Here is a 51,226-nt window from a genome sequence, read left to right on the forward strand (position 1 = left end):
GCGCCGCCGTGCACTCGGCCGCGGTTTCAAAGGAATCAAGCAGAGGCGAGCTCGATCAGATCAACTGGGACGCGGCGGTCAGGACGATCGCGGCCATAAGCGCAAAGGCGGCGAAGCGAAGGGGCAAAGCACGAGGCGCGGGCGCTGCGGACACGTCGGGATCCTGAAAACCGCCCATCGAGACGCGAGCGGCCTGTTCCAGTCTGTTCAAGTCGGCAGCCGTCAAGGCCCATTCCTTTCATATTGTGCCAAACTCAATCAATGTCCGCTGAATCGGCACGTTCGGACAGGATCGGACTTTATGGTGAACAGTCGGTTAAGGCGGGGTGATGCAGCCAGCCTTCTTCCTGCGGCCGCCGTTCGTTCAATCCGTCTCGAAATTGCCGTGAGGAACGACAAGACGGTATTCGAGGCGGTTCCCGGTGATCTCAAGTGTCGCCGTTCCATTCAACGAAGTGGGCACGACGCGTTCAAGTGCGACGCTGCCAAAACGCTTCTCGCTGCGTTGATTGTCGTTGGCTCCGATCACTTCGGCCCATGTCAGCGACAGCGCAGGCTCGCCAGCGGAAGCGGCCGTCAGATCGGCCGTCACCTCGACGAAACCGTCGCTGCGCGACAGCGCGCCATAGCTGACCGAATTGACGGCGAGCTCATGCATGGCCAAGCCGATGTGCAAGGCAGCATTGGGATTGAGATATGGATTTGCGCCGCGGAAACGCAGGCTGTGCATGGGGTCCGCGCCGTACCTTCCGACCTGACCGGAAACCAGCTCGCGCAGCGCCGCTCCCCGCCAGTTGGATGACGTAACCAGGTCCTGCGAGGAGGCCAGCGACTGCAATCGGCCCCGGAAACGCGTCAGGAAATCGTCAATGCTGCCGGAATAACGCCCCGTCTGGGTGGCGATGCTTTGGATGATGGCCAAAAGGTTCTTGGAGCGGTGACTGACCTCGCGCAGCAGCGCCTTCAGCGTCTGCTCCCGGCGTTTCTGCTCGGTTGTTTCGACCATGGTGGTCACGACGCCCTGCACCGCGCCGGTCTCGCTGCGGTCGGCGTCGATCCATACCTGAAACCAGCGGGCGCCATCATCGGCCGGCACGCTGAGTTCGAGATGTTGAGGATTGCCGGAGACGATGACGTCGTGCTTGGCGGCGCCGATACGCTCTGCCTGCGCCGGTGGCAAGATGCCGTTGTTGTCGGAGGCATCAGAGGTCCATGGTGCGCGCATGTTGCGCGCCCACACCGTCTTCATCTCGCGATCCTGGTATAGAACGGAAATCCCGGCATTGTGCAAAGCGTGGAGAAGGGCTCGGCCAAGCTGCATTCCGCTTTCGGCGGGATGCAGAGCGATGATCTCATCCCTCTGGCCGCGGTCTTTCATTTTTCCGACTCTGGAACGCATCGGTAATTTGCTCAACCCACGCCGGGCTGAACGGCTCACGGAAAAATGGGTTCCAAAAGGAGGAGCTTCGGATCGAGCCCTAAAAAGCGGTCCGCCGAGCGGCATCCCGTTGGAGGACACTGCCCGGCGGTGGCTGGAAACCGTTTGAGGGGTGCGGCTTCCAGTGTTCGCTTGAATGGCCGCTTGGCATTCACGCCCGTCTGATCAGGCCGGCAATAAGCGATATGATCAGGAAGGCGAGAAAGATGAAGAACAATATCTGCGCTATGCCGGCCGAAGTGCCAGCGATGCCGCCGAAACCAAGCGCACCGGCGATGATCGCCACGACGAGAAATACGAGCGCCCAGTAAAGCATGATCCATCTCCTTCCAATGCTGCGGTGAAAACGTGATTCGCCTCCGTTTGTTCCACCATTTCCCGAAAAAGACGATGCTGAAAATCGTTACGGCCCGAATTGCTGCGGTCTGTGCGAAAAGGTCCTCGTCAGGTTCGGCAGCAGTTGGCTGTCGTGTGTTAAGCCGGCATCACACCCCATCCGGTCCAAGGGGAGTGGCTATCCCACATCCTGGCGGCCGCAACTCGGCCGCTAGCTGTTTTATGCCGCGGCTTTCGCGTGCCGGTCAAAGAACAGGGCCTGGCTGATAAGAGCCTTGACCATATCCGGGTTGAACGGCTTGGTGACGAGGAAAGCCGGTTCCGGCCGCTCGCCGGTGAGCAGCCGCTCGGGAAAGGCGGTGATGAAGATCACCGGCACCGATGTGGACGACAGAATTTCATTGACGGCCGCGATGCCCGAACTGCCGTCGGCGAGCTGAATATCGGCAAGCACCATCTTTGGCCGCGCCTTGCCGAACATCGCCACCGCCTCCGCGTGGGTGCGCGCAGTTCCGACGACGCGGTGGCCGAGGCTTTCGACCATTTCCTCGATATCCATGGCGATCAGCGGCTCATCCTCGATGATCAGCACGTCGGTTGCCACCTGACGGGAGATCTCGTTGCTCGCCTGAGCGAGAAGTTCGGAGAATTCCTGTTCGTCGACGTCGAGAATCTCCGCCGCCTCGTCTTCGCTGAAGCCTTCGACGGCGACCAGCAGAAAGGCTTGGCGGGGACGAGGCGCGATTGCATTCAGATTGGCTGCGGCGCGCTGCTCCCATGCCGACTGGGCATGCTCCTGCGGAACGCGAATGGCTACCGAGGTGAAGAGCTTGGCAAAGACCTTGTAGAGTGCGATGCGGTCGTTCGATGCGTCCGGAAAGATATCGACATCGGCAATGATGGCCTCGAGCATTGCGGCGACCAGCGCGTCGCCGCTCTCCTGCGATCCGGATACGGCGCGCGAGAAGCGGCGCAGGAACGGCAGGTGCGGAGCGATGGTTGCTGATAGGCTCATATCGGACGTCTCCCTCATATGACGTGATTGCATGTTACAGCTAAAAACGGTTCGCAAGCCCAAAGTTAGAAACGCGGGTTGTGCGAAAAAGTTCCGGTCATGCGGAACTAAGTATGCGGGCTGGCGTTTAGGGCGGGGTTGGGCAACCAGACGAGGCTGCCGCTTGCCTTGCGTTATGTGTTGAAGGGGCGGCTTAAGGCTGGGACAAAGGGCGAAATGAAGAACATGACGAAAGCTACCACGGCTGGCGTTGGCAACGGGCGCCGGGCTGCTTCCCGCGACCCGCTTGGGCCGAACTCGGAAATCGGCCGCAAACTCAAACAATATTACGACGAGCTGGTCTCCGACAATGTGCCGGATCGCTTCGCACAACTGCTCAGCCAGTTGGAAAAGGCCGAACCTGTACAGAAGAAGGACTGAGGCATGGCGGCCGTCTCCCAGGGCTTCAAGACCGACTTGCTCGGCTCGATCCCGAGCCTGCGGGCTTTTGCCGTGTCGCTGACGCAAAATGCCGACAAGGCCGACGACCTGGTGCAGGAAACATTAGTCAAGGCCTGGGACAAGCATGAAAGCTTCCAACCCGGCACCAATCTGAAGGCATGGCTGTTCACGATCTTGCGCAACGAATTCTATTCGCAGATGCGCAAGCGCGGCCGCGAGGTGCAGGACAGCGATGGCGTCATGACGGCCAGACTTGCCGTTCATCCGGCCCAGCACGGCCAGCTTGACCTCGAAGACTTTCGCGGCGCGCTCGAGTTGCTGCCCGAAGACCAGCGCGAAGCCATTATCCTCATCGGCGCATCGGGCTTTTCCTACGAGGAAGCGGCCGAGATCTGCGGCTGCGCCGTCGGAACGATCAAGAGCCGCGTCAGCCGCGCCCGCACGCGGCTGCAGGAAATCTTGAAGATCTCCGGTGAAGACGAGTATGGCCCGGACGCAATTTCGGCTCAGGTAACGGGGTCGACGGCAGCGTGAAGCGTGGGCGTGTTCGAGCCGCTCCGCGCCTCAGCGCCTGCAGGCCGCTGCCACTGCCTCGACGAGATCGTCTCCCGAATAGGGCTTGGTGACCAGTCTGACGCCGGGAAAGGATTTCTTGATCTCGTCCATATCCGACTGGCCCGAGGCGAAGACGAACGGGATGCCCGCTTCACGCAGCCGTGAAGCAAATTGGAGCGTCGAAACGCCGCTCAGCATGAGGTCGACGATGGCCACATCGAACTGCGCGGCAACGTCTTGCTGTTCGATCTCATTCAGATCACGGGCGATGACCACATCGAGCGCGCCGTAGTCGCGGCAAAGCTGCTCGATATCCATGGCAATCAGGAACTCATCTTCCAGGATAAGAATCCGCAAACCGTCAAGCGATGGGTCCACGCAGCAATATCTCCTTAAGTGCGTCTCTATCTTGAAACCGGGGAAGTCATGATCGCTATTTGGCATGCTGTCATTTAAAAAAGACATGCCGGCGGATGCGTCGGCCTCGGCCCTTGCAAGGCATTTGCAACGAGCGCTGCCGGAGATAGGGTAGAAGAGGTTCGTGCCGGAACCTTGGGGTCTGTCGGGCGTTTTCGACCGAGCAAAAGCAAGGAGAGTGAAGCAATGGCGACTGCCGCAGGAAAGGCCGCGAACGAAGGCCGCACGAATTCCGATATTGAGGCCGACATCGCACAACTGAAGGCCGACATCGACCAACTTACCAAGCTGTTGGCCAAAACTGGCGAACATGGCTACGGGGCTGCGCGGCGCGCCGCCGCCGAGGGCGTCGAGCAGTTGCGAACCCAGGGCGAAGCAGCCTTCGACAGCCTGCGCAGCAACGCCAAGGACATCGAGGCGCAGATGATAGCCCATATGCGCGAAAAGCCTGTGACTTCGCTGGCGATCGCCGCAGGCGTCGGGTTCCTCTTCGCGCTCCTCGCGCGCCGCTAGTTCTGCACGCATGGGAATGCTTGCATCGCTGATCTCGGGCCTCGCCTCGGGCGAAACCATTGCGGCGATACAACGCGCGCGCGTCACTGCGATGGTCTATTCGGTCGCAGCACTCGCGGCGCTGTGCGGCCTCGGCTTCCTGGTCGGGGCGGCCTATATCTGGACGGCGGCCCGCTATGGGCCGGTGGCAGCGTCGCTGAGCTTCGGGATCGGCTTTCTGGCAATCGCCGGTCTCATCCTGCTCGTCTACCGGATGTCGGCCGGCTCGCGCGCCAGACGCCGGGCGAAGCGACGCAACGCTGACATGAAGGCGGTCGGCATCGCCGCTGCACTCGCCGTGCTGCCGGCGCTGCTCAAGGGCAACGGTGGCGTGGCGAAGGGCGGATTGGGCGCCATTCTCGGCCCGGCGATAGCACTCGCAGCCTACGCCATCTACCGCGAGAACGTGAAGCCCGACTCCGACGATCCGGATACCGGCAAAGGGAAGTAGTTCGGAAGCGGATAGTTCGGCGCAAACGATTCTGGCGCCCGGTCGTAAAATCCTCGCGTCAAAAATCGTCGAGCGGCATCGATATTTCGGCGATTACGCCGTCGGGCCGGAATTCATGGGTCACCTCGCTGGAAATGACCTTGGCCAGGCTGCGGCGAATCAGGATCGAGCCGAAGCCATGGCGTTCGGGCGGCGCAACCCGCGGGCCGCCGCTTTCACGCCAAGCCAGCAACAGACGTCGTGCACCCTTCCTGCCTTGCACCTTCCAATCGAGATCGACCTTTCCGGAAGAAACCGAGAGCGCCCCATGTTGTAGTGCGTTACTTGCCAGTTCATGCAGGATCAGGCCGAGTCCGACTGCCTGGTCGGGTGAGAGCAGGACATCGGTGCCGGAGATCGCCATGCGCGATTGTCCAGCGGTTTGAAACGGCTTTACTTCGATCTCCACCAGCTCCCGGATGCCGATGCCGCGCCACTCGCGGTCCGACAGCAGGCTGTGCGCAACGCCCAGCGCCTGCAGCCTGGCGCTGAAAGCTTCAAGGAATTCGCTTGGCTGACGGGCATGGCGAACGGTCTGCGTCGCCAGCGCCTGTACGGTTGCCAAAGTGTTCTTGACGCGGTGATTGAGCTCGCGCAGCAACAGCCGTTGACGTTCGTCGCCAAGCTTGCGTTCGGTGATGTCGTAGTTGACGCCGAAGATCAGCGTCGGCTTGCCCTCGCCGTCGCGCTCTATGACGCGGCCGCGCGTTGCGATCCATCGCGGCGGATCGAGGCCTTTGACCCGGTATTCGCCAAAATAATCGTCGCTGCCGGTCAGCGCGTCGCGAAAGCGTGTTTCGGTCTGATGAACGTCGCGCGGGTCGATGGCGGTCAGGATGTCGCGCGCCCTCAGCCTGTTCGACTTGGGCAAGTTGAACAATTCGGACAGCAGGACATCGCAGTCGATCATGTCGCTGCGGATATCCCATGCCCAACTGGCGAGCGAAGCTGCATCGAGCGCAATAGCGCGCCGCTTTTCCTCTCGAGCCAGTGCGGCCTCGGCAATCGCTGCGCTGCGGGTTGCATCCTTCAGCGTGAACAGGCTCGCGGCGAGGCCAGCTAGCGCCGACAGTTGGTCGAGCTGGACAGAAGAGGGACGTGCGTGCGGCTTCCGGTCGAGCACGCAGAGCGTGCCGATCAGTGCGCCGTCGACTACGATCGGCACGCCGGCGTAAAAGCGGATATGATGTTCGCCGGTGACCAGCGGATTGGCTTTGAACCGCGGATCCGTCGCCGCGTCGGCCACCACCATCGGCACGTCGCCGGCTGCGATGGTATAGGCGCAGAACGATGTCTCGGTTGCGGTTTCGGTCGCGTTGAGGCCGATACAGGACTTGAACCACTGCCGCTCGGCATCGACCAGCGTGATCAGTGCGACAGGCGTTTGCATCGCCGAAGCGGCAAGACCGCTGATACGGTCGAAATCAGGGTCGGCAGCCGTATCCAGCGCGTCGAGGCCGTGCAGCACGGCAAGGCGGTCCGCAGCGCCCACCACATGGCGAATATCGACCGGCAGGCCCGGCTTTGTCTGGCTATTGTCGTCCACTACGCCCCCAGTGGCCGGCCCCGCTGATTGATCAGGCCAACCGGCCCGTTTGCCGCCTTGTCGAGCCGGAACTTTCGCAGCGGGGAGCCGTTACCAGCCAATGCCCTGCTAGCTACGCCTGCCGGCGCCAAATATGGAGCCAGACCATGCCAAAAATCGTTCCTGAAAACAAAGCCCGTCAAGGGCGGCGGGGTCAGCATGTCCTTCGTATCCTGATCGCCGCGCTGTTGCTGGCTTTTATCGCCTGGGGCGTCGCCGAAATCTACGGCTGGATGATCGAGACGCCTAAGACCGAGCAGGGCAACACACCCAGCGGCTAGACTCTCTCCATCTCTCGTGCCAACCCGCATCATGCAACCCCACATCACGCTACCTCACGTCAGGCAACCTTTGCCTCGGCGGCGCGCGCCGGGACGAGAACATTCAACGCGCGCGGATGGATTTCGACGGTCGTCTCGCGATCGAGCTTTACCAGTTCGCCGTCCATGACGGCCTGAACTTTCCTGTTCGTCGAATGGATTTTCAAAACGGCGCGGTTTGCCTGATGGATTTCGACATGCTCGTTGCCGCGCCATTTCCCACGGGCGACGTCAAAGAGGAACCTGATCAATTCGCCGCGCCGCCGTGCCACGGTGACATAGATGCCCAGCACGCCGCCTGCCGGATCGTCGGCATAGGGCAGGTGGCCCTCGCCGAACAGATTGTTGGTGATGCCGATACCGGTGATCCGGGTTCTAATCTCGGCCTCACCGACCGTCAGCGTTACGTTCATCGCCGGTGGATTGTTGATCGTTGCCCAAGCGGCTCGCACCGAGGCACGCATCTTCCCCAGCCGCGAGCCGAATTCCATCTTCTGGCGCAGTTGCACCATCCTGGCGTGCATGCCGATCGAGAATTGATGCACGAAAGGCCGGCCGTTGGCTGTTGCAATGTCAATCGCCATCACCTCGCCGTCCGCAAACGATTTCAGTGCCGCATCGAGGGTCTGCGGAATACCGAGGCCGCGCGCAAAAAGGTTCATTGTGCCAGCCGGCAGAATTGCCAGCGCCTTCTCCCCATTCATCAAACGGGCTGCCGCGGCCGAAATGGTGCCGTCGCCGCCGCCCGCCAGCACGACGTCGATGCCGCGCCTGGAAGCTACGCCGTCCAGCGTGGCGACGATATCCTTGCCGGCGACGATTTCGATATCGATCGAGTGGCCGGCAGTCTCAAGCGTGCCGCGCATCCGGCTGGCGAAGGCCTCAAGATCGATGGTGCGCAGGGTGCCCCCGTCCTTGTTCAGCACCGCTGCAAACCGCATGGCCGTTCCATTTTCCAGCACCTATCGGGCCGGGGCGGGGCCCCAGCCGGGAGTGGAACGGGGCGGCCGAGAAAATGTTCCGTTCGACCAGCGCGGCGAATCCGAGAACCATTGACATCGCACAGGGTGCACCGTGGCTTTTTTCGGAACAACAGTGTGGTCACAACGTTGTGAACATGCAGAAGACGCTGCGCCCGCAGTGACGCCAGGCGGGCAGGGCGTGCACGAAATCACCGACGAGGAGACACTAAGATGATTCGCACCCTTTTAACCACGACAGCAGTCGCAACATTGATTGCGACGGGTGCATTTGCGCAATCGGCGACGACCCCGGCGCCGGCGCAACCACCCGCCGCCCAGGATACCGCTCCGGCGATACGTGCCGAGGGCAGCCTTGCCACCAACATCATCGGCGAATCCGTCTATAATGGCACCGGCGACGATGCCCAGAATATCGGCAACATCAGCGACGTCGTCTTCGACGAGCGCGGCGAGGTAAAATCCGTCGTCATCGGCGTCGGCGGTTTTCTTGGCATAGGAACCAAGAACGTCGCTTTCGACTACAAAAAGATGCAATGGGCCGAAAGAAATGGCGACCGTTGGCTGATAGCGCAAACGACGAAGGATGAGTTGGCGGCTCAGCCGGATTTCGACCGGAGGCCTTACGATCCGCCTCCGCCACCAGCTTCGGCGGATAATGCGGCGCCTGCCGCCCCTTCCACCAGCGCGCAAAATACAACCCCGGCGCCTGCCGCGCCGGCTGAGCCAGTGAAGCGCGCCGAGGGCAATCTCGCCACCAATATCATCGGCGAGACCGTCTATAACGGCACCGGCGACGACGCCCAAAACATCGGTGACGTGAACGACATCGTCATCAACAAGGAAGCCAAGGCGCAATCGCTGATCATCGGTGTCGGCGGCTTCCTCGGCATCGGCGAAAAGAACGTCGCCTATGATTTCGACAAGGCGCAGTGGGCCGAGAGGAACGGCGATCGCTGGCTGGTCGCGCAAACGACCAAGGAAGAGCTGCAGGCACAGCCGGACTTCAACCGCAAGGCCTATGATCCGGCCCCGGCAATCACTGCGTCGAACGATGCCGCGGCTACTGCGCCTGCCACCGTCACGCCTACCGTGACGGCCAGCAACACCGCGACGACCAGCAACACTGACCAAGCCAGTAAAACGGCTCAAAATGCCCCGGCGCCGGCGCCCACGGCTAATTCCGCGGCCGACCAGACCAAGACCGGCTCGATCGACAAGTCGACGCTGACTGAAATGCCGATAGGCGAAATCCGGGCCGAGGATCTGGTTGGAACAACCGTTTACGGCGCCAATGATGCCAATGTCGGCGAGATCGGCGACGTCGTGCTGAGCGGCGACAAGAAGGTCGACGCAGTCATCATCGACGTCGGCGGCTTCCTCGGCGTCGGCGAGAAGGAGGTGGCAGTCGGTATGGACAACCTGAAATTCATGACCGACAAGAACGGCAAGCGCTATCTCTACACGAACTTCACCAAGGAGCAGCTCGAGGCGCAGGCCGCCTATGACAAGGGCAGCTATGCGCAAAACCGCGACAAACAGCGCATGATCATGCGGTAAGCTGCATCTCAGTCGACAGGTAAGCCCGCGCCGGCAACGGCGCGGGCTTTCTCATGTCGACGCAAAAGGCAGGCCCGCGACATGGCCGGTAACGCCGTCATGCGTCAATTCGGCGAGCGCCAGCGACTGGTCGAGATGCTCGGCCCGCCAGGCAAGGAGCTTTTCGGCAAGTTCCAGCCGCGCCGGCCGATAGGCTGGGTCGTCCGCGACGCTGGTCACCTCGCCGGCGTCTTTCTCGAGGTCGAAGAGCAAGGGCGGCAGGCCACCGCCGAAATGCACATATTTGTACTTTTCCGTACGGATGACGGCGAGATTGCACTGGCGTTGACCGATGCCAAAATACCGTTCGGCATCACCATCCGCGATCGAGCGGAAATCGAACTCCCAATGGGCCGCGTCGCGCCAGGCGTCCGGCTCCGTCGCGTCCAGGAAAGGCGCCAGCGAGCGGCCGTCGAGATGCGGCAGCACTTCGCCGCCAGTGAGCTCGAGCAAGGTCGGCGCCAAATCCACCGCCTCGGTGAAGCGGTCGACGCTGCTGCCGACAGCCTTTCGGCGGCGCGGATCGCGAATGATCAGCGGAATATGGAAGCTGCCGTCGAAGAAGCCGCCCTTGCCCAGCATGAAATGGTCGCCCATCATCTCGGCGTGGTCGGAGGTCAGCACGATGACGGTGTCGTCCCATGCATCGGCCGCCTTGACTGCTTGCCAGACCCGGCCAAGCTGCGCATCGCTCTCCGAGATCATGCCGTAATAAAGCGCCCGGATGCGGCGAAAATTATCGTCGCCCCAGTCGCGCACCTTGCCCTCCGAGCCGGGCCGGAATTTCGACCGTTCCTGCCGGTCAAGTTCATAGGCGAGATAAGGGTGGCTTGCTGCTTCGGCCTGCCAGCTTTCGGCGCGGTCAAAAGCTGGACCGATGGCCAGATCGTACATGGCGTTGTAAGGCGCCGGCACGATGAAGGGTGGGTGAGGACTGATGAAGGAAAGGTGCGCGAACCACGGCGCATCGCGCTCCTGTTCGCCGAGCCAGCGGATAAATTCGCCGGCCAGGAAGGCCGACGGCGTTTCGTCCTTCGAATAGACGGGCGGGGCGTTGCTAACCCCGCCGTCGTTTTCCGGGATTTCACCCACCGGGAGATGGATGTCGGGGGAGCCGGCGCCGGCATCGACGCCGCGCGCCTTGAGCCATGACAGCCAAGGCTTCTGGTGCTCGGGCAGAAGCTGACGTACGGTGAAGCCGGGCAGCACGCCTTCATAGCTCTTCAGCTGCGGGTCGCCAGGCGCCAGCGTACGCGGATCGCGTGCCATATCAGTATAGCCGAACAGCGTCGGTTCATAGCCGAGGGCACGCGCCCGGAGCGCTATGTTGCCGTGGCGGGCGTCGAGCGGTGTGCCATTGCGGCAGACACGATTGTTCATCTGGTAGAGGCCGGTGTAGAGGCAGGCGCGAGCCGGCGAGCAAGGCGCGGCGCCGCCATAGTGCTTCTTGAAAAGAATGCCCTCTGCAGCCAACGCGTCGGCATTCGGCGTTCTTACCACCTTGTGGCCAGCAGCCGATAGGCAGTCGCCGCGCCACTGGTCGCAGGTGATCAGGAGAATGTTGGGGCGTTTTCCAATCAACCGCTATATCCTCATGCCGGCTACGTCGCTCATGGAGCGCAATTTCGGCGAATATGCAAGCCGGTCCAGTTTGACGAATGGTGAACAAAACCTGTTTGATCGTTCACTTTAACAGCACAGCCCATTCTGTGTTTGCCATCTTTGCAGCCAGGAGCCGGATCCTCATATTTGCGTGGACAGCGGCAAGGGCCGCACCAGTACAAGGGAAGGAGCAGAAACATGCTCGACCAGGTCAAGGGCCTGCATCACGTCACCTCGATGGCCAGCGACGCGCGCCAGAACAATGAATTCTTCACCGGGACGCTCGGCCTGCGGCGGGTCAAGAAAACCGTCAATTTCGACGCGCCCGACGTCTACCACCTCTATTACGGCGACGAGGTCGGCATGCCCGGCTCGGTGATGACCTATTTCCCCTTCCCCAACATCGGCAAGGGCCGCCATGGAGTCGGCGAAGTCGGCACAACCACTTACTCGGTGCCCGAGGGCACGCTCGGCTATTGGGAGAAACGGTTTGCCGAGCAAGGTGTCACAGGGCTTTCTCGCGAGGAGACGTTCGGCGAGAAGCGTCTTGCCTTCGCCGGTCCCGACGGCGACGGTTTTGCGCTGGTCGAGGACAGAGCGGACAGCCGAGCGCCCTGGGCCAAGGGTGGCATTCCCACTGACGAGGCGATCCGCGGCTTTCACTCAGTGTCGCTCAGGCTGAAAGATAGTGGCGCCACCGAAGAGCTGCTGAAATTCATGGGTTATGAGGAGGTCGACAAGTCCGGCAATGTCAGGCGGCTAACGGTGAAGAACGGCAACGGCGCCGATGTCGTCGATATCGAATCGCTGCCAGGGGCCGGCTTCGCCAATCTCGGCGCCGGCTCGGTCCACCATGTCGCCTTCGCCGTCGAGAACCGCGCCAAGCAGCTCGAAGTGCGCAAGGCGCTGCTCGATACCGGTTATCAGGTGACGCCGGTAATCGACCGCGACTATTTCTGGGCGATCTACTTCCGCACACCGGGCGGCGTGCTGTTCGAAGTCGCTACCAACGAGCCCGGCTTCGACCGCGACGAGGACACCGCCCATCTTGGTGAGGCGCTGAAGCTGCCGTCACAACACCAGCATTTGCGGCCCTATCTCGAGCAGCATCTGCAGAAACTGGAAGACTGAGGGCAACGTCGTGAGTAAGGATTCGTATATTCACAAGGTGCTGCCCGGTTCGCCTGATGGACCGCTGCTCTTCGTCTTCCATGGCACCGGCGGCGACGAGGCCCAGCTTCTGTCGCTTGGACGCGATCTTGTGCCGCAAGCGACGATCGTCGCTCCGCGCGGCGATGTTTCGGAACAAGACGCTGCACGCTTCTTTCGCCGCGCCGGCGAGGGCGTCTACGACATGGGCGACCTCACGCGAGCGACAGAGAAGATGGCCGGCTTCGTCAAGGCACATGTCGAGGCGGCAAAGCCATCTTCGGTGCTCGGCCTCGGTTACTCCAACGGCGCCAACATCCTGGCCTCGGTGCTGTTTGCCGAGCCGTCGCTGTTCGACGCAACGGTGCTGATGCATCCGCTGATCCCGTTCGAGCCGGAGGTCAAGGGCAGCCTTGGCGGCAGTCACATCCTGGTCACCGCCGGCAGGCGGGACCCGGTCTGTCCGCCCAATTTGACGGTGCAGCTCGAAGCCTATTTGCGCGCCGATGGCGCCGATGTCACAGTCGAGTGGCATGACGGCGGCCATGAGGTGCGGCCGAGCGAGATCGAGGCGGCGCGGCGGTTGTTCGCCGTGGCGCCGGACGAAAGGACCGCAAGCCATGTCTGACCTATTGCCGGAGATCGAACTGGAGGACCGCGGCTCGAAGGGCCGCTATCTCCTGCGTGGGCCGGGCGGCGCCGAGGCGGAGATGACTTTCACCAAGATCGGCGAGCACCAGATCATCATCGACCATACCGAAGTGCCGGATGCATTTCGCGGCCAGGGCGCGGGGCTTCGCCTGGTCACCCGTGCCGTCGAGGATGCGCGTGCGGCGGGCAAAACGATCATCCCGCTTTGCCCGTTCGCCAATGCCCAGTTCCGTCGCCATCCGGAATGGGCGGACGTGCTGAAGCGGTAAGAGACAGCCATCGATGAATGACAGGAGAAAGGGTGCGCGGCTTTACCGCGGGCCTCTTCGGCCATTGGAGGCGTACAAACACAGCGGCAACATGCGGGATTTGCGAAGAGCGCCCGTCTTGCCTAAGTATTGCCAACAAACCGGCTCGCCGTCTGCGGCCCGACCACTTCAACCGAATGGCCCTCCATGACCGAATCCGATCTCGTTCCCGTCTTCGACGGCCACAACGATACGCTGCTCAGGCTCTACCAGTCGAAGGATGCGGACGTCGAAAAGCTGTTCGTCGAGGGGACGCCGGGTGGCCATATCGACCTGCCGCGCGCGAAGAAAGGCGGATTTGCCGGCGGCATGTTCGCGATCTTCCCGCCGCCTGTCGAGAAATCCAAACGCGGCTCGGTGCCGCTGGCGCCGAGTGACAGCGAGCCCTTGCCGCCCGAGGTTCCGCGCGCCGATGCGCTCAACTCCACCATGGCGATGGCCTCGATCCTGTTCAGGCTGGAGCGGGCTTCGGCGCTCACCGTTTGCCGCAGCGCCGGCGACGTGAGGAAGGCGATGACGCAAGGCTCGATCGCGGCGGTGTTCCATATCGAAGGGGTCGAGGCGATCGATCCTGAGCTCACCCTGCTTGACGTCCTCCACGCAGCCGGCCTGCGTTCGCTCGGTATCGTCTGGAGCCGTCCCAATGCCTTCGGCCACGGCGTGCCGTTCCGTTTTCCGTCGTCGCCCGATACAGGGCCAGGGCTGACCGATGCCGGCAAGGCGCTGGTGAAAGCCTGCAACCAGCTGAAGATCATGATCGATCTTTCGCATCTCAACGAAAAAGGTTTTCGCGACGTCGTCGAAATCAGCGATGCACCGCTGGTCGCGACCCACTCCAACGTGCACGCGATTTGCGGCCATTCGCGCAACCTCACCGAATGGCAGCTCGGCGCAATCCGCGACTCGGGCGGCATGGTCGGGCTGAACTTCGCCACCGGGTTCCTGCGTGAGGACGGCAGGATGAACGCCGACACCAGCCTCGACATCATGGTGCGCCATGTCGATTCGCTGCTGCAGGCGCTGGGCGAAGACGGCGTTGGCCTCGGCTCGGATTTCGACGGCGCCATGATTCCTGCCGTGATCGGCGACGTTGCCGGCCTGCCGAAGCTGCTCGACGCGTTCGCAGCACGCGGCTTCGGGCGCGCGTTGATCGAGAAGATCGCCTATCGCAATTGGCTCAGTATGCTGGAAAAGACCATCGGCTAGGGCACCCAAAAGTACGCTCCGCTCCGGTTCTCGGAACCCACAATTTTCGACTCGGCCTGACCTGAATCTCAACACGCCCCAGGGCGAGTTATTCAAAACCTATGCGTTTAAGCCAGTCCTGGCCAATGCCGCGATCGCGGATGATCGGCAGCGGATCGGTCGAGTCCAGCCTCGCACAAATGCGGTAGACCTCCAGCGTTTCAGCGCTCATCTCGCCACGTTTGTAGAAGAACATGGCCGCTGCATAGCGGGTGCGGCCCGACCATTTTTCGCCGAGCGGCGTGTTGACCAGCTGCCACTGTTCGGCGGCTTCGGCGTCATCCTCATGACGTTCGGCTTCGTCGGACATGCTCAGAAATCCGCGGGCGGATTGGCGGTGCGGCGGTCGAGCCTGACGAACGGCCGCGCCACGATTTTGGCCCGCTTCATCAGCTTCTGGTACTGCAGTTCGCGCATGGCGTAGATCTCGACCCAGAGGTCGTCGACGATGGTCTCGCCGAACGGCCGCGTCAGCGAGGCGATGGCGATGTTGCGCTTGGCCATTGGCGACCACATGGCGGCGCTGACCAGCCCGACCTCCTGGCTTTTCCTGTGGTAGACGATCGCATGCTCGGCCGGGATATTGCCCTCGATCTGCAACCCGACCAGGACATGGCGAAGACGCTTCTTCGCCCGTGCGTGGAGTATTGCGCGGCGGCCGTTGAAATGACCCTTTTCCAAGTCGACCATGAAGCCGAGGCCGATCTCGTCCGGCATGCGCAGGCGATCGGCGCGGATGGCATGCTCGGCGGTGACGAAATCTGCATTGGCGACGATCAGCCCGGCTTCGAGCCGGGCGCGGTTCAATGCGGCGTAGCCGATGGCGCGGATGCCGCGCAGCTCGCCCGCCGTCATCAGCCGATCCCAGAGGCTGAGCGCCTTGTCCGTTTGCACGAACAACTCGTAGCCGAGATCGCCGGTGAAGCCGGTGCGCGAGATGGTGATGGTGACGCCGTCATGCGGAAACTCGGCGAGGTCGAATATTTTCAGTTTTTCTATACCTGCAAAACCTGCATCGCGCAGCACGGCAAAGGAGGTCGGGCCTTGCAAGGCGAGGCCGGCGACGGTTTCGGTCTCTTCTTCAACCGCCACGTCGAAGCCAATGGCGCTGTCCAGAAGCCACGGCAGATGCCGCTCCTGCGAGCACAGCCGGAACCGTGTCGGCGATAGCCGAAACAACGTGCCGTCGTCGAGGACAAAGCCCTGATCGTCGCACCAGGCGGTGTAGTTGACGCGGCCGGGCTTCAGCCTAGTCACGTCGCGCAATGTCAGGCGGTCGAGGAAGGTCTCGGCATCCGGTCCCTCGATGCGGTACTTCGTCATCGGCGAGATGTCGAACAGAGCGGCCTGGCTGCGGATGGCGAAATATTCGAGATCCTCGTCCCATAGGGAATGTGGGGCGCGATAGCCGGCCCAATTGTACCAGTCGTTCGTCTTCGCCAGCGCATCAATGCGCGCCTGGAACGGCGTGTCGAGGCGCAAACTGCGGAAATGGGATTGTGCCGCGATGCGGGCATCGGATGGGCCAATGGGCTGATGGTTCATCACGGCGTTCTTTCGCCGTGGAGCACGGTCTTGGCTCGTTGCACCATGACAGCTACCCCCTCACCGTAATGATGCGCCTTGCGGCATTCAGGCCCGGCACGCCGGAGACCCCGCCGCCCGGATGCGAGCCGGCGCCTGCAAGGAACAGCCCGTCCACCGGCGTGTCGTAGCCGGACCAGCCGGAGATCGGCCGTGACATCAGCATCTGGTCGGCCTGCAGTTCGCCGTGGTGCCAGTGCCCACCCGGCATCCGGTAGCGCGCCTCGATGTCGGCCGGCGTCAGCAGGTCGGCATGGAGCACGCTGCCGCCGATTCCCGGCGCATAAGCCTCGAGTTCAGCCATCAAGACTTTGAGGAATTTCGGCTTGCCGACGCTCCAGCCCTCTTTCAAGGCATAGGGGGCGTATTGCACCACCGCGGACAGCACGCAGGCCCCCTCGGGCGCGAGCGAGGCGTCCGACAGCGAGGGCAGCGTGATCTCCATCACCGGTTCGGGTGAGAACTCGCCATATTTCGACGGGTTGAAGGCGCGCTCGACATGATCGGTCGAGGGCGCGATGACGAGACGGCCACGGTGGCCGGCGGCATCGACGCCGACGAATTGCGGTGGCTGGTCGAGCGCCAGATTGAGCTTCGCAGCATCGCCCTTCATGCGGATATTGCCGACCTTGCAAACGAAGCCGGTGTCGACTTCACGCGGGCCGACAAGGTCGACCATGGTCGTCGCCGGGTTGATGGCGGACACGACCGTTGTCGCGCGGATTTCCTCGCCGCTGTCGAGCAGCACGCCGACGGCGCGGCCCTTCTCGACGATAATCTTTGCCACCGGCGTCGCGGTGCGGATGGTCACGCCGGCCTGTTGCGCCGATGCGCGAATGGCGGCTATGACGGCGCCCATGCCGCCCTTCGGCAGCATCTGCGCGCCGGCGGAACCGCCGGTCTCGCCGGCCAGGCGGTAATAGAGACCGAGCAGCGAGGTCGGCGAGCGCGGGCCAAGATGGCTGCCGAGCGTAGCGTCGAAGGCAAGCAGGCCCTTCAGCCGGTCGTCGGCAAGCTGCTCGTCGAGCAGGTCGGCAACGTTCATCAACAGCACGCGCAGGAAATCGCGCATGTCCTCCTTGCCAAGCTTCTTCAGCGCCAGTCCGGTTTGGCCGAGCGCTGCCGTGTTGGCGAGCGACATGGCGCCGAGATCGGGCGGCCGGCGTGACAAGAACAGCTTCAGGATGCCGGCGTAGCGCAGCAGCTGTGCCCGCAACTCCTTCCAGGCGGACTGCTCGGCAGGACTGGTGCCGGTCAGCACCTCGCCATAGGCGCCATGCAGGAAAAGCGGCGGACCGCTTTTCGCCAGCACCACCGACGGCGCGAAGTCGCCGCGTGCGACCTGCAGCCCGTGCTTCTCCAGCTCCAATACCTTCACCACATCGGGGTGCAGCCGGTTCAGCAGATGGGCGATCGACGAAACACGAAATCCGGGCGCGAATTCCTCCGTGCGCGCGGCGCCGCCGACCTCGCCGGCGGCTTCCAGCACCAGCACCTTGCGGCCGCTCTTCGCCAGAACGGCGGCGGCGACGAGGCCATTATGGCCGCCGCCGATGACGACAACATCCCATTTGTCAGATGACGTCATGGGCCGGGCTCATATGCTGATTTGGCTTGGCGAGATCACGCAGGATCTCGGCGGCGGCATTGCGGCCCGGCGCGCCCATGACGCCGCCACCGGGATGGGTCGAGGAGCCGCAAATGTAGAGTCCATCGACCGGCGAGCGGTATTGTGCGTAGCCCGGCACGGGGCGGTTGAACAACAACTGGTCGAAGGTCAATTCACCCTGGAAGATATTGCCTTCGGTGAGGCCGACCTCGGCCTCGATCTCGCGCGGCGTGCGCACTTCCATGTGGACGATGCGGTCGCGGAAGCCCGGCGAATAGTCCGATATCTGCGCGATCACGCTTTCGGCAAAGCCGTCGCGGTCGGCGTCGGTCCAGCCGCGGCCGTCCACCTTCGGTGGCGCATATTGCACGAAGCAGCTCATGAAATGCTTGCCGGGTGGAGCCATGGTCGGGTCGAGCGTCGTCGGGATCACCATGTCGAGGAAAGGATCGGCCGACCAGCGCCCGGCCTTCCAGTCGTCATAGGCACGCTCCATGCGCTCGATCGAATCGGTGAAATGCATGTCGCCACAATAGACGGGCGAATCCTTCGGCAGCGCCGGGAATTCCGGCAGTGAATCGAGCGCGATGTTGACCTTGCCTGACGAGCCGCGGATCTTGAAATTCCTGACCCGGCGCAGGAAAATCTCGGGCAATTCCTTTTCCTCGACCAGCTTGAGGAAGGTGCGCTTCACGTCGGCGTTGGAAACCACGAGCTTGCCGTATATTTCCTCGCCGCCGGCCAGCACCACGCCATTGGCCTTGCCGCGCCGGATCAGCACATGGTCGACCTCGGCGCCGGTACGGATGGTGCCGCCCGAAGCCTGGAAGGATGCGGCGAGCGCCTCGGTGACCGCGCCCATGCCGCCGCGCGCATAGCCCCAGGCGCCGACCGAGCCGTCGACCTCGCCCATATAATGATGCAGCAGGACATAGGCGGTGCCGGGCGACATCGGCCCGAGCGCGGTGCCGATGATGCCGGACAAAGCGAAATTCGCCTTGATCACGTCGGTCTCGAAATATTCGTCGAGAAAGTCGGAGATCGACATGGTCCAGAAGCGCAGCGTCAGCGCCATTTCCTCCGCAGTGAGCCCCGTGAACTTCTTGCCGAGATAGAGCAGTTCGCCAAGGTCGCGCGGCCGCAGGCTGGTCGGGTCGGGCGCCGTGCGCATCAGCAGCGGCTGGATGAAGCGGCACTGCCGCGTCACGTCGCGGGCATAACGATCATAGGCCTCGGCATCGCGTTTGGAGAACCGCGCGAATTCGCGCCGGTGGGCATCGTCGTCGCGGTAGTTGGCGAGATAGTCGCCATCGCGGGTGAACACCGCGCCGCCCTCATAGGAGATCACCTGCAGGCCGAAGCGCGGCAGCTCGAGGTCGCGCATGATCTCCGGGCGGAACAGCGAGCAGACATAGGAGCAGTTGGAATAGAGGAAGCCGGGCGTCAGCTCGCGGCTGGTGGCGGCACCACCGACCCAGTCGTTCTTCTCGACGACCAGCACGTCGAGCCCGGCACGCTGCAGGTAGCAGGCATTGACCAGCCCGTTATGCCCGCCGCCGATGACGATCGCGTCCCAGCTCTTCACTTTGGCCCAGCCTTCATCGTGCCCGACCTTCTTTTCGTGTGATGCGCCCCCAATAAGCCGAATTTCGCACGAAGACGGTCATCCTGTCCAGCCATATTGAATGAATGTTCAACAAATGATGTTGCGTTTTCGTGTTTATGCGCTAGGCTTTGGCTCATTCGAGGATAGCCTTGGGACCAGGGTTTGATGATCGAAACGGCAGAGGCCGAACCGGAGTATGACGACACCGCCATCCGCTTCCTCGAGGCGCTGTGGGGCGACGGCTATTTGTCGCCGGGTGGGCCAGAAGAGGTCGACCGGGTCGTCGAAGGGCTGTCGCTTGCGGGCAAGACAGTCCTGGACATGGGCTGCGGTTCCGGCGGCATCACGCTGCATCTCATCGAGCGTCACCGCGCGGCCCACCTCACAGGCTTCGACGTCGAACGGCCCGTGATCGAGACGGCCAGGAAGCGGGCCGCTGCGCGCGGGCTCGCGCGTCGCGCCGATTTCATCCAGGCGGCGCCAGGACCGCTGCCTTTTGCCGACGGTGCCTTCGACGTCGTATTTTCCAAGGACGCGCTGCTGCACGTGGCGAACAAGGATGCATTGTTCGCCGAGATATTCCGCGTCCTGAAGCCTGGCGGCGTCTTTGCCGCGTCGAACTGGATGATCTCGCATGATGGCGAGCCGTCGCCCGAGATGAAGGCCTATGTCGCCGCTGAAGGCCTGTCCTTCGCCATGGCATCGCCGGCCCGCTATGTGCAGGCGATGCGCCAGGCCGGCTTTGCCGACATCACCGTGCGCGACCGCAATCCCTGGTATCGCGAGATCGCGGGGGAGGAGCTGAACCGCTTGAAGGGGCCGCTCTACCCGGTGGTCGCGGCTGCCGTCGGCGCGGCCTATGTCGACAAGAATATACGAACCTGGGAAGCCATGCAGAAGGTGCTTGACACAGGCGAGCACCGTCCCACTCATCTTCGCGGCCGAAAGCCGGTTGGCTAGGAGACCATCAATCCCATGAAGACAACAGAGGCGCGCGAAGCCCTCCTCGAGGCGACGCGAAAGAGCGACACCGAAAAGCGTGGCCGCAAGGCGTCGAAAGAGACCAGGCAGCTTCAACTGATCGAAGCGACGATCGATTCACTGGCCAAGCGCGGCTATTCGGATACGACGATGGCCGACGTTGCCGACGGTGCCGGCCTGTCGCGCGGCATCGTCAATTTCCATTTCGAAAGCAAGGAGAAGCTGCTCGTCGCGACTTTGCAATACATGTATGACGAGTATTCGGCGCATTGGCGCAGCGCCTTGCAGAAGGCCGGCGATGATCCCGCCCGCCAGTTGCAGGCATTGGTCGCGGCCGATTTCGACCGCTCGATCTGCAACAAGCGCAAGCTGGCGGCCTGGTGTGCGTTCTGGGGCGAAGCCAAATCGCGGCCGACCTATCAGGCGCTGAGCAGCGCACGCGACGCCGTCTATCAGAACATCTTTATCGACCTTTGCGCGACGCTCAAGCAGAGCGGCGGCTATTCTTATGAGCCGCAGGTGATAGCGCTGGCGCTCAGCGCCATGCTGGAGGGACTGTGGCTGCGGCTGATGATGGGCACCGAAGACACCACGCGCGAGACTGCGCTGCAGGCCGTGAACGCGTTCCTGTCCGCGGCATTTCCCAAGCATTATCCGTGGCCGACAGCCGGCGGTGCCAAGCCGGCGTGAAACAATCAAAAGAGGATGGAACAGCAATGAAGACAATGACGCGACGCCCGACGCTGACATTGACGCTGACATTGGCATTGGCCGGAGCGCTCGCCGCTTCGGCGGCGGCGCTGGCTGCGGACAGGGATCTCGTCGTGTTCGACTGGTCTGGCTACGAGGAGCCCGGCTTCCATCCGAAATATGTCGAAAAGAACGGCGATTCGCCGACTTTCACCTTCTTCGGCGACGAGGACGAGGCGTTCGAAAAGGTCCGCTCCGGTTTCAAGGCCGATCTTGGCCATCCCTGCTCGCAAAGCGTGGTGAAATGGCGCGAGGCCGGCCTGCTGCAGCCGCTCGACACCTCGAAGATATCAGGCTGGAAAGACCTCAATCCCGGCATAATGGCGATGAAGGATCTCGCCACCACCGCCGACGGCAAGGCCTGGTTCATGCCTTGGGACTGGGGCAACACGCAGCTGACCTACAATTCCGACAAGATCGATGCGAAGGACGTGCAGTCGTTGAAGGCCTTCGCCGATCCGAAGTTCAAGGGCCGGGTTTCCGTCGGTGACAATGTCGACGACGCCTACGCGCTGGCCAGTCTCGCCATCGGCCTGAAGGACTGGACCAAGATGACGGATGACCAGTTCAAACAGGCATCAGGCTTCCTGCGCCAGGTGCACAAAAACGTCCGCTCCTACTGGACCGACTCAACCGATATCGTGCAGCTGTTGAGCGGCGGCGAGGTCGATCTCGCATGGGCCTGGAACGACGCGACGGTGCAGTCTGTCGCCGCCGGCGTGCCGATCAAGGCCAAGAAGGACACCGACGAGGGCATTTCGACCTGGGTCTGCGGCTATGTGCTGTTCAAGGATGCGCCCGGCAATGCCGACAAGGCCTATGATTATCTCAACGCCGTCAACGATCCGGAAGTCGCCAAGGTCCTGGTCAAGGACTGGGGCTACGGCCAGGCCAATGCCAATGGCATGGCCGGCGTCGACCAGGTGGTGCTAAAGGAGAAAGGCTATGACGACGTGCAGAAGTTCGTCGACAAGACGCTGTTCCAGTCGCCGGTTCCATCCGATCTCAAGCTCAAGATGATCGCCGAGTTCGAGAAGATCAAAGCCGGCTATTGAGCTCTCCTCGCTTGGCCCGTCTGCCCACGGACATAGCGGGCGGACGGGCTCGCCAAAGCTCCCGAATTCTCCTAACGTCGCCGCGGTGTTTCCCGCGATGAGGAGCTTTGCGCCATGAATTCCGTGCTTCGCCGCCTGGCCATCGCCGCGGCCTGCGCAATCGGCGCAGGCACAGTCGCGGCACTTGCGGCAGGCGGCGGCGACCTCGTCGTGTTCGACTGGTCGGGCTATGAGGACCCGCTGCTGCATCCGGCCTACACCGCCGAACAAGGCGCCGAGCCGACCTTCGCCTTCTTCGGCGACGAGGAAGAGGCCTTTCAGAAAATGCGGGCCGGCTTCAAGGCGGACATTGCGCATCCCTGCTCGCAAAGCGTGGTGAAATGGCGCGAGGCCGGCATGCTGCAGCCGCTCGACACCAGCCGTATCGCCGGCTGGAAGGATCTCAATCCCGGCATCATGGCGATGAAGGATCTCGCCACCACCGCTGACGGCAAGGCCTGGTTCATGCCTTTCGACTGGGGCAATACGGCCCTGCTTTACCGCACCGACAATGTGACGCCGGATCAGGCGCAGTCGCTCAGGATCTTTGCCGATCCGAAGTTCAAGGGGCGCGTTACCATTGGCGACAATGTCGACGACGCCTACGCGCTGGCCAGCCTGGTCATCGGCCTCAAGGACTGGAACAAGATGACCGACGCGCAGTTCAAGGACGCCTCGGCATTTCTGCGTGACGTGCACAAGAACATCCGCTTCTACTGGACCGACGACACCGATATCAATCAGGCCTTCTCCGGCAACGAGGTCGATCTCGCCTGGGGCTGGAACGAGACTTTCGTCACCCTCAAGGGCCAAGGCGTGCCGATCGCCATGAACCGCGATACCAAGGAAGGCCTGTCGACATGGGTGTGCGGCTATGTGCTGATGAAGGACGCACCGGGTGATCTCGACCAGGCCTATGATTTCCTGAACGCTGTCAATGCGCCTGCTGTATCCGACTATCTGGTCAAGACGTTCGGCTATGGCCATGGCAACGCCGCTGCCATGGCGGCGATCGATCCCAAGATCCTGGCCGAGCGCGGCTTCGACGATCTCGACAAGTCCCTCGACAAGACGCTGTTCCAGCAGCCGGTGGCGCCGGAGCTCAAGCGGATGATCGCCGAATTCGAGAAGATCAAGGCCGGCTATTGACGTCCGAGATCGAACGAGCCGAGGTGGTCGTCGTCGGCGCCGGCTTCACCGGCCTGTCGGCGGCGCATGAGCTGAACAACGCTGGCGTCGATTTCGTGCTGCTCGAAGCCCGCGACCGCGTCGGCGGACGCGTCGAAGCCATGCCGAACGGGCTCGGCGAGCGCATCGACAGCGGCGGCCAGTTCCTGTGCGAGGACATGCCCGAACTGATGGCGCTGGTGCGGGCACGCGGCAAGACGCTGGTCGGGACGCATTTCGCCGGCGAATTCATCACCCAACCGCGGATGAGCGAGGCGCAAGCCGAGCGCACTTATGGCACCGCCATGCGAATACGCGAGCGGATGAACGCGATTGCACCGGACGATCCGGCCATTGCCGGTTTGACCGTCGCGGCATGGCTCGATCGCCAGAATGATCCCGATGAAGCCAAGGCGGTCTTTCATTCGCTGATCGAGGGCCTTTGGTGCCTGGCAATGGAAAGGCTGCCGCTGTGGTACCTGATCGACAACGACCGCCGCATCACCAACGAGGTGTCGGAACTGCAGTATTTCGTGCGCGAAACCATGCATTCGCTGGCAGACGACCTGGCCCGCGACCTCGGTGGTCGCCTGCGGCTGAACACGCCGGTCAAGACCATCGAGCGTCGAGCGGAAGGGGTTCGCGTCGTCTCGGCCGCAGGCTCAATCGAGGCGCGAGCGGTGCTGGTCGCAGTCCCGCCGATGATGGCGTCGAGACTGGATTTCGTACCGCTGCTGCCGGCTGCGCTGGAAGCAGCGCTCGGCGTCTGGCAAAGCGGCGCGGTAATCAAGATGCTGGCGCGTTATCCCACGGCCTTCTGGCGCGACAGGGGCTTGAGCGGCATGGTGATGTGGCGCGATCCGCACGGGCTTTTTGCCTGCGACGCCGGCAATGACGACGGTCATCCAGCACTTGTCGTCTTCATCGGCGGGCCGCTGGCCCGGCGCTGGCGCGAACTGGGCGAGGCGGAACTGCGCGCTAAGGTGACGTCAAAACTGGAGCAAGCGCTCGGCGCCGAGGCGGCCGGCTTCTCCGATCTCAGCTACCGTGACTGGACGGACGATCGCTGGAGCGGTGGCGGCTACAGCGACCTTATCGTCGATGCGACGGCAACCAATGCCGAACGCATCATCCGCGCCGGCGCGCCGCCGGTCCATTTCGCCTCGTCGGAGCTGTCGCCGTCATTCCCAGGCTATGTCGAGGGTGCAATCGTCGCCGGGCGAAAAATGGCGCGGCGGTTGATCGAGGAGATCTGAGCGGTATGAAAACGGTCTCGAAGATCGTACTCACCGGTGCGGTCATGGCAGTTACAGGATTTGCGGCTGGCTATTATTCGGCGCCCCACCCAATCGAGATTGGTGAACTCGACAATACCTTAAAGAAGGTCTGCGAATACTCGGCAAGCTCACTTAAAGCTGACCTTCAGGGCGGCTGGCCGATCAACTCATTTGCTGTTTGGAAGTCCGGCGACCGTGCGCATTATCACGTGCTTAGCCAATTGGGTAATCTCAAGTGCGGGTTCGACCCGGAGCTTACAGTCGTCTATTTGCAGAACCATGGATTGGTCGACATTGATGATCTTAAAATGCTGCTGGAGGATTCAAAGAAGGCAGGCGACAATCGATTAAGTGACTATCTGTCCGCCGAATTGGAGGTGAGATAGCGTCAATCTGCCATCGCCACCAAGGCCTCTGGGTCGTAGGCGAGGCGGATCGTGGTGCCGACCGGAATGTCGTCGGCGCCGAAGTCGTTGGTCTCGGTCACCGACAACGGCTTTTCCAGCCCTGGTATCTCGACGATCAAATGGGTGATCTCGCCAAAATAATGGCGCTCGACCACCTTGCCGGCGACCTCGAATTTTGCCGTCGCATCGTCCCACAGAACGCGCAGGCGCTCGGGCCGGATGCCAAGCGTCGCGGCGGTGCCATTGCGCACAAAAGCTTTCGGCTTGTCGGTCTTGACGCGGCCGAAGCCCAGCGTGTCGAGCACCAGCGAGGCGCCGTTCTCCTCGACGATCTCCGCTTTGACGAAATTCATGCCGCCGAGGAAGTCGGCCACCTGGCGATTGACCGGCCGCTGGTAGATCTCCTTCGGCGATGCGACCTGCGCAATCATGCCGCCGAACATCACTGCGATGCGATCCGACATCGCCAGTGCCTCATATTGGTCGTGGGTTACCAGGACAAAGGTGATGCCGACCGCCTGCTGCAGGCGGCGCAGTTCGACCTGCATCTGCTCGCGCAGCTTCTTGTCCAGCGCCGACAGCGGCTCGTCGAGCAAAAGCACTTTTGGGCGCATCACCAGCGCGCGAGCCAGCGCCACGCGCTGGCGCTGGCCGCCGGAAAGCTCGGTGGCGAGCCGCTTGCCGAGGCCGGTCAGCGACACCTGGGCGAGGGCTTCCTCGACGCGGCGCCTTTCCTCCGTGCCGGCCAGCTTCAGCCGCTTCAAGCCATAGGCGACGTTCTGCTCGACATTGAGGTGCGGGAAGATGGCGTAGTTCTGGAACACCATGTTGGTCGGCCGGCCGTTGGCGGGGATGCCTTCCATCGGTTGGCCATCGACGGAGATCGAGCCGCTGGTCGGGTTGTCGAAACCGGCAATCATACGCAACAGCGTGGTCTTGCCGCAGCCGGACGGGCCAAGCAGCGAAAAGAATTCGCCCTCCCTGATGGTCAGCGAGGCGTCGTCCAGCGCCTTGAACGAACCATAGCTGCGCGTGACGTTGCGGATCTCGATCATAGAGCGCTCGATTTGGGGCCGCTCAGGCATGGAGGCCTCCCTCGTTCTGGGTGCGTCTGGCCGCGCGGCGGCGCAGGATTTCGGCGATGGTCATCAAAAGAAACGAGGCAACCAGCAACAGCGTGCCCAGCGCCAGCACGCCGGGCAGTTTCGCGGCGAAACGCAACTGGCCCCAGATATAGATCGGCAGTGTAGCCTCGGTGCCGGTCAGGAAGAAGGCGATGAGGAACTCATCGAGCGAAATGGTGAAGCAGACGAGCAGGCTTGAAATGATCGCCGGCGCCACCATCGGCAGCGTCACCCGCCGAAACGTGCCGAAGGCGCTCTCGCCGAGATCGGCGGAGGCTTCCTCCAGGCTGCGGTCGAAGCCCTCGAAGCCGGCGGTCAGCACCGTCATCGAATAGGGAACGCAGACCAGGACGTGGCCAAGCACGACGGTGAACAGCGACAGGCTCAAACCGAGTTGCAGGATCACCAGTAGCAAGGAGATGGCAACGATGATTTCGGGCAGTACCAGCGGCGCCATGATCAGGCCGTTGATGGCGCGGCGGCCGGGATAGCGGTAGCGGGTGATCGAGCGCGCGGCGAGGATGCCAAGAACGGTCGACAGGATGGAGGCCGATACCCCGACGACCAGGCTGTTCCAGGTGGCGTCGAGCAGCGCCGGCGTGCGCGGCAGGTCGTGGTACCATTTCAAGGTGAAGCCGGAGAGCGGGAATTTCGGCGTCGCGGCGGTGTTGATGGAGAAGATCGGCAGGAAGATAACCGGCAGATAGAGAAACACGACGTAGAGGAACGCATAGGCCGGCAGCAATCGGCCCGGCAGCAAGCGGCGCATCGCCGTCATCGCGCCGGCCTCATCGTGCCAGCCGCTGGGCGGCACGGATGATCAGAACCGTGGCGCCTGCGATCAGCGTCACAACCAGCATCGTGGTGACGGAGAGTGCAGCACCCAGCGGCCAATTGGAGGCCTTGCCGAATTGCGCCTGGATGGCATTGGCGATCATGACGCCGTCCTTGCCGCCGACAAGCTTCGGCGTGACGTAATCGCCGACCGTCGGGATCATGACGATCAGCGCTGCCGAAATGATACCGGGCGCCGAAAGCGGCAGCGTCACGCGCAGGAAGGAACGGACAGGGCCATCGCCGAGGTCCGTGGCCGCCTCGACCAGCGTGCGGTCGATTTTTTCCAGCGAGACGAAGATCGGCAGGATGGCGAAGGCTGCCCAGGCGTGGGTCAGCGTGATGATGACGGCAGTCGAATTGTAAAGCAGCGCGGTCGACGGCTCGTCGATGATGCCAAGGCCCATCAGGCCGGAATTGAGCACGCCATTATAGCCGAGGATGACCTTCCACGACATTACCCGCAGCAGATAGCTGGTCCAGAACGGGATGGTGATCAGGAACAGCCACAGGCCCTTGTGGCGGCCGCCGTGGAACGAGATGAAATAGGCGATCGGATAGGCGAGCACGACCGTGAAGAAGCTCACCGTCAGCGAGATGTAGAGCGAGCGCCACAGCAGGTCGCGATAGATCGGCTCGGTCAGCGCAAGGCGGTAGTTTTCAAGCGTGAAGGTATGGTCGACAGTGAGGTAATTCTGCGTCCAGAAGGAGTGCGCGATGACCGCCAGGATCGGCAGCACCAGAAGTATCAGCGCATAGACGAAGGTCGGGCTGATCAGGGCAAGACCCTGAACGGGTTCTGATTGCAGAAGGGCGTTTCGCCTCGCCCGCGTCATGCCGAAAGCGGGCGACCCTTCCGCGGCCACCATCATTGCAGGCCCTCGGGCAGGGTCTCCGGCGTGATTTCGGTTGCTGGCGCGGACTGTCCTGCCATGCGGCATCCCATTGCTGGAACCGGCTATCTGTTCCCACTTTATGCCCAGGGCGCAATCGTGCTCCGAGCTTGCCGGCTTTCTTTCATCATGCGCGCATCGGCGGATTGAAATCAAGCGCTATTTCTGCAATATTGATTGAACGGCCATTCAAAATGAACGAAGAAAGCCGAGCTTTCCTGGAGCGTGAACCAGCTTCGTGTCCGGTGAAATTGCGGCATACAATGCGAGGCGAAGATGGCGGCGGCAAGAAACATCACTTCGACCGAAATGGCTGGAGCCGGCGCTCAGGATGCCGTCGAACTGGCCAAGCGCCATCTTGTCCAGCCCTGGCCGTTCGCCGGCTCGGTCGGCGCGGAGGCACGCGCCCTGATCGGCACGGGCGAGGGCATCTACATCACCGATGCCACCGGCAAGCGGCTGATCGACGGACCGGCGGGCATGTGGTGCATCAATGTCGGCCACCGTCGCGAAGAGCTCGCCAAGGTAATGTACGACCAGGCGATGGCGCTGTCCTACAACACGCCGTGGTACACGATGAATGCGCCGTCGGCGGAACTGGCCATGCGAATCGCCGGCCACGCGCCGGGCGATCTCAGCCATGTTTTCTTCACCACGGGCGGCTCCTCGGCGGTCGAGACGGCGCTGCGCTTTATGCAATTTTACAACAATGTGCGCGGCCGCCCGGAAAAGAAGCTGATCCTGAGCCGGGGCGGCGCGTATCACGGCTCGACCTATCTGTCGGCCTCGCTTAACGGGCGTCCGCGCGACCGTGACTGGATGGATGGCGCAGACGAGCTGGTCGTCAAATTGTCCTCACCCGATCCGTTCCGCCGTCCGAAGGGCATGAGCGTTGCCGCTTTCACCGATGCGCTGGTCGCCGAATTCCGCGACACAGTCGCCCGCGTCGGCGCCGAGAGGATCGGTGCTTTCGTCGGCGAGCCGGTGCAGGCATCAGGCGGGGTCATCGTGCCGCCCGAAGGCTATCTCCAGCGCATCCGGCAGATCTGCCGCGACAACGACATCCTCTATGTTTCCGACGAGGTGGTGACCGCCTTCGGCCGGCTCGGCCATGTCTTTGCCTCCGGCGAGGTGTTCGGCATCGAGCCCGACATGATCACCTTCGCCAAGGGTGTGACCTCAGGCTATTTCCCGCTCGGCGGCGTCATCCTTTCGGAACGGCTGCTGGAGGAGCTGCGCCGCTCGAACCATCCAGACGCCATGTTCGGCCATGGCCTGACCTACACCAGCCATCCGGTCGGCTGCGCGGTGGCGCTGAAGAACCTCGATATTCTGGAAGAAAGCGTGCTGGCCCATACGCGCGAGGTCGCGCCCTACTTCCAGGCGCAACTGAAGACGCTGGAGGAATTGCCGCTGGTCGGTGAGGTGCGCGGCATGGGGCTGATGGGCTGCGTCGAATGCGTCGCCGACCGCGACAGCAAGGATCCACTGCAGCTCGACAAGGATGTCGGCAAACGCATCGACGCGCATTGCCACGAGCTCGGCCTGTTGGTCCGGCCACTGATCAACATGTGCGTGATGTCGCCGCCATTGATCATCACGCGCGAGCAGATCGACGACATGGTGTCGATCCTGCGCGAAGGCATTTCGCGCACGATGGACGATCTGCGCCGGGAAGGCGTCTGGCGGGGATAAGCGTTTATCGCCGGCAATCTCGCCATTGCTGACAGCGGTCGTCCGCGCTTACGATGTGCGGCAGGGCCTCGATCGCTTGCATCTGGCCGCGTTTCTGGGGAAACAAACATTGACCGACCTATCGGACCTGTTCGGCCTCGCGGGCAAAACCGCCTTCATTTCCGGATCGAGCCGTGGCATCGGCTTCGCCATGGCGAAAGCTCTGGCGAGTGCCGGCGCGACGGTGATCATCAATGGGCGGGACGAAGACCACGTTCAAAAGGCACTCGGATCGTTGGCCGAATCCGGTATCCAGGCGATCGGCTCCACCTTCGACGTGACCGTGGCTGAAGACGTCGAGCGTGAAATCGGCAGGCTGGAAGCAGAGCGCGGCCCGATCGATATTCTCGTCAACAATGCCGGCATGCAGCACCGCGCGCCATTCGCCGATTTCCCGCTCGACATGTTCGACAGATTGATGCGGACAAACCTTTACAGTGCATTCTATGTCACCCGGCCGGTGGTCCGCTCGATGATGGCCCGCAAGACCGGATCCATAATCAACATATGTTCGGTGCAAAGCGAACTGGGGCGTTCCTCGATCGTGCCATACACGGCATCGAAGGGTGCGATGAAAATGCTGACCAAGGGGCTTGCCACCGAGCTTGGCCCACACGGCATCAGAGTCAATGGTATCGGCCCAGGCTACTTCCGGACAGAACTGAACGAGGCGCTGGTGCAAGACGCCGAGTTTTCGCGCTGGCTGGTCGGGCGCACACCGCTGGCAAGGTGGGGCGAAGTCGACGAACTGGGCGGCGCCGCGATCTTCCTGGCTTCCGACGCATCGAGCTTCATGACGGGCCAGATCATCTATGTCGACGGCGGCATGACCGGCTCGGTGTGAGCGCGGTTATCGCTGTCAGTGCGTGGGAGATCGGTCGACCTCGAGCCGCCCTGCAAAAGGCAGAGCCGTCATTTGCACACTCTTACCTTGACCGCTAAGCTTCTCCGGCTGGGGTATTTTCCTCAGATCACATTCGCCATCCCAAGGACCCCATGACACCCGACACAGCAGCGCGCGAACAGTTCGCCATCGATCTCGCGCGGCGCGCTGGCGCGCTCGGCCTGAAATATTTTCGCGATCTCGACAGCCTCGCCATCGAGAGCAAAGGTCATCAGGATATGGTTTCGCAGGCCGACCGCGAGGTCGAGCTGTTCATCCGCGCGGCAATGAAAGCCGCCTACCCGACCGATGGAATTGTCGGCGAGGAGCATGCCTCGGTCACCGGATCGAGCGGGCATGTCTGGGTGATAGATCCGATCGACGGCACCGCGAACTTCGTGCGGGGCATTCCGGCCTGGTGTGTGGTCATCGCTTGCGCCAAGGACGGCGACACTGTCGTGGGCGTCATCCACGAACCCTCCACGGGCGAGACTTTTCATTGCCGTAAGGGCGGCGGCGCCTTTCTCGACGGCAAGCCGATCAGGGCAAGCGCGGCCACCAGCCTGACCGACGGTTCGTTGGGCACCGGGTTTTCCAACCGCGCCGATATGCAAAACGTCGCCACGCTCATCGGCTTGCTGTTTTCCAAAGGCGGCGTGTTTTTCCGTAACGCATCCGGTGCGCTGATGCTCGCCTATGTGGCCGCTGGCAGGCTGCTCGGCTATGTCGAAGAGCATATGAACGCGTGGGACTGCCTGGCAGGCATGCTCCTGGTGGAAGAAGCCGGCGGCACGATCGTCAAGCCCGACCCAAAGACGGTGCTGGAAGGAGGCGCGCTGGTGATTTGCGGCGGCAGCGGCGTGTTCGCCCAGATCCGCCAACTCTGCGTGCAATCCTTCAAGCTTTGATCAGAACCGGTCCGCGCTCCGGAAAGCCGATCCCGACGCTGTCGCCTGCCTGAAATGGCGCATCGATATTGGGCGATATTGCAAACACCTGGCCGTGCGGTGTGCCGATGATCAGTTCGAGATGGCTACCGACATAGGTGACCTTTTCGAGACTGCCGGCGATCGTCCGCGGCGTGCCGGCAGCCCCGATCCCGATCCGGCTCGGCCGGACCGCCAGCTTCGCCGGGCCGGCCCGGTGGCCACGCGCCGGCAGTTTCAAGGCCAGCGAACCCAGCCGGACGGTGGCTTCATCGCCTTCTACCGAAACCACCTCGCAATCCAGGATATTGGCTTCGCCGATGAAATCGGCGACGAAAGCGTTGGCCGGCGCGTCATAGAGTTCGCGCGGCGTACCGTCCTGTGCGATCACGGCTTTGTTCATGACGATGATACGGTCCGAAACCGCCAGCGCCTCTTCCTGGTCATGCGTGACATAGACCACCGTCAGCCCGAGCTTGGTCTGGATTTCCCTGATTTCCTCGCGCACGTGTCGACGTAGCTTGGCGTCGAGATTTGAGAGCGGCTCGTCGAACAGCAGCACTTGCGGTTCGAGCACCAGCGCCCGCGCCACCGCCACGCGCTGCTGCTGGCCGCCAGACAATTCGCTGGGCAGGCGCGCCTCGAAACCGGTCAGGCCGACCATTTCCAGCCCGGCACGGGCACGCGACGCAGCCTCCTTCTTGTCATGGCCGGAGAAGCGCAAGCCATAGGAGACGTTCTCCATCACCGTCATATGCGGGAACAGCGCATAGGATTGGAAAACCATGGACACGTCGCGGTCGGTAGCGGGCAGGCGCGTGACGTCTTTGCCGCCGATCAGAATGCGGCCGCTGGAAGGCATTTCGAGTCCGGCGATCATGCGCAACGTCGTCGTCTTGCCGCAGCCGGACGGCCCGAGAAGCGTCACCAGCTTGCCGGCTTCGATCGCAAGCGAGATGTCGTCGACCGCCGCCGTGCTGGCGCCCGGATATGTCTTGGTGACATGGTCGAAGGTCACCGAGGCGGCGTTGCCGCGAATTTCGGCCATCACCCAGCTCCTGCTATCGTCGTCGGGCCGCCTGCCGTTCCGGGCAGGCTGACATTGGTGCGCACGCTCCAGCCGTCGCCCGGCTGGATGCCGCGCCGGCCGATATTGCGGCTGCCGACAACCAGCTGCATCAGGCCGATCACCATCAACATGACGACGATAAGCACCGTCGAATAGGCGATGGCGATGCCGTATTCATTGTTCTCGACACGTCCCACGATGTAGCTGGTCGAAAGATCGTAGCGCGCGCTGACCAGGAAAATGACGGCGCTGATCGCGGTCATGGCGCGCACGAAGGAATAGACGAGCGCCGCCAGCATTGCCGATCTCAGCAAAGGCAGGATGACGCGTCTGAAGGTCTGCCACGAGTTGGCGCCAAGCGTCAGCGAGGATTCATCCAGGCTGCGGTCGATCTGCGACATCGAGGCGACGCCGGCGCGCACGCCCACCGGCATGTTGCGGAAGATGAACGACAATACGAGGATGATGCCGGTCCCGGTCAGTTCGATCGGCGGCACGTTGAAGGCAATGATGTAGCTGACGCCGATTACGGTTCCCGGAATCGCGAACGAGAGCATGGTCGCGAATTCGAAGGCATTCTTGCCGCGGAAATTCTGGCGGACCAGAAGGTAGGCGGTCAGAAGCCCTATTCCGGCCGTCAGCGGCGCCGATATCAGCGCGATCTCCATGGTCGTCCAGAAGGAGCTCCATGCCGAGCCCGACCAGTGGATGCCGAACTCATTCCAGCCGACGGAAAACGCCTTCCTGTAGTGCTCCAATGTGAGGCTCTGGTCGACCCCCCAGAGCTTGACGAAGCTGCCGTAGAAGATCACCGCGTAGACCAGCACCGTGAAGGCCGTCCACAGTCCGGCGATGACATAGAGCGCGTATGTCAGCCCGCCCGGCAGGCGCGGATGGACGCCGGCGTCGCCCTTGCCAGTGACGGTGGTGTAAGGGCGCCTGCCGATCCAGAAGCGCTGGGCATAAAACGCGCCGAGCGTGAAGGCCAGCAGCACCAGCGCCAGGATCGCGGCAAGTGCCGCATCGTTCTGCGCGCCGACGATGGCGAAGAAGATTTCCGTCGACAGCACGTCGTAATTGCCGCTCAGCACCAGCGGATTGCCGAAATCGGCCATGCTCTCGATGAAGCCGAGCAGAAAGGCGTTGGCCAGGCCCGGCCGCATCAGCGGCAGGGATACGGTCCAAAAGGTCTGCCAGCGGCTGGCTCGGAGCGTCTGCGAGGCCTCTTCCATGGACGGGCTGACGCCTTCGACGACGCCGATCAGCACCAGGAAAGCAATCGGCGTGAAGGCGAGGACCTGGGCGATGAGCAGGCCGGGAAGTCCATATACCCACCGTGTCGGCTGAATGCCGAAGACGCCGGCGACGCTCTGCGTCACCGCGCCCGACAGTCCGAACAACAGGATGATGGCGAGACCGATGACAAAAGCCGGCGTGATGATCGGCAACACGGTCAGCGCGCGCAGCAGCTTGCTAAAGCGGAAACCGGTACGGGTCACGACCAGCGCGAACACCAGCCCCAGAAACATGGTCAGCAGGCCGACGAGCACGGCCAGCAGCAGCGAATTCCAGGCCACGCCGCAGCGGCTGCCGTCGGCAAGACAAGCCAGGCTCCACAGCCGCGAACTGAACAGTTTGGCCAGGAACGCGACAGGCGAGTAGCCGCCATCGTCGGTCTGCATGGCATTGGCCAGCATCATCAGGATCGGCATGAAGATGAAAATGGCAACCATGGCGACGACAAAGCCGATCGAGCCGACGACGAAGACGTCACCAGAGATGGCGCCGCGCGCGGCAACACCCAGGGTGAAAAGGAACAGAAAGGCACCGCTGACCAGCAAGGCGGCGTAGCCCATGCCGAATTGGCGGTCGCCAAGTTCGCCGAACAGGCTGGTGAGCCAGCCGAACTGCCAGCCGCGCAGCCCGATGGCGAAGCCCTGGAACAACAGCCAGCCAAATCCGGCGGCGCCGACAATGATCAGCAGTCGGCTGAAAAACGGATCGGATTTGGTGCGCCCCCACAGAAGCAGCGGCACCGCCAGCAGCAAGCCGAGCGGCGCCAGCCACAGTTTCTCGCCCTTGAGGGCCAGAATCAGGGCCGGCGCGAACTCGCTGTCGGACGGGTAACCGTCGAACAGCCAGGAAAAGCCGAAGAACCCGTCCTCGATGCCGTACCAAGGCAGCACGGCAAACCCCAGCCATCCGACCGCCATCCAAAGGAGGGCGACCGGTTCAATGGGCCAGCGGGTTTCGCGGAAGCGCATCTGCTATTGCGGCAGCGATGCGACCTCCTCGTCCCATTTTTTCAGCAGCCGCTTGCGCTCTTCGCTCGAGCCATACTTCTTGAAGTCATAGTCGATCAGCTTGATGGTGGAGAGGTCGGGCGCCTTGTCGGAGGTTTTTGCCGCCTTGTTCGACGGAACCTGGAACGACCCCGCCTTTTGCGCCATGGACTGGACGTCGGCCTCGAGCGCCCAGTCATAGAATTTTTTCGCAGCCTCCAGGTTCCGCGCCCCCTTGATGATCGATTCCGAGCCGATCTCGTAGCCGGTTCCCTCGCAGGGAGTGACCGGAACGATCGGGAAACCTGCGACGACCTGCGACACGGCGTCGTGGATGAAGACGATGCCGATGGTGGTCTCGCCGAGACCGGCGGCCTTGATGGGCGCCGAGCCCGACTTGGTGTACTGGTTAACGTTCTTGTGCAGGGCTTTCATGTATTCGAAACCCTTGTCCTCGCCAAACAGCTGAACGATGGTCGCCAGCATATTGTATGCGGTCCCCGAGGAATTGGGGTTGGCGACCTGGATGTGCCCCTTGTATTCGGGCTTGATCAGATCGGCCCAGCATTTCGGTTCGGGAAGATTGCTCTTGGCCAGCAGATCCTTGTTGTAGCCGAAGCCCAGCGCACCCGAATAGATGCCGACAGTGCGGTGGCCGGATGTTTCCGCCTGCTTGATCGCCCATGGCTGCAACTGGTCGAGCAGCGGCGATTCATATTCCTCGGTCAGGCCCTCCTCGGCTGCCTGCAGATGCGGGTCGCCGGTGCCGCCCCACCAGATGTCTCCCTTTGGGTTGGCGGCCTCAGCGCGCAATTGCGCATAGATTTCGCCAGCGCTCTTGCGGGTCATATTGACGGTGATGCCGGTCTTCTCCTCGAACGCCCGTGCCGTCTGCTGGCACCAGACCTCATCGACGCCGCAATACATGGTCAGGCTTTCGGCGGACGCCGATGCCGACGCGGCGGCGAGGATGCCGGCGCCAAGAATTGCCCTTTTTATCATGTTGAAATTCCTCCCTAAGTTATTTGCCGACTTATGAAACCCAGATACGCGGAAAATTCAAGTTGGAAGGGTGCGGCGGCCTTTGCGTCTTTCGCCGACTTCCCGCTCAACATGTTCGACAGACTGATGCGGATCAATCTTTGCAGTCACCTGGCGGATCGTCCAGCGCTGCTGAACATCCTTATACGATGGCCCGGTCCCAACCGCCATAATGCGCGGCGCTGCGCGTGCCGCGCGGCAGGCTGAGCCCGACCAGCAGCGCTCCGATCGCCAGATTGGCTAGGCTCGCCGCCGCACCGCCGGCGAGGATAAAGGGAGAGAGGGCGATCCAGGCTCCAAGCGCGATGTTCAGAAAGCGGACGGCGCGCGCCACTTCGGCCATCGCAGTAACGGCGACCATTATGACCAGGCAGCCGGTGACATGGTCGCTGAAGTAGAGCGGCGGGCTTGTGCCGAAGGCGAGCGGCGTGATCATCAGCAGAGCGCCGGCGAGGGTGCTGGCGACTAGGGTCCATGGGAAGTTCACACCGCCGGTCACGAAGTCCCGCGCCACTTCCGACAGCGGCCGGTCGAGATCCGGCGCCGGCGTCTGGTCCTCCGAAAGTGCCGGGCCTCCGCACCAGAATGTGCGCCAGAACGGCTCTCCCGCCTGTTTCGCACGCCAAAGATACTGGCAGCTCGCCAGCACCTCGTCGACCGAATAGGGGATGAGCACGACGGTGACGGCAGCCTGGACGATGCAGAGCGTGCACAGCGCTCCGATGAGCGGCGGCTGGATGATGATGAAGCTGACGCTGACCACGCCGAGCGGGACGACCAGCAAGCCGAACAAAAGCACCATCCACGGCATCGTGCGCCAGCGGCGGCGGTCGCCGATCGCGCCGGCGAGAATGTCCAGCGCATAGGCAAAGGCGCCCAGACCGGCATCGGCGATCGGAAAGCCCTTGGAGACCCAGGAGGTGACCACCGCGTCGCTGCCATTGCCGGCCGGCGTTTCGCCCGGGCCGAAGAACGGTTCCCAAAGGCCATCGATATGGCCAAGCTGATAGGCAGCGAGATAACGCGAGACGAACAGGCCGACAAAGGCGAGGCCGATTATGGGAATGCGCTGGGTGAAGAGCGAGGGCGAATAGCTCCAGCCGAGCGGCCGGTCGTCATCGGCGGCAAGGGCACGCCGGCTGATACCCGGCGTTGGCGGGACCATCACCGCGAACGCGACGATCAGCATGCCGGCCAGCGTGTCGGTCGCGTAGGCTCCGGCGCTGGTGGTCCAGAACAGGAGCGGCGCGAACATCACCCAAACCCCAATCGAGGCGGTGATCCATTGCAGTCCGTGCCAGCGCCGGCGCATGCCTACAAGCGCCAGCGACAGGATGGCGAGGCCGGATACGATCTCACTGATGCCGAGCCTGCCGTCGCGCGTCTCCGGCGAGGCGATCTCATGTCCGAGCGCCGGCGGAATCGGTGCTGAAGCGGGATCGAACAGGCCGAGCGTGAAGGGCGCCGCCACGAGCCACAGTCCGATGGCAACATTGGTCAGTGGCGCCCAGAGCGTTGCGGCCCGGTGGCGTTCGGTTTCCACCTCGACCTCGTCGTCTGAGCGCTCGAGCGGACGCCGCAGCCTTGCGGCGGCCTGGTCGAGTTCGGGCGCGGAAGCGGCGACCGCCGACGGTTCAAGCTTGTTCTTCTTGTACCAGTCGGTGGGATCCGCCTTCAGCCGCCGGATCATTTCCGGCAAGGTAGCGGTCAGGCTGTGCCGCGGCTTCCAGCCAAGCAGCCGCCTGGCGCGGGAGATGTCGATCTCGTAGTGATCGTCGGCGTTCTCGATCATCCATGGCTTGATGTCGGTCTCCTGGTCGAAAACCTTCTCCTGCATCCAGGCGCCGAGCTTCGTCACCTCCTTGGGCAGGGACAGGGTCCGCCAGGTCTCGCCATGCAGGAGCCGCCCAATCTGCTTCTGCATCTCGTCGTAGGACGGTGTCTGCTCTTCGCCGATCAGCAGTACGGTCTCGTCGGGAAGCTCGCTGCGCCGGTCGACGGTGCGCACTACGGCGTCGACGAGGTCGTCCAGGTGCAGGTAAGGCTGTCCGGTGGTGATGTCGCCGGTGAAAAGATAGGCGGTCGGCATGCGCTCGAAAATGCGGGCGATCTGCTGGGCGATGAAGGCGGCGTGGCAATCCTCGTCATAGACACCCGCCAGTCGCAGGATCGCAACCTTGATGTCGCCGTGCTCCTTCAGGATCAGTGTCTCGGTCTCGGCCTTCGATCTCGGATAGGCCCAGGCCGGATCGATCGGCGATCGCTCGTTGATCTTGGCGCCCTTCGCCGGGCTCGGCGCATGCACCAGCAACGTGCTCGAAAACACGAACTGCTCCGTCTCGAGCCCCCTCAGCGCGTTCAGCAGCCGGCGCGTTCCCTCGACGGTCACCGCGCCGTATTTCGGATTATCCTCGCCGGTCGTGTCGTAATAGGCCGCGAGATGGATCACCGAGGCAATGCGGCCGCCACTCCGTTCGCGCACCTCGGCCAGCGCCTTCGCCGCGCTCGTATCCGAGGTAAGGTCGATCTCGATCGTCTCGACGCCGGGCAAGGACCGCCTGGCAACATCAAGGCCGATGATGTCGTGGCGCTCCGTCAGGCCGCGAGCGATGGCCTGGCCCAGAAACCCGCTGCTGCCTGTGATCAGGACGGTGGGACGGGTTTTGCCGGTCATGGCGAATCTCCTTGGCGGTAGCGAGATGAAAGGGGCCAAATGCTTTCAGTCGCACACTCGGAACCATGTTCGTTGAGAACGGTTCCCGATGAGGTGGCATCACGGAATGGATGCGCGCGGCGATCCGTCAGACCGACTGCCATTCGCTCCGGCGGATTGCATTCGTGCACAAGTGCAGGACGACCGCCATTGGCCTACCGGTCGCGAAGTGCAGCAGTCAGAATGTCGATCAGCAGCTTGCCGCAGCGACGATCTGGATCGCGGTCGGGATCATAGATCGTCACCTCCATCCCAATCACGCGTGAATCATTGCACCATGTGCGAAGAGCTTCGACGGCTTCGTCGGGCAAGACACCGCCGGCTTCCGGCGTATCGACAGCCGACATGATCTCGCTGTCCAGCACGTCGACATCGAAGTGAACGAATACACCCTCGACGTCCTGCCCTGCGACCGCGTCAAGCGCTACGCGTGCAGCATCGGCGACGCCGCGCCGCCGCACTTCAGCCAAATCCATCCGGTGAACATCGGTGTCGAAGACGGCCTTGGACGTGTAAGTCGCGGGGTCCTGCACATCGCGGTAGCCGAATGCGACCACGTCGGCCTCACGGAACAAAGGAGTGTGCTCGCCGAAATCGGTCAGGAGCTTCGGTCCATGGCCGGTCACGAAGGCCAAATCCATGCCCGCGGCTCCCTTTGAGGGCGACGTATCCGGCAATTTGAAATCCGTGTGCCCATCGAAAAAGATAAGGCCGTAGCGGCCACGACGCCGTAGCGCGAGCGCGGGGCCAAGCAACACGCTGCAATCGCCGCCGAGTATGAGCAGGAACCCTCCCGAGTTCAGCTCCTCGCCGACGCCTTCGGCAAGCGTCTCGGAATACTGGCGCAGCGCCTGGGCATTGCGCACGCCCGTCGCAGGGTCCACCTCAGGCCGATAGGGCGGAGCCCGAACCGTGCGCAACGGACCGGCGCCCAAACGGTTGGCAAGACCAAGCGATTGAAGTACCTCCGGCGCCTTCCATGCGCCGGGCTCCGGCTCACCCTCCTGCGGCATCAGCCCAAGATTAGAGGGCGCGCCGAGCAAAGCGATATGTCTCGCCTGAGGGGTGGTTCGTGGCATTGTCGTGCTGGCTACTGAGGACATGATCAGAGTTCTCCGCGTTGTGGGCAATAGGCATCTGCTCAAGAAACAGGCTGCGCTTTCCTCCCGGTCTCCCGTCGACTTTGCCGCCGAGTACCTCCGGGGCCTTGCCGCCGAGTACCTCTGGGTCGGTGTTACGCGTAAGGGAACATTTCGAGCGAAGACGTCGATGTTGTCCCGCAGATGCAGTCACTGATTCGCCTTGGGCAGCGGCACCGTCCCACGCTGCAGGAGCGGAGCTCGATACCGGTCGTTTGGGCCATATCGGGTTTCCTAGAGCCGAACTGCCATCTTTGAACTATGCGTGGTGTGCCCGCGTTCTGGCGGCCTTTTGCGCCGCCGCCTTCCTTCCGCTGGCGCCTTTCGTCTCGGCGGCTTTCTTTGCGGCTGCGGAACGCTCCTCAGCCGTCCGGCGCGAGGCCGCACGCTTTGCCTGCTGCGCCAGCGCCTCGTGCGACGCTGTGCTCTTCGGCTCGTGCTCGAGCACCTTGGAGACGGCTTTCGAGACCCGCGGGCGGCGTTTCGGCGTGCGTTCGCCCTGGCCGGCCTCATAGGCGTATTCGGCGCTTTTGCGCGTGCTCTCCTTCACCTTGCCCTTTTTGGGCGGGGGCAGGTCTACGCCTGCGCGTCTCGCCTCGGAAAGCCCGATGGCGATAGCCTGCTGGGTCGAGCGCGCGCCGTGCTCGCCGCGGCGGATTTTATCGATCTCCGTGCACGAACTCGCCGGCCTGCGTGCTCGGCGATTTGCCCTCGCGCTTGTCCTTTCGGGCCTTCTCGATGGTTTTCTTGTCCGGCATTGTCTTTCTCCCAACTAGGGGTTGCGACAGCCATTTGGGTTGCAGCTGCGCGCTGTTTTACGAGGACCTTAACGCGTTGAGGACGCAAATGATCCCGGGACTGGTGATCCAACCTCCAGCTGTCAGGACGTGGACGCCGATCTGTCCGAAATCAGATGGCGCAAGAACCATCGGCTCGCGAGATCCGCGACTTCGTCCAGCGCTGCCATGGGCGAAGAGCACAAGGCCGCGGGCATCCGGGGTAACGAAAGATTGCCCTCGTGCGTGATAGGCCCCGCGGGAACATGCACGACGTGCTCGCTATCCCGGTCCATATCCACCTCCGCTATGTCGATCTGGTGCCAGGCGCCGGACCCGCACTCGCGTGCCCAGCCAATTCCTCTTCGGAAGCGGCAGGTTTGTCGGAAGCGGAAGGCTTGGGCACGGACCTGGCGAGGAGCGCGCGGACCTCTTCATCGCTCGTCTGTGAGAAATCCACGTACCACCGCCCGACACCGAGCAGCGGCTCTGGTGTCGTCGCGCAAACGACCTCGTCGGCGTCCGCCCGCATCGCGTCGCAAGTGTCGGGGCTACCGACGGGAACGGCCGCGACGAAATGGGCGGCGTGGTTTTTTCGCAGCGCCTTGATCCCGGCCCGCATGGTCGATCCGGTCGCAAGCCCGTCATCCACGAGGATAATGGTTCGTCCATTCAACTGCGGTGGGGGTCGCCCGTTCCTATAGAGGTGCTCGCGGCGCAGAAGCTCTTTTTCCTCCTTTGCGGCGACCGCGTCGATGACATGTGGCGGGATCGCGAGACCGCTGACGATTTCGTCGTTCAGGACACGTACGCCTGCGGGCGCGATCGCTCCCATGGCCAGCTCCTCGTGACCGGGGACGCCGAGCTTGCGCACGACGAAGACGTCGAGCGGTGCCTTGAGCGCCTGCGCGACCTCGTAGCCGACCGGCACGCCGCCTCTGGGCAGCGCCAACACGGTCACGTCGTCGCGCCCGGCAAAGCGAACGAGCTCTCCGGCGAGTCGCCGCCCGGCCTCGCGGCGATCTGAAAAGATGATAGCCATGATCTTCAATCCGCGTGCATCTGTTTTTCCGGTGGATGTTTTTCACCAGCCTGCGGCGACATCCCGTGGGATGGCTGCGACGCCGGTTACCGTTTTGGAACTCGCTCGCTGCCTGGACGTTCCAAGAATAGTTTCAATCGCGAGGTGCCGGCACGTGCATTGGCGCGGGATCGAGAGGATAGCGATCGCACAAGCCTCGTCCGGCCAGCTGGCAATCTCGCGATGCGCGGCAACAGGGCGATTGGCGACTTGTTGCCTCAGCAATCAGAGAGAGGAAATATTCCCATGCAAGTTCAGGAGATCATGAGCCGTCGGACCGAACTGGTCGGCCCGAACACGACAATCAGGGATGCCGCCCGGAAAATGCGGGCCGACAATCTCGGTGCCCTTCCGGTCGGCGAGAATGACAGGCTGGTCGGCATGGTGACGGACCGCGACATCGTGATGCGCGGCGTCGCCGAGGAGCGCTCAGCCGGCAACACGACCGTTCGCGAGGTCATGTCCGAGCATGTCTATTGGTGCTTCGACGATGCCGATATCACCGATGCGGCGAAGATCATGGCCAAGCATCAGGTGCGTCGTCTTCCGGTGATCAACCACGACAAGCGCCTCGTCGGCGTCATTGCCCTGGCCGACCTCGGGCGGACCGATGAGGAAGCCGCCAAGATCGCTCTCGAAGGCGTTTCCGAGGCGACGGACGATCCCCGGCGCTAGACGCTCGCCCTGAGCGGTTGCCGCCGTGCTCGCCGCTCTCCTTCCACAGGGGCTGAACGCCGCCTGCTGAGGCAGCCTTCAGTTTGGCAACTATCGCGCTTTCACTTCTATGCGGCGTGTTTTGTCCTTTGCAGCGGGATTCTTCGGAAGCTCGACAGCCAAAACGCCGTTCCTGAAAGTGGCCTGCACCTTGTCGGCATCGATCTCCGTTTCCAGGAGGATGGTCCGCTGAAACCGGCCATAACTGCGTTCGCTGTAAGTGCGGCCGCCGTCGCCTTCCTTGTGCTCCGAACGCTTCTCGCCTGTAATGGAGAGGGTGTTGTCGCGCAGCTCGAGCTCAACATCCTTCTGCTCGAGCCCCGGCAATTCGGCGGTGACCTTATAGGCTTGGTCTGTTTCATATACGTCGACGCTCGGCCAAAGACCGCCCGCCGTAGTCGCTTCGGCCATTGGCGCAAAGAAGTCGTCGAACAGGCGATCAATCTGCCGGTGAAATGACGTGAGCGGGTCTCGCGCGGATGGGTAGAGGCTGCGCGATGGCGTCCTGGGCGCCAAATCGTGATGTGCCATGGTTCTTCTCCTGTTTCTCGTGTCTGCATCACTCGTCGCCATGTGATCGGCGACGGCAAATAAAACTCGTCCGCCCATGAGGATGTTCCGAGCGCCGGCCAAGAAAGGCGGTCGAAAAAACAGCGGCAAAAAGCCGGCCCGAATTCCCTCCTGGCGGAACCTCCGACAATGAATGCGCGTCAGGGCATGCCCATCGGGGAACAACGGGCAGGTACGGCTGTTTGGTCGTATCAGCCGTAGTCGGATTTGAATGGAAGGAGGATTTCGATGAACGCCACTGGACTCGACGTATTCGACAAGACGCTGCAGATCACGAACATCTGGCTCGACGAGATCATGGACGAGATTGGGCCGGATCGGCAGGTCGCCTGGCACGTTCTCGGAGCGGTGCTGCACGCCTTGCGGGACCGTATGCAGCCGGATCTTGCAGCGCACCTCGGCTCGCAGCTGCCGATTCTGGTGCGCGGCGCCTTCTATGACCAATATCAGCCTTCCAAAGCTCCCGAGAAGATGCGGTCGCTCGACGAGTTTCTGGCCAAGATCAAGGCGGAGCTGGAATTTACCCGTCCGGTCGATTCCAAGGATGCATTCAGGGTCGTGTCCAAGGTGCTCGCCCATCACGTCGGAGAAGGACAGATGCACAAGGTCTGCGAATCCCTGCCAGGAGAGATAAGACGCGTCGCCGAAGCTCAGCAAGCGCCGGGAACGGCGCGGCGCGGGTTTCTCGGTCGCAACCTCCTTGGGGAAATAGCAATGCCACTTACCCTTATCAGCCCGGCGTTCCCGGCAGGCGGAACAATTCCCGAAAAATATGCGCGTGACGGCCAGAACGTCTCGCCGCCGCTGAAGTGGTCCGGTGTTCCGGATGGTACCAAGAGCCTTGTTCTTGTCGTGCAGGATCCCGATGCACCAAGCGGGGTTTTCGCGCACTGGGCGGTCTTCAATATCCCGCCGGATGCCGGCGGACTCGCCGAGGCCGAAGACGGCAAGCCCGGCCCGTCGGCACTCAGGCAAGGCACCAACGATTTCGGCAATGCCTATTACGATGGTCCGCAGCCGCCTGCAGGGCACGGCGTCCACCATTACCACTTCCTACTGGCCGCGCTCGATGTGCCGAGCCTCAGCGTACCAGGACAGGCGGGCGTGCATCAGGTCTGGAAGCAAGCCCAGAAACACGCATTGGAGGAGACGGAGTTGGTCGGAACCTACGAACGGCCGGCGTGACGCGGGCCGCGCCGATCGCCGCCTTCACAGTGGCCGCCTTCACAATGTAATCTGGGCAAGCGGTTTTCGGGCAGGGCCGTGGATGACCGAACCGTCGGCGGCGAAGATCGAGCCGTGGCAGGGACAATCCCAGGTGTGGTCCACATTGTTCCAGGTTACGGTGCAGCCTTTGTGGGTGCAGGTCGCCGAAACCGCCTGGAGTGCGCCTTCGGTGTCTCTCCAGGCCGCAATCTTTTCGTCTCCCCTGACGATCACGCCACCCATGCCGGGCGCAATGTCGTGGGTGCTCGAGACGATCGATTGACTGCGGCCATTCTTGTGGAAGTCCTCGGGATAGGGCCGCGCCGGATCGTAGAGTTTTTGCCATGGGCTCGGGCGGGCGCAAATCAGGTCGGCGATCATCGTTCCCACGGCCGTCCCGTTGGTGATGCCCCAGGCGTTGAAGCCCGTGGCAATGCGGAAGCCGGCGGCCTTGGTGGGATCGGGTTCGCCGGCGTATGGGATCCTGTCGGCCGTATCATAGTCCTCGTTGCACCAGCGCCACGCGACGTCGCCGACCGGAAGGTTCTTTCTTGTCCATTTTTCCAGTTCGACAAACCGCTTCGCCAAGTCGCCATCCCAGCCGGTGTTGAATTTGGGGCCAAGCGTGACCAGCAGCGGACCTTCGGCATCACGGCCTGTGCGAATGGAATGCGTCGGCTCGTCGATGCCGATGAACATGCCGTCGACAGGGAGGGGATCATCGATCCGAAAGGCCATCACGGTGTGGCAGCGCGGTTGCGTCCGGTTCGCCATGCCGACGGGGCTCTTCACCGTCATGTTGGTGGAGACGACGACGTGCCCGGCATCAACGGCGCCGCCATCTGTGACGACGCGCCAGCGGCTTGCCTCGTCGATCGAGGTGGCGCGGCTGTTTTCAAAGATCCGACCGCCACGGGCCGTCACCGCTTCCGCCAGACCAACCAGATACATCGCCGGATTGAACTGCGCCTGGTCGGGGAACCGTAATGCCGCGGCCGTTTCGAAAGGCAGCGGTGCGCGTTCGAGAACCTCGGCCTCTAGCCCGACCTGGCGCGCGGCCTCCGCCTCGGCCGCGACCTCCGCGCGCCGGCGATCGTCGCAGGTGTAGGTATAGGCTTCCTTGCTCTCGAGATCGCAGGCGATGGCGTAGTTGTTAACCCAATCGCGGATTTGTCGGGCGCCGGCGGAATTCGCATCGGCGTAGACCTGGGCCAACTCCCGGCCGACAGTGTGGATGAGATGACGATAGATCAGCGTATGCTGCGTGGTGATCTTGGCCGTCGAGCGGCCGGTCACCTGGCCGCCCGTGCGCAGGCCTTCGAGGACGACCACCGATCGGCCCGCCTCGCAAAGCCGAAGCGCCGTCGTCAGCCCGACAATTCCAGCCCCCACGACAACGGCGTCCGCATGGATCGAACCTTCGAGCTGGGGATAGTTCGTGGATCTGGCTGCCGCCACCCAACAGCTTCCCGGTTTTCCCAAGAGAATGGCCATTTCAACCGCGTTCCTTGCGTCTCGGTGCACTTCCATCGACAACCGCGCCGGCAGAGGAACGTTCCCGAGCTTGGTCGCTTTCAATCATTGTCTCGCCACCCCGGGTCAGAAAAGCACCAGGAAGATGCGAGGTGCAGGCCATCACCCACGTGATCGCCTCGCGGTCGTATTCGTCGCCGGAGCGCCAGTCCTCGAAGAAGGCGTTCAGCCTATCGACACGCCCCGGCCAGATACCGGCGGCCTGCAGGCCGAGCGAAACGCCGTAATTGGTGAAGGCGAACTTGGTGTCGCCCAGCCATGGGGCACGGCTGAAATAGCCGGGCGGGTCGACCCACATCGTTTCCAGGCTTCGCAGGGAACGCCTCGTCTGGGCCTCGGCCCACGGCTCGTCGGGAAAGAAATGGGCGAGCCACAGCATCATGCCGAGGCCGAGGTCCTGCTCGATGTCGAGGGTGCGCCAATCGCGCTGCATCAGATCACGCATTTGCGCGATCTCGGGCGCCAGTGCGTCCTCATCGAGCGTCCGGTAAGAGACGTAGCCGTCATAGGCATCCATGCTGCCGAGACCGTAGCCAGGATATGGGCTGCTTAGATCCTCCTGCATCTTCCAGATCACACCGCGGCCGGGGACCACAAATGCCGGGTGAATGTCACGCGCCAGCGCAATGCCGCGCTTGCGGTATTCCGGCTTCAGATCGCCGAGGCGCGCCAAGGCGAACAGCCACATCGCGAGATAGTGGAAGTACTGGCCGTCGCGATCGGCCGCTTCGCCGATCCTCAGTCCGCGCCGGCGGCCGAGCACACGCTCGACATTGGCGACCAGCCGCTCGGCCGCGTCCAGCCAGCGCTGTTCGCCAGTTTCTGTGTAAAGCGAGACGTAGAGCACGACCCCGAATGCATCGGTCCACAGATATCGCAAGCCGTTGGGCCAGATGCCTTCGGCGCGCATCCAGTCGAGTTTTCGCAGGACGTAGTCGACGTCACGCAGCATCGTGCCAAAGCCCGAACTGGCCGAGCCGGCCGATGTTCGGTGTCGCGCGATTGTGAGCATGCAGAATTTCGAGCATGTCTCTCCTCCGTTGCGGTCGATCTGGCCAGATACCGCGAAACGATCTGATCGGCGGCAGGTTCCTTGGCGCTTTCAACGGCGCGACCGGGAACCCTCCGCCTAGTCATAAGTTTGCGAATTGGCCTTGGACGGTGCGGGGACCACGTGGCCCGAACTCATGCCCGGACTGGCCGAGCGGAGCAGTACAGAAAGCGACAATCGCGCGAACAAGACAAAGTGCACTGTCACCGTATTTGTGTTTTGGAAGTCAGTTGCCGCGTCTATTTTTCCACGGAACCTTCCAGCGAGAGCATCGTAAACAACGGGATGCGGGAGGTTGCAGCCTTTCGATCAAGGAGGCAAAATTGCGACACCGCCAAGTCAAAGTTAACGGAGACGCTATTTTCTTTCGCGAGGACGGCCCGGCCGACGCTCCGGTGCTTCTGCTGCCGCACGGCTATCCCTGCTCGTCCTATCAGTTTCGAAGGCTGATGCCTGGACTGGCAGATCGCTGGCACACGTTCGCGCCGGATTTTCTTGGCTTCGGTTACAGCGCCACGCCCGACATGGCTGCATTCGGCTACGATTTCGATGCCTATGCCGGGTTTCTGGCGGCTTTCGCTGACGCGCTCGGCCTATCCCGCTATGCGCTGTGGCTGCACGACTATGGCTCGCAGATCGGATTGCGCCACGCCATCGCCTATCCGGAGCGCGTTGCCGCGCTTATCATCCAGAACGGCGACATCTACGAAGACGTGCTCGGCCCGAAATACGCAGCCATCAAGATGTATTGGAACGATAAGACGTCCGAGAAGCATCGCCCGCTGGAAGATGCGGTCAGCGAGGAGGGCTTCCGGCACGAGTTCATCGGTGAAGTTGGCGAGGCCGTGGCCGAGCGCGTGCCACCGGATCTGTGGAAACTCCATTGGCCTCTGATGGACACGCCAGCCCGTCGGCGGCTTGCGGTCGGCCTGATGGAGAAGCTGGAGGGGAACCTCAACTGGTTCCCGAAATACCAAGCTTATCTGCGCAAACGGCAACCGCCGACACTGATCGTCTGGGGTCCCGAGGACGGCTATATGCCGGCCGCATCGGCCCGCGCCTACAAACGCGACTTGCCGCAAGCTGAGTTCCACCTCCTCGATGGCGCCGGCCACTGGCTTCTGGAAACCCATTTCGATGAGGCGCTTGCGTTGGTGCGCGACTTCCTTGCACGCGTCCACGGCTGATGACCGATGCATCCCTCGGGTAACCTATTGAAAGCATGGTGAACCGACCGGTCTGTGGCGAACCAGTCTCCGTTTGATATTTCCTGCTAACAGGCAAAAAGCAGGGTATTTGTGCGAATGCGCGCTTTGGGCGGGCAGAACATCAATATCTTGTCGCGATGTCAGCTACTTAGTGGGAGATTTCCTGCGCGAGGCGTCAGGGAATATCGACCAGATTTGCGTGAATATTCGCGGCCGCCGGTGAATTAACAGGGAAATCCGTTGTCGTTATGTGGGATGCGATTGCCGTTAGCTGGGATCGAATGTTCGTTATCCGGGAACGCGCTGCCGTCTTGCGGAAAATGAACGCGCAATAACGGTTCGAATCGCGCTTGCGAGGGAATGCAATGCTCTCACCCGGAAAGACCTTGTCATAGCGCGGGAGGCGATTGTCGACTCGCAAGAGGCTATCTCAAGGCGATGAGCAGTAACCGACGGCGGGGGTGAATAGGGGTATTTTGCTGACTTGGCCGTTCATGAGACGCAGAGTGTAGTTTACGATATCTCGGTTCTGGATCGAGGCCCGGCTTTGATCTGATGGACCTAGGCCGCTCGCCGTCGATCCGGCCAGTTGTTAGGTCCGCCGCTTCAACGAACTAGCTGAGCTGAGCTTAACGATTCGGTATTGATTTGAGCGTTTCGAACTCGATCAGGTCGAGGGTAGCTGTGGTGACCTCCTCTACTCGCACGCGATGCACACAGTAGACGCCACCGGGATTGTTCGGCTTGCACAAGTTGGGAGCAGCGCATTGGCAGGGCAGCCGAGGCGCCACGATCCGATGCGGAACTCCGAGCGGCCCCCAAATGTCCGGCGGTGTCAAGCCGTAAAGGCCGACGACAGGAGTCCCTACTGATGCCGCCAGATGCATGGAACCACTCTCATTTCCTAGAAAGATAACGGCGTCGCCAAGCAATGCCGTCAGTGCGACTAGCACCCCGTGCCGGGTCAACCTCGCCGTCGGGAAGTACCGACCGGTGCGGAACCAAGCGGATTCACGCTTGTCGGCAGCGGACGCCGGCGGTTGGCGGTCTGCACTCGAGCAGGCTCCCAATTAGCGAGACAAGCGTCCAGAGCGGAGGCCAATCTTGGCACGCGACTTCGCCAGCCTGAACGACCGCTCTCCTCGGCTTAGTCAAGCATACCTACGGAATGATGCGCCTGGCCGGTGACAAATGAATCTCTGCTGGACCGCCGATATGGGGAGGCGCTCGCAAATCGCGCCCTACGCGCGGGTTGATCTGTTGATCAACATCAAAGCTTGAATATGAGAAATGCGCCAACTGTGACGGCGGTGGTCACCGTGGCTCGAGTGTCAGCAGATGTGGTAAGGGTGAGTGTCGGCGAGTAGCAGAGGTCCAGCAACAATGACTTTGAGGCGAACCAGAGCTTACGGCACATCCGGCTTGGTTCTAGCGGTTTGCACTGTGTTTGCTTGGCAGAACGCCGCTGCCGCTCAAAATTGCGACGCAGCCGCGACGCCTGGCGTCAATTGGCAAGAGTGTGACAAGAAGCTTCTCATCCTAGATGGACAGGACCTGAGCGGGGCGAACCTGTTCGGTGTTGATTTCACTTCGACCGACCTCAGGAACACCAATCTCCGTGCGGCAAATCTTGAGAAGGCAACTCTTGTGCGTGCTTCCTTGGCCGACTCGACCGCCAAAGGCGCCCGGTTCGACAGAATCGAGGGCTACAGGACCGACTTCAGCCGTATGGACGCGCAGGGCGCTGTGTTTGCGAGCGCGGAAATGCAGCGCTCGAATTTCCAGGACGCCAATCTGACCAATGTTGATTTCACAAAGGCAGAACTGGGGCGTGCGCAGTTCCATGACGCCGATATCAGCGGCAGCCGCTTCTCGTTTGCCAATCTCGCACGGGCGGACTTCCGAGGAGCGAGGTTCACCGCGCCGATAGACTTTGACCGCGCCTTTTTCTTTCTGACCCGTATCGAGGGTGTCGATCTTTCCAATTCGGCGGGTCTGTCCCAGTGGCAGCTCAACATGGCTTGCGGAGACGCCCGGACCGAGTTGCCTTCTGGCTTGACGAGGCCTGAAGATTGGCCCTGTCAATTCCAGCAGGAATAGTTGTCGGCAAGCGAACTGCGGCAATGCTGCACCCGACAGGATTCGAACCTGTAACTTCTGCCTTCGGAGGGCGCAGATCGTCCGCCAAAGTGGCACGTTTCTGCGGTATTGCTATTGGCGAAATCGCGGCCGAAGGGTGTTTGTGCCCCTTCCGTTCACCGCTACCGGTTCAATCGAACCGGTAGCTCCTGTCCGAATAAGTGGCAGCAACTCTTGTATCGTCGAGAATGACTACCATCGTCGTGATTATCATTCAGAAGCCTGGCACCAACGCGTCGATCATACTCGCCTCGCAGCACTTGACATAGGCCGCGGCATCTTGGGGGCTTAAGCTTTCGTCGGTCAAACGCCTGTCGAATGCATCTAGAGTATCCGTCTTGGTCAAGGAAGGGATGGCGACCATTTCCGGTCGTCCCTGATGAGGGCGTTAGCGAGAACGACGAGCTTTCTCATGATGGCGGTTAAGGCGAGTTTTGCAGGTTTTCCGCCGTCTCGGAGGTCTTGGTATTTTGTCTTGAGTGACTGATTGAAACGGACCGCGACGAGGGCTGGCATGTAGAGCGCCTGCCTGACCGACGATCTTCCTCCCCGGATGAAGCACTTGCCCTTCCACTGCCCCGACTGGCGATCGACCGGTGCGAGGCCGGCGAGGCTTGCGACCTGCTTGTTGGCAAGGGTTCCCAACTTCGGCATGTCGGCGATGATGGCGAAGGCTGTGACTTCGCCAAGGCCTGGGATACTAGTGAGGATGTCGAAGCGACGGACAAGATCTGGCTCGCGGGCGACCAGCGTACGACATTCGGCGTCGATCGCATTGATCTGGGTGGTGATTTGCCTGAGCCGCTGCTCGGCCTGGCGCTTCAAAAGCGGGATGGTCAGGTTCTTCTGCCTGTTCTGCGCGGCGGTACGGTCCTTGACCAATGCGCGGGGGACTGTCGGGAATTCTGTGCGCGAGGCCATGATGATGGAAAGGAGAGAATCATCGCATGGCTATTGAGAAGGAACTTCTGGACCAACTGCTTGCCGGCCGCGATCCGAATGAGGTGTTTGCCAAGGACGGATTGCTCGACGACCTCACGAGCGCCGAACCGGGAGAACACCTCATGGGAACTGTCAGGAATTCTGTGCGCGAGGCCGGTTTCGTCATTGGCTGACGAACCTTTCGCCGAAGACGACGGCGAACTGGGTCTT

General features: G+C 62.3%; 51 protein-coding genes and 2 pseudogenes. 25 read left to right on the forward strand and 28 right to left on the reverse strand.

Annotated features, from left to right (window positions below; translation table 11 throughout):
* Positions 1 to 55: 55 nt before the first annotated feature.
* From NKJ93_RS07520 to NKJ93_RS07535, 4 genes are all read right to left on the reverse strand, one after another.
* Positions 56 to 226, reverse strand: a complete 171-nt coding sequence (locus tag NKJ93_RS07520; protein WP_352494195.1) for a hypothetical protein — start codon at positions 224 to 226, stop codon at positions 56 to 58.
* 138 nt (positions 227 to 364) lie between these two features.
* Positions 365 to 1,399: a sensor histidine kinase gene (locus tag NKJ93_RS07525; protein WP_352515608.1), complete on the reverse strand. Its 1,035-nt coding sequence runs from the start codon at positions 1,397 to 1,399 to the stop codon at positions 365 to 367.
* 190 nt (positions 1,400 to 1,589) lie between these two features.
* Entirely contained in the window at positions 1,590 to 1,754 is a 165-nt protein-coding gene (locus NKJ93_RS07530; protein ID WP_023678541.1) for a DUF1328 domain-containing protein, read from the reverse strand.
* Between the two features lie 240 nt (positions 1,755 to 1,994).
* Positions 1,995 to 2,789, reverse strand: coding sequence for a response regulator (locus NKJ93_RS07535; RefSeq protein ID WP_023678542.1), 795 nt, complete (start codon positions 2,787 to 2,789; stop codon positions 1,995 to 1,997).
* Between the two features lie 216 nt (positions 2,790 to 3,005).
* Between NKJ93_RS07535 and NKJ93_RS07540 the strand changes: the two genes are divergently transcribed.
* Both NKJ93_RS07540 and NKJ93_RS07545 read left to right on the forward strand, forming a co-directional pair.
* Entirely contained in the window at positions 3,006 to 3,209 is a 204-nt protein-coding gene (locus NKJ93_RS07540) for a NepR family anti-sigma factor (protein ID WP_023720919.1), read from the forward strand.
* Positions 3,210 to 3,212: 3 nt separating this feature from the next.
* Positions 3,213 to 3,764: a sigma-70 family RNA polymerase sigma factor gene (locus NKJ93_RS07545; protein WP_023678544.1), complete on the forward strand. Its 552-nt coding sequence runs from the start codon at positions 3,213 to 3,215 to the stop codon at positions 3,762 to 3,764.
* Positions 3,765 to 3,794: 30 nt separating this feature from the next.
* Here NKJ93_RS07545 and NKJ93_RS07550 read toward each other — a convergent pair whose 3' ends face one another.
* The gene (locus NKJ93_RS07550) at positions 3,795 to 4,250 is read right to left on the reverse strand and encodes a response regulator (RefSeq protein WP_352588350.1); all 456 of its coding nucleotides are present in this window, start codon (positions 4,248 to 4,250) and stop codon (positions 3,795 to 3,797) included.
* A 138-nt stretch (positions 4,251 to 4,388) separates the two neighbouring features.
* Between NKJ93_RS07550 and NKJ93_RS07555 the strand changes: the two genes are divergently transcribed.
* Both NKJ93_RS07555 and NKJ93_RS07560 read left to right on the forward strand, forming a co-directional pair.
* A complete protein-coding gene (locus NKJ93_RS07555) occupies positions 4,389 to 4,715 on the forward strand; it encodes an ElaB/YgaM/YqjD family protein (RefSeq protein ID WP_352588353.1) in 327 nt (108 codons plus the stop codon).
* Between the two features lie 10 nt (positions 4,716 to 4,725).
* Complete coding sequence (locus NKJ93_RS07560; RefSeq protein ID WP_352588356.1) at positions 4,726 to 5,205, forward strand: hypothetical protein; 480 nt, start codon at positions 4,726 to 4,728, stop codon at positions 5,203 to 5,205.
* A gap of 58 nt (positions 5,206 to 5,263) precedes the next feature.
* On the opposite strand, the gene NKJ93_RS07565 is transcribed toward NKJ93_RS07560, so the two are convergent.
* Positions 5,264 to 6,790, reverse strand: coding sequence for a sensor histidine kinase (locus NKJ93_RS07565; RefSeq protein ID WP_352588359.1), 1,527 nt, complete (start codon positions 6,788 to 6,790; stop codon positions 5,264 to 5,266).
* 146 nt (positions 6,791 to 6,936) lie between these two features.
* On the opposite strand from NKJ93_RS07565, the gene NKJ93_RS07570 reads away from it, so the two are divergent.
* Complete coding sequence (locus NKJ93_RS07570; RefSeq protein ID WP_023720914.1) at positions 6,937 to 7,110, forward strand: hypothetical protein; 174 nt, start codon at positions 6,937 to 6,939, stop codon at positions 7,108 to 7,110.
* Between the two features lie 59 nt (positions 7,111 to 7,169).
* On the opposite strand, the gene NKJ93_RS07575 is transcribed toward NKJ93_RS07570, so the two are convergent.
* Positions 7,170 to 8,090 (reverse strand): diacylglycerol/lipid kinase family protein, encoded by a 921-nt coding sequence (locus NKJ93_RS07575; RefSeq protein ID WP_352480850.1) that lies wholly within the window; start codon positions 8,088 to 8,090, stop codon positions 7,170 to 7,172.
* 252 nt (positions 8,091 to 8,342) lie between these two features.
* Here NKJ93_RS07575 and NKJ93_RS07580 point away from each other — a divergent pair, with 252 nt between their 5' ends.
* A complete protein-coding gene (locus NKJ93_RS07580) occupies positions 8,343 to 9,689 on the forward strand; it encodes a PRC-barrel domain-containing protein (RefSeq protein WP_352588362.1) in 1,347 nt (448 codons plus the stop codon).
* 51 nt (positions 9,690 to 9,740) lie between these two features.
* On the opposite strand, the gene NKJ93_RS07585 is transcribed toward NKJ93_RS07580, so the two are convergent.
* Entirely contained in the window at positions 9,741 to 11,309 is a 1,569-nt protein-coding gene (locus NKJ93_RS07585; RefSeq protein ID WP_023720911.1) for an alkaline phosphatase family protein, read from the reverse strand.
* A 219-nt stretch (positions 11,310 to 11,528) separates the two neighbouring features.
* Between NKJ93_RS07585 and NKJ93_RS07590 the strand changes: the two genes are divergently transcribed.
* The 4 genes from NKJ93_RS07590 (at position 11,529) to NKJ93_RS07605 (ending at position 14,644) form a co-directional block, all read left to right on the forward strand.
* Positions 11,529 to 12,461, forward strand: coding sequence for a VOC family protein (locus NKJ93_RS07590; RefSeq protein WP_023720910.1), 933 nt, complete (start codon positions 11,529 to 11,531; stop codon positions 12,459 to 12,461).
* A gap of 10 nt (positions 12,462 to 12,471) precedes the next feature.
* Positions 12,472 to 13,107 carry an alpha/beta hydrolase gene (locus NKJ93_RS07595; protein WP_352588364.1) on the forward strand — a complete coding sequence of 212 codons (636 nt, stop codon included), beginning with the start codon at positions 12,472 to 12,474 and terminating at the stop codon, positions 13,105 to 13,107.
* Complete coding sequence (locus tag NKJ93_RS07600) at positions 13,100 to 13,399, forward strand: GNAT family N-acetyltransferase (RefSeq protein ID WP_352476216.1); 300 nt, start codon at positions 13,100 to 13,102, stop codon at positions 13,397 to 13,399. The genes NKJ93_RS07595 and NKJ93_RS07600 overlap by 8 nt, the downstream gene beginning before the upstream one ends.
* Before the next feature lie 186 nt (positions 13,400 to 13,585).
* A complete protein-coding gene (locus tag NKJ93_RS07605) occupies positions 13,586 to 14,644 on the forward strand; it encodes a dipeptidase (protein WP_352480847.1) in 1,059 nt (352 codons plus the stop codon).
* Between the two features lie 88 nt (positions 14,645 to 14,732).
* Here the strand turns inward: NKJ93_RS07605 and NKJ93_RS07610 are convergent, their stop codons facing one another.
* Genes NKJ93_RS07610 through NKJ93_RS07625 form a run of 4 tightly spaced genes read right to left on the reverse strand, consistent with a single transcriptional unit; the run spans position 14,733 to position 19,461 of the window.
* The gene (locus tag NKJ93_RS07610) at positions 14,733 to 14,993 is read right to left on the reverse strand and encodes a hypothetical protein (RefSeq protein ID WP_023720906.1); all 261 of its coding nucleotides are present in this window, start codon (positions 14,991 to 14,993) and stop codon (positions 14,733 to 14,735) included.
* A gap of 2 nt (positions 14,994 to 14,995) precedes the next feature.
* On the reverse strand, positions 14,996 to 16,228 hold the full coding sequence (locus tag NKJ93_RS07615) for an aminomethyl transferase family protein (RefSeq protein ID WP_352480846.1): 1,233 nt from the start codon (positions 16,226 to 16,228) through the stop codon (positions 14,996 to 14,998).
* Positions 16,229 to 16,280: 52 nt separating this feature from the next.
* Positions 16,281 to 17,855, reverse strand: a complete 1,575-nt coding sequence (locus NKJ93_RS07620) for a phytoene desaturase family protein (RefSeq protein ID WP_352588367.1) — start codon at positions 17,853 to 17,855, stop codon at positions 16,281 to 16,283.
* Positions 17,842 to 19,461 carry a phytoene desaturase family protein gene (locus NKJ93_RS07625; protein ID WP_352588370.1) on the reverse strand — a complete coding sequence of 540 codons (1,620 nt, stop codon included), beginning with the start codon at positions 19,459 to 19,461 and terminating at the stop codon, positions 17,842 to 17,844. The genes NKJ93_RS07620 and NKJ93_RS07625 overlap by 14 nt, the downstream gene beginning before the upstream one ends.
* A gap of 186 nt (positions 19,462 to 19,647) precedes the next feature.
* Here NKJ93_RS07625 and NKJ93_RS07630 point away from each other — a divergent pair, with 186 nt between their 5' ends.
* The 6 genes from NKJ93_RS07630 to NKJ93_RS07655 all read left to right on the forward strand — a co-directional run bounded on the left by NKJ93_RS07630 (position 19,648) and on the right by NKJ93_RS07655 (position 25,137).
* On the forward strand, positions 19,648 to 20,442 hold the full coding sequence (locus tag NKJ93_RS07630; RefSeq protein ID WP_352480844.1) for a methyltransferase domain-containing protein: 795 nt from the start codon (positions 19,648 to 19,650) through the stop codon (positions 20,440 to 20,442).
* A 15-nt stretch (positions 20,443 to 20,457) separates the two neighbouring features.
* A complete protein-coding gene (gene betI, locus NKJ93_RS07635; RefSeq protein WP_352588373.1) occupies positions 20,458 to 21,153 on the forward strand; it encodes a transcriptional regulator BetI in 696 nt (231 codons plus the stop codon).
* 26 nt (positions 21,154 to 21,179) lie between these two features.
* Positions 21,180 to 22,268, forward strand: a complete 1,089-nt coding sequence (locus NKJ93_RS07640; protein WP_352480842.1) for an ABC transporter substrate-binding protein — start codon at positions 21,180 to 21,182, stop codon at positions 22,266 to 22,268.
* 114 nt (positions 22,269 to 22,382) lie between these two features.
* Complete coding sequence (locus NKJ93_RS07645; protein ID WP_352588376.1) at positions 22,383 to 23,456, forward strand: extracellular solute-binding protein; 1,074 nt, start codon at positions 22,383 to 22,385, stop codon at positions 23,454 to 23,456.
* A complete protein-coding gene (locus NKJ93_RS07650; protein WP_352480840.1) occupies positions 23,453 to 24,730 on the forward strand; it encodes a flavin monoamine oxidase family protein in 1,278 nt (425 codons plus the stop codon). Before NKJ93_RS07645 ends, NKJ93_RS07650 begins: the two co-directional genes overlap by 4 nt.
* A 5-nt stretch (positions 24,731 to 24,735) precedes the next feature.
* Positions 24,736 to 25,137 carry a hypothetical protein gene (locus tag NKJ93_RS07655; protein WP_352480839.1) on the forward strand — a complete coding sequence of 134 codons (402 nt, stop codon included), beginning with the start codon at positions 24,736 to 24,738 and terminating at the stop codon, positions 25,135 to 25,137.
* A gap of 2 nt (positions 25,138 to 25,139) precedes the next feature.
* On the opposite strand, the gene NKJ93_RS07660 is transcribed toward NKJ93_RS07655, so the two are convergent.
* The 3 genes from NKJ93_RS07660 to NKJ93_RS07670 are packed head-to-tail and all read right to left on the reverse strand — an operon-like array spanning position 25,140 to position 27,988.
* Positions 25,140 to 26,213, reverse strand: coding sequence for an ABC transporter ATP-binding protein (locus NKJ93_RS07660; protein ID WP_352481109.1), 1,074 nt, complete (start codon positions 26,211 to 26,213; stop codon positions 25,140 to 25,142).
* A gap of 22 nt (positions 26,214 to 26,235) precedes the next feature.
* Positions 26,236 to 27,060 (reverse strand): ABC transporter permease, encoded by an 825-nt coding sequence (locus tag NKJ93_RS07665; RefSeq protein WP_023720898.1) that lies wholly within the window; start codon positions 27,058 to 27,060, stop codon positions 26,236 to 26,238.
* A 10-nt stretch (positions 27,061 to 27,070) separates the two neighbouring features.
* A complete protein-coding gene (locus NKJ93_RS07670) occupies positions 27,071 to 27,988 on the reverse strand; it encodes an ABC transporter permease (protein WP_352480838.1) in 918 nt (305 codons plus the stop codon).
* A gap of 297 nt (positions 27,989 to 28,285) precedes the next feature.
* Between NKJ93_RS07670 and NKJ93_RS07675 the strand changes: the two genes are divergently transcribed.
* The 3 genes from NKJ93_RS07675 (at position 28,286) to NKJ93_RS07685 (ending at position 31,534) form a co-directional block, all read left to right on the forward strand.
* A complete protein-coding gene (locus tag NKJ93_RS07675; RefSeq protein WP_352588378.1) occupies positions 28,286 to 29,704 on the forward strand; it encodes an aminotransferase in 1,419 nt (472 codons plus the stop codon).
* Positions 29,705 to 29,813: 109 nt separating this feature from the next.
* Positions 29,814 to 30,587 carry a glucose 1-dehydrogenase gene (locus NKJ93_RS07680; protein WP_031194526.1) on the forward strand — a complete coding sequence of 258 codons (774 nt, stop codon included), beginning with the start codon at positions 29,814 to 29,816 and terminating at the stop codon, positions 30,585 to 30,587.
* Positions 30,588 to 30,739: 152 nt separating this feature from the next.
* Complete coding sequence (locus NKJ93_RS07685) at positions 30,740 to 31,534, forward strand: inositol monophosphatase family protein (protein WP_352480835.1); 795 nt, start codon at positions 30,740 to 30,742, stop codon at positions 31,532 to 31,534.
* Here NKJ93_RS07685 and NKJ93_RS07690 read toward each other — a convergent pair.
* From NKJ93_RS07690 to NKJ93_RS07725, 8 genes and pseudogenes are all read right to left on the reverse strand, one after another.
* Positions 31,524 to 32,600, reverse strand: a complete 1,077-nt coding sequence (locus NKJ93_RS07690) for an ABC transporter ATP-binding protein (RefSeq protein ID WP_352480834.1) — start codon at positions 32,598 to 32,600, stop codon at positions 31,524 to 31,526. The two genes, NKJ93_RS07685 and NKJ93_RS07690, sit on opposite strands and share 11 nt — an antisense overlap.
* Complete coding sequence (locus tag NKJ93_RS07695) at positions 32,600 to 34,885, reverse strand: ABC transporter permease (protein ID WP_352588381.1); 2,286 nt, start codon at positions 34,883 to 34,885, stop codon at positions 32,600 to 32,602. The genes NKJ93_RS07690 and NKJ93_RS07695 overlap by 1 nt, the downstream gene beginning before the upstream one ends.
* A gap of 3 nt (positions 34,886 to 34,888) precedes the next feature.
* A complete protein-coding gene (locus tag NKJ93_RS07700) occupies positions 34,889 to 35,905 on the reverse strand; it encodes an ABC transporter substrate-binding protein (protein ID WP_352588384.1) in 1,017 nt (338 codons plus the stop codon).
* Between the two features lie 181 nt (positions 35,906 to 36,086).
* Complete coding sequence (locus NKJ93_RS07705) at positions 36,087 to 38,618, reverse strand: NAD-dependent epimerase/dehydratase family protein (protein WP_352588387.1); 2,532 nt, start codon at positions 38,616 to 38,618, stop codon at positions 36,087 to 36,089.
* A 194-nt stretch (positions 38,619 to 38,812) separates the two neighbouring features.
* A complete protein-coding gene (locus NKJ93_RS07710; protein ID WP_352588390.1) occupies positions 38,813 to 39,700 on the reverse strand; it encodes an arginase family protein in 888 nt (295 codons plus the stop codon).
* A 355-nt stretch (positions 39,701 to 40,055) separates the two neighbouring features.
* A complete protein-coding gene (locus NKJ93_RS07715; RefSeq protein WP_352588429.1) occupies positions 40,056 to 40,346 on the reverse strand; it encodes a hypothetical protein in 291 nt (96 codons plus the stop codon).
* A gap of 45 nt (positions 40,347 to 40,391) precedes the next feature.
* Positions 40,392 to 40,463 (reverse strand): annotated as a pseudogene (locus tag NKJ93_RS07720) (DNA-binding protein); the annotation flags it as partial.
* Positions 40,464 to 40,879: 416 nt separating this feature from the next.
* Entirely contained in the window at positions 40,880 to 41,614 is a 735-nt protein-coding gene (locus NKJ93_RS07725) for a phosphoribosyltransferase (protein WP_352588393.1), read from the reverse strand.
* A gap of 285 nt (positions 41,615 to 41,899) precedes the next feature.
* On the opposite strand from NKJ93_RS07725, the gene NKJ93_RS07730 reads away from it, so the two are divergent.
* The gene (locus NKJ93_RS07730; protein ID WP_023677862.1) at positions 41,900 to 42,328 is read left to right on the forward strand and encodes a CBS domain-containing protein; all 429 of its coding nucleotides are present in this window, start codon (positions 41,900 to 41,902) and stop codon (positions 42,326 to 42,328) included.
* A gap of 90 nt (positions 42,329 to 42,418) precedes the next feature.
* On the opposite strand, the gene NKJ93_RS07735 is transcribed toward NKJ93_RS07730, so the two are convergent.
* The gene (locus tag NKJ93_RS07735) at positions 42,419 to 42,898 is read right to left on the reverse strand and encodes an Hsp20/alpha crystallin family protein (protein WP_352480830.1); all 480 of its coding nucleotides are present in this window, start codon (positions 42,896 to 42,898) and stop codon (positions 42,419 to 42,421) included.
* A gap of 267 nt (positions 42,899 to 43,165) precedes the next feature.
* On the opposite strand from NKJ93_RS07735, the pseudogene NKJ93_RS07740 reads away from it, so the two are divergent.
* Positions 43,166 to 43,573, forward strand: a pseudogene (locus NKJ93_RS07740) (DUF2267 domain-containing protein); the annotation flags it as partial.
* A 78-nt stretch (positions 43,574 to 43,651) separates the two neighbouring features.
* Positions 43,652 to 44,122: a YbhB/YbcL family Raf kinase inhibitor-like protein gene (locus tag NKJ93_RS07745; protein WP_023720888.1), complete on the forward strand. Its 471-nt coding sequence runs from the start codon at positions 43,652 to 43,654 to the stop codon at positions 44,120 to 44,122.
* Positions 44,123 to 44,161: 39 nt separating this feature from the next.
* On the opposite strand, the gene NKJ93_RS07750 is transcribed toward NKJ93_RS07745, so the two are convergent.
* Complete coding sequence (locus NKJ93_RS07750) at positions 44,162 to 45,637, reverse strand: FAD-dependent oxidoreductase (protein ID WP_352588396.1); 1,476 nt, start codon at positions 45,635 to 45,637, stop codon at positions 44,162 to 44,164.
* Position 45,638: 1 nt separating this feature from the next.
* Positions 45,639 to 46,688, reverse strand: a complete 1,050-nt coding sequence (locus NKJ93_RS07755) for a hypothetical protein (RefSeq protein ID WP_352494208.1) — start codon at positions 46,686 to 46,688, stop codon at positions 45,639 to 45,641.
* A gap of 362 nt (positions 46,689 to 47,050) precedes the next feature.
* Here NKJ93_RS07755 and NKJ93_RS07760 point away from each other — a divergent pair, with 362 nt between their 5' ends.
* The gene (locus NKJ93_RS07760; RefSeq protein WP_352588399.1) at positions 47,051 to 47,914 is read left to right on the forward strand and encodes an alpha/beta fold hydrolase; all 864 of its coding nucleotides are present in this window, start codon (positions 47,051 to 47,053) and stop codon (positions 47,912 to 47,914) included.
* Positions 47,915 to 48,564: 650 nt separating this feature from the next.
* On the opposite strand, the gene NKJ93_RS07765 is transcribed toward NKJ93_RS07760, so the two are convergent.
* Entirely contained in the window at positions 48,565 to 48,888 is a 324-nt protein-coding gene (locus NKJ93_RS07765) for a glycosyltransferase family 9 protein (RefSeq protein ID WP_352480825.1), read from the reverse strand.
* 430 nt (positions 48,889 to 49,318) lie between these two features.
* Here NKJ93_RS07765 and NKJ93_RS07770 point away from each other — a divergent pair, with 430 nt between their 5' ends.
* Positions 49,319 to 50,035 (forward strand): pentapeptide repeat-containing protein, encoded by a 717-nt coding sequence (locus tag NKJ93_RS07770; RefSeq protein WP_352588401.1) that lies wholly within the window; start codon positions 49,319 to 49,321, stop codon positions 50,033 to 50,035.
* 381 nt (positions 50,036 to 50,416) lie between these two features.
* On the opposite strand, the gene NKJ93_RS07775 is transcribed toward NKJ93_RS07770, so the two are convergent.
* The gene (locus tag NKJ93_RS07775; protein ID WP_352588404.1) at positions 50,417 to 50,995 is read right to left on the reverse strand and encodes a transposase; all 579 of its coding nucleotides are present in this window, start codon (positions 50,993 to 50,995) and stop codon (positions 50,417 to 50,419) included.
* A gap of 26 nt (positions 50,996 to 51,021) precedes the next feature.
* On the opposite strand from NKJ93_RS07775, the gene NKJ93_RS07780 reads away from it, so the two are divergent.
* Positions 51,022 to 51,189: a hypothetical protein gene (locus tag NKJ93_RS07780; RefSeq protein WP_352588432.1), complete on the forward strand. Its 168-nt coding sequence runs from the start codon at positions 51,022 to 51,024 to the stop codon at positions 51,187 to 51,189.
* The last annotated feature ends 37 nt before the right edge of the window (positions 51,190 to 51,226 follow it).

The sequence above is a fragment of the Mesorhizobium sp. M0028 genome, assembly GCF_040323855.1.
Lineage (GTDB): Bacteria > Pseudomonadota > Alphaproteobacteria > Rhizobiales > Rhizobiaceae > Mesorhizobium.

What these genes read in the sequence shown, in the direction of transcription:
- NKJ93_RS07525 (WP_352515608.1), bottom strand. Translation starts at nt 1,399, where the DNA reads ATGCGTTCCAGAGTCGGAAAAATGAAAGACCGCGGCCAGAGGGATGAG.
- NKJ93_RS07530 (WP_023678541.1), bottom strand. Translation starts at nt 1,754, where the DNA reads ATGCTTTACTGGGCGCTCGTATTTCTCGTCGTGGCGATCATCGCCGGT.
- NKJ93_RS07535 (WP_023678542.1), bottom strand. Translation starts at nt 2,789, where the DNA reads ATGAGCCTATCAGCAACCATCGCTCCGCACCTGCCGTTCCTGCGCCGC.
- NKJ93_RS07540 (WP_023720919.1), top strand. Translation starts at nt 3,006, where the DNA reads ATGAAGAACATGACGAAAGCTACCACGGCTGGCGTTGGCAACGGGCGC.
- NKJ93_RS07545 (WP_023678544.1), top strand. Translation starts at nt 3,213, where the DNA reads ATGGCGGCCGTCTCCCAGGGCTTCAAGACCGACTTGCTCGGCTCGATC.
- NKJ93_RS07550 (WP_352588350.1), bottom strand. Translation starts at nt 4,250, where the DNA reads ATGTCTTTTTTAAATGACAGCATGCCAAATAGCGATCATGACTTCCCC.
- NKJ93_RS07555 (WP_352588353.1), top strand. Translation starts at nt 4,389, where the DNA reads ATGGCGACTGCCGCAGGAAAGGCCGCGAACGAAGGCCGCACGAATTCC.
- NKJ93_RS07560 (WP_352588356.1), top strand. Translation starts at nt 4,726, where the DNA reads ATGGGAATGCTTGCATCGCTGATCTCGGGCCTCGCCTCGGGCGAAACC.
- NKJ93_RS07570 (WP_023720914.1), top strand. Translation starts at nt 6,937, where the DNA reads ATGCCAAAAATCGTTCCTGAAAACAAAGCCCGTCAAGGGCGGCGGGGT.
- NKJ93_RS07575 (WP_352480850.1), bottom strand. Translation starts at nt 8,090, where the DNA reads ATGCGGTTTGCAGCGGTGCTGAACAAGGACGGGGGCACCCTGCGCACC.
- NKJ93_RS07580 (WP_352588362.1), top strand. Translation starts at nt 8,343, where the DNA reads ATGATTCGCACCCTTTTAACCACGACAGCAGTCGCAACATTGATTGCG.
- NKJ93_RS07590 (WP_023720910.1), top strand. Translation starts at nt 11,529, where the DNA reads ATGCTCGACCAGGTCAAGGGCCTGCATCACGTCACCTCGATGGCCAGC.
- NKJ93_RS07600 (WP_352476216.1), top strand. Translation starts at nt 13,100, where the DNA reads ATGTCTGACCTATTGCCGGAGATCGAACTGGAGGACCGCGGCTCGAAG.
- NKJ93_RS07605 (WP_352480847.1), top strand. Translation starts at nt 13,586, where the DNA reads ATGACCGAATCCGATCTCGTTCCCGTCTTCGACGGCCACAACGATACG.
- NKJ93_RS07610 (WP_023720906.1), bottom strand. Translation starts at nt 14,993, where the DNA reads ATGTCCGACGAAGCCGAACGTCATGAGGATGACGCCGAAGCCGCCGAA.
- NKJ93_RS07615 (WP_352480846.1), bottom strand. Translation starts at nt 16,228, where the DNA reads ATGAACCATCAGCCCATTGGCCCATCCGATGCCCGCATCGCGGCACAA.
- NKJ93_RS07620 (WP_352588367.1), bottom strand. Translation starts at nt 17,855, where the DNA reads ATGACGTCATCTGACAAATGGGATGTTGTCGTCATCGGCGGCGGCCAT.
- NKJ93_RS07630 (WP_352480844.1), top strand. Translation starts at nt 19,648, where the DNA reads ATGATCGAAACGGCAGAGGCCGAACCGGAGTATGACGACACCGCCATC.
- betI (WP_352588373.1), top strand. Translation starts at nt 20,458, where the DNA reads ATGAAGACAACAGAGGCGCGCGAAGCCCTCCTCGAGGCGACGCGAAAG.
- NKJ93_RS07640 (WP_352480842.1), top strand. Translation starts at nt 21,180, where the DNA reads ATGAAGACAATGACGCGACGCCCGACGCTGACATTGACGCTGACATTG.
- NKJ93_RS07645 (WP_352588376.1), top strand. Translation starts at nt 22,383, where the DNA reads ATGAATTCCGTGCTTCGCCGCCTGGCCATCGCCGCGGCCTGCGCAATC.
- NKJ93_RS07655 (WP_352480839.1), top strand. Translation starts at nt 24,736, where the DNA reads ATGAAAACGGTCTCGAAGATCGTACTCACCGGTGCGGTCATGGCAGTT.
- NKJ93_RS07660 (WP_352481109.1), bottom strand. Translation starts at nt 26,213, where the DNA reads ATGATCGAGATCCGCAACGTCACGCGCAGCTATGGTTCGTTCAAGGCG.
- NKJ93_RS07665 (WP_023720898.1), bottom strand. Translation starts at nt 27,060, where the DNA reads ATGACGGCGATGCGCCGCTTGCTGCCGGGCCGATTGCTGCCGGCCTAT.
- NKJ93_RS07670 (WP_352480838.1), bottom strand. Translation starts at nt 27,988, where the DNA reads ATGATGGTGGCCGCGGAAGGGTCGCCCGCTTTCGGCATGACGCGGGCG.
- NKJ93_RS07675 (WP_352588378.1), top strand. Translation starts at nt 28,286, where the DNA reads ATGGCGGCGGCAAGAAACATCACTTCGACCGAAATGGCTGGAGCCGGC.
- NKJ93_RS07685 (WP_352480835.1), top strand. Translation starts at nt 30,740, where the DNA reads ATGACACCCGACACAGCAGCGCGCGAACAGTTCGCCATCGATCTCGCG.
- NKJ93_RS07690 (WP_352480834.1), bottom strand. Translation starts at nt 32,600, where the DNA reads ATGGCCGAAATTCGCGGCAACGCCGCCTCGGTGACCTTCGACCATGTC.
- NKJ93_RS07695 (WP_352588381.1), bottom strand. Translation starts at nt 34,885, where the DNA reads ATGCGCTTCCGCGAAACCCGCTGGCCCATTGAACCGGTCGCCCTCCTT.
- NKJ93_RS07700 (WP_352588384.1), bottom strand. Translation starts at nt 35,905, where the DNA reads ATGATAAAAAGGGCAATTCTTGGCGCCGGCATCCTCGCCGCCGCGTCG.
- NKJ93_RS07705 (WP_352588387.1), bottom strand. Translation starts at nt 38,618, where the DNA reads ATGACCGGCAAAACCCGTCCCACCGTCCTGATCACAGGCAGCAGCGGG.
- NKJ93_RS07725 (WP_352588393.1), bottom strand. Translation starts at nt 41,614, where the DNA reads ATGGCTATCATCTTTTCAGATCGCCGCGAGGCCGGGCGGCGACTCGCC.
- NKJ93_RS07730 (WP_023677862.1), top strand. Translation starts at nt 41,900, where the DNA reads ATGCAAGTTCAGGAGATCATGAGCCGTCGGACCGAACTGGTCGGCCCG.
- NKJ93_RS07735 (WP_352480830.1), bottom strand. Translation starts at nt 42,898, where the DNA reads ATGGCACATCACGATTTGGCGCCCAGGACGCCATCGCGCAGCCTCTAC.
- NKJ93_RS07745 (WP_023720888.1), top strand. Translation starts at nt 43,652, where the DNA reads ATGCCACTTACCCTTATCAGCCCGGCGTTCCCGGCAGGCGGAACAATT.
- NKJ93_RS07750 (WP_352588396.1), bottom strand. Translation starts at nt 45,637, where the DNA reads ATGGCCATTCTCTTGGGAAAACCGGGAAGCTGTTGGGTGGCGGCAGCC.
- NKJ93_RS07755 (WP_352494208.1), bottom strand. Translation starts at nt 46,688, where the DNA reads ATGCTCACAATCGCGCGACACCGAACATCGGCCGGCTCGGCCAGTTCG.
- NKJ93_RS07770 (WP_352588401.1), top strand. Translation starts at nt 49,319, where the DNA reads ATGACTTTGAGGCGAACCAGAGCTTACGGCACATCCGGCTTGGTTCTA.
- NKJ93_RS07775 (WP_352588404.1), bottom strand. Translation starts at nt 50,995, where the DNA reads ATGGCCTCGCGCACAGAATTCCCGACAGTCCCCCGCGCATTGGTCAAG.
- NKJ93_RS07780 (WP_352588432.1), top strand. Translation starts at nt 51,022, where the DNA reads ATGGCTATTGAGAAGGAACTTCTGGACCAACTGCTTGCCGGCCGCGAT.